The 56,469-nt window shown below is 61.7% G+C and carries 53 protein-coding genes and 2 pseudogenes; 24 read left to right on the forward strand and 31 right to left on the reverse strand.

Going from position 1 to position 56,469, the window contains the following annotated elements; genetic code table 11:
* Positions 1–179 precede the first annotated feature (179 nt).
* From HX792_RS30670 to HX792_RS18955, 5 genes and pseudogenes are all read left to right on the forward strand, one after another.
* A pseudogene (locus HX792_RS30670) lies at positions 180–1,001 on the forward strand (cache domain-containing protein); the annotation flags it as partial.
* 102 nt (positions 1,002–1,103) lie between these two features.
* Positions 1,104–1,859 carry a methyl-accepting chemotaxis protein gene (locus tag HX792_RS30675; RefSeq protein WP_371319373.1) on the forward strand — a complete coding sequence of 252 codons (756 nt, stop codon included), beginning with the start codon at positions 1,104–1,106 and terminating at the stop codon, positions 1,857–1,859.
* Positions 1,860–1,961: 102 nt separating this feature from the next.
* A complete protein-coding gene (locus HX792_RS18945; protein WP_176997514.1) occupies positions 1,962–2,630 on the forward strand; it encodes an RraA family protein in 669 nt (222 codons plus the stop codon).
* Entirely contained in the window at positions 2,627–3,286 is a 660-nt protein-coding gene (locus tag HX792_RS18950; RefSeq protein ID WP_176997515.1) for an RraA family protein, read from the forward strand. The genes HX792_RS18945 and HX792_RS18950 overlap by 4 nt, the downstream gene beginning before the upstream one ends.
* On the forward strand, positions 3,283–4,485 hold the full coding sequence (locus HX792_RS18955; protein ID WP_176997516.1) for a pyridoxal phosphate-dependent aminotransferase: 1,203 nt from the start codon (positions 3,283–3,285) through the stop codon (positions 4,483–4,485). The genes HX792_RS18950 and HX792_RS18955 overlap by 4 nt, the downstream gene beginning before the upstream one ends.
* Here HX792_RS18955 and yegQ read toward each other — a convergent pair.
* Positions 4,482–5,795, reverse strand: a complete 1,314-nt coding sequence (yegQ, locus tag HX792_RS18960) for a tRNA 5-hydroxyuridine modification protein YegQ (protein WP_176997517.1) — start codon at positions 5,793–5,795, stop codon at positions 4,482–4,484. The genes HX792_RS18955 and yegQ overlap by 4 nt on opposite strands.
* Positions 5,796–6,019: 224 nt before the next feature.
* Here yegQ and HX792_RS18965 point away from each other — a divergent pair, with 224 nt between their 5' ends.
* The 3 genes from HX792_RS18965 to HX792_RS18975 are packed head-to-tail and all read left to right on the forward strand — an operon-like array spanning position 6,020 to position 7,780.
* Positions 6,020–6,283, forward strand: a complete 264-nt coding sequence (locus tag HX792_RS18965) for a DUF2790 domain-containing protein (protein ID WP_176997518.1) — start codon at positions 6,020–6,022, stop codon at positions 6,281–6,283.
* Positions 6,284–6,325: 42 nt separating this feature from the next.
* Complete coding sequence (locus tag HX792_RS18970; protein ID WP_176997519.1) at positions 6,326–6,538, forward strand: hypothetical protein; 213 nt, start codon at positions 6,326–6,328, stop codon at positions 6,536–6,538.
* Positions 6,539–6,571: 33 nt separating this feature from the next.
* Positions 6,572–7,780 (forward strand): cytochrome c biogenesis protein DipZ, encoded by a 1,209-nt coding sequence (locus HX792_RS18975; RefSeq protein ID WP_176997520.1) that lies wholly within the window; start codon positions 6,572–6,574, stop codon positions 7,778–7,780.
* A 1-nt stretch (position 7,781) separates the two neighbouring features.
* Here the strand turns inward: HX792_RS18975 and HX792_RS18980 are convergent, their stop codons facing one another.
* From HX792_RS18980 to HX792_RS18990, 3 genes are read right to left on the reverse strand one after another with little or no spacing between them, the layout of a single operon-like run.
* A complete protein-coding gene (locus HX792_RS18980) occupies positions 7,782–8,447 on the reverse strand; it encodes a response regulator transcription factor (protein ID WP_256349871.1) in 666 nt (221 codons plus the stop codon).
* A gap of 25 nt (positions 8,448–8,472) precedes the next feature.
* On the reverse strand, positions 8,473–8,844 hold the full coding sequence (locus tag HX792_RS18985; protein WP_176997521.1) for a response regulator transcription factor: 372 nt from the start codon (positions 8,842–8,844) through the stop codon (positions 8,473–8,475).
* Positions 8,844–10,763 (reverse strand): PAS domain-containing protein, encoded by a 1,920-nt coding sequence (locus HX792_RS18990; protein ID WP_176997522.1) that lies wholly within the window; start codon positions 10,761–10,763, stop codon positions 8,844–8,846. The genes HX792_RS18985 and HX792_RS18990 overlap by 1 nt, the downstream gene beginning before the upstream one ends.
* 196 nt (positions 10,764–10,959) lie before the next feature.
* Here HX792_RS18990 and HX792_RS18995 point away from each other — a divergent pair, with 196 nt between their 5' ends.
* On the forward strand, positions 10,960–11,376 hold the full coding sequence (locus HX792_RS18995; RefSeq protein WP_176997523.1) for an organic hydroperoxide resistance protein: 417 nt from the start codon (positions 10,960–10,962) through the stop codon (positions 11,374–11,376).
* 196 nt (positions 11,377–11,572) lie between these two features.
* Positions 11,573–12,496 carry a quinone oxidoreductase gene (locus tag HX792_RS19000; RefSeq protein ID WP_371319369.1) on the forward strand — a complete coding sequence of 308 codons (924 nt, stop codon included), beginning with the start codon at positions 11,573–11,575 and terminating at the stop codon, positions 12,494–12,496.
* Here the strand turns inward: HX792_RS19000 and HX792_RS19005 are convergent.
* Positions 12,477–13,706 (reverse strand): MFS transporter, encoded by a 1,230-nt coding sequence (locus HX792_RS19005; RefSeq protein WP_176997525.1) that lies wholly within the window; start codon positions 13,704–13,706, stop codon positions 12,477–12,479. The two genes, HX792_RS19000 and HX792_RS19005, sit on opposite strands and share 20 nt — an antisense overlap.
* A gap of 172 nt (positions 13,707–13,878) precedes the next feature.
* Between HX792_RS19005 and HX792_RS19010 the strand changes: the two genes are divergently transcribed.
* A complete protein-coding gene (locus tag HX792_RS19010; RefSeq protein ID WP_176997526.1) occupies positions 13,879–15,171 on the forward strand; it encodes an epoxide hydrolase family protein in 1,293 nt (430 codons plus the stop codon).
* On the opposite strand, the gene HX792_RS19015 is transcribed toward HX792_RS19010, so the two are convergent.
* Both HX792_RS19015 and HX792_RS19020 read right to left on the reverse strand, forming a co-directional pair.
* Positions 15,161–18,004 (reverse strand): winged helix-turn-helix domain-containing protein, encoded by a 2,844-nt coding sequence (locus tag HX792_RS19015; protein ID WP_176997726.1) that lies wholly within the window; start codon positions 18,002–18,004, stop codon positions 15,161–15,163. The genes HX792_RS19010 and HX792_RS19015 overlap by 11 nt on opposite strands.
* A gap of 68 nt (positions 18,005–18,072) precedes the next feature.
* Positions 18,073–19,287, reverse strand: coding sequence for a CynX/NimT family MFS transporter (locus tag HX792_RS19020; protein ID WP_176997527.1), 1,215 nt, complete (start codon positions 19,285–19,287; stop codon positions 18,073–18,075).
* Between the two features lie 102 nt (positions 19,288–19,389).
* Between HX792_RS19020 and HX792_RS19025 the strand changes: the two genes are divergently transcribed.
* On the forward strand, positions 19,390–20,205 hold the full coding sequence (locus HX792_RS19025; protein WP_176997528.1) for a helix-turn-helix domain-containing protein: 816 nt from the start codon (positions 19,390–19,392) through the stop codon (positions 20,203–20,205).
* On the opposite strand, the pseudogene HX792_RS19030 reads toward HX792_RS19025, so the two are convergent.
* The 5 genes and pseudogenes from HX792_RS19030 to HX792_RS19050 all read right to left on the reverse strand — a co-directional run.
* Positions 20,176–21,015 (reverse strand): annotated as a pseudogene (locus HX792_RS19030) (sensor histidine kinase); the annotation flags it as partial. The gene HX792_RS19025 and the pseudogene HX792_RS19030 sit on opposite strands and share 30 nt — an antisense overlap.
* Positions 21,016–21,065: 50 nt before the next feature.
* Positions 21,066–22,499: a catalase gene (locus tag HX792_RS19035; RefSeq protein ID WP_176997530.1), complete on the reverse strand. Its 1,434-nt coding sequence runs from the start codon at positions 22,497–22,499 to the stop codon at positions 21,066–21,068.
* Between the two features lie 91 nt (positions 22,500–22,590).
* Complete coding sequence (locus HX792_RS19040) at positions 22,591–23,007, reverse strand: organic hydroperoxide resistance protein (protein ID WP_176997531.1); 417 nt, start codon at positions 23,005–23,007, stop codon at positions 22,591–22,593.
* A gap of 36 nt (positions 23,008–23,043) precedes the next feature.
* The gene (locus HX792_RS19045) at positions 23,044–23,415 is read right to left on the reverse strand and encodes a sigma factor (protein WP_176997532.1); all 372 of its coding nucleotides are present in this window, start codon (positions 23,413–23,415) and stop codon (positions 23,044–23,046) included.
* Between the two features lie 79 nt (positions 23,416–23,494).
* The gene (locus HX792_RS19050) at positions 23,495–24,274 is read right to left on the reverse strand and encodes a creatininase family protein (protein ID WP_176997533.1); all 780 of its coding nucleotides are present in this window, start codon (positions 24,272–24,274) and stop codon (positions 23,495–23,497) included.
* A 172-nt stretch (positions 24,275–24,446) separates the two neighbouring features.
* On the opposite strand from HX792_RS19050, the gene HX792_RS19055 reads away from it, so the two are divergent.
* A complete protein-coding gene (locus tag HX792_RS19055) occupies positions 24,447–25,514 on the forward strand; it encodes an AI-2E family transporter (RefSeq protein WP_176997534.1) in 1,068 nt (355 codons plus the stop codon).
* Between the two features lie 3 nt (positions 25,515–25,517).
* On the opposite strand, the gene HX792_RS30390 is transcribed toward HX792_RS19055, so the two are convergent.
* The 3 genes from HX792_RS30390 to HX792_RS19065 form a co-directional block, all read right to left on the reverse strand.
* A complete protein-coding gene (locus HX792_RS30390) occupies positions 25,518–25,700 on the reverse strand; it encodes a hypothetical protein (protein WP_256349872.1) in 183 nt (60 codons plus the stop codon).
* 91 nt (positions 25,701–25,791) lie between these two features.
* Complete coding sequence (locus HX792_RS19060; RefSeq protein ID WP_071483469.1) at positions 25,792–25,986, reverse strand: hypothetical protein; 195 nt, start codon at positions 25,984–25,986, stop codon at positions 25,792–25,794.
* A gap of 234 nt (positions 25,987–26,220) precedes the next feature.
* A complete protein-coding gene (locus tag HX792_RS19065) occupies positions 26,221–26,577 on the reverse strand; it encodes a hypothetical protein (RefSeq protein WP_176997535.1) in 357 nt (118 codons plus the stop codon).
* Between the two features lie 156 nt (positions 26,578–26,733).
* Between HX792_RS19065 and HX792_RS19070 the strand changes: the two genes are divergently transcribed.
* On the forward strand, positions 26,734–27,552 hold the full coding sequence (locus HX792_RS19070; protein ID WP_176997536.1) for a shikimate 5-dehydrogenase: 819 nt from the start codon (positions 26,734–26,736) through the stop codon (positions 27,550–27,552).
* Positions 27,553–27,671: 119 nt separating this feature from the next.
* Here HX792_RS19070 and HX792_RS19075 read toward each other — a convergent pair whose 3' ends face one another.
* Positions 27,672–28,322 carry a YceH family protein gene (locus HX792_RS19075; RefSeq protein ID WP_176997537.1) on the reverse strand — a complete coding sequence of 217 codons (651 nt, stop codon included), beginning with the start codon at positions 28,320–28,322 and terminating at the stop codon, positions 27,672–27,674.
* A gap of 116 nt (positions 28,323–28,438) precedes the next feature.
* On the opposite strand from HX792_RS19075, the gene HX792_RS19080 reads away from it, so the two are divergent.
* Both HX792_RS19080 and HX792_RS19085 read left to right on the forward strand, forming a co-directional pair.
* On the forward strand, positions 28,439–28,948 hold the full coding sequence (locus tag HX792_RS19080; RefSeq protein ID WP_176997538.1) for a DUF1993 family protein: 510 nt from the start codon (positions 28,439–28,441) through the stop codon (positions 28,946–28,948).
* Positions 28,949–29,106: 158 nt separating this feature from the next.
* Positions 29,107–30,264: an MFS transporter gene (locus HX792_RS19085; protein ID WP_176997539.1), complete on the forward strand. Its 1,158-nt coding sequence runs from the start codon at positions 29,107–29,109 to the stop codon at positions 30,262–30,264.
* 4 nt (positions 30,265–30,268) lie between these two features.
* Here the strand turns inward: HX792_RS19085 and nhaR are convergent, their stop codons facing one another.
* A complete protein-coding gene (gene nhaR / locus HX792_RS19090; RefSeq protein WP_176997540.1) occupies positions 30,269–31,171 on the reverse strand; it encodes a transcriptional activator NhaR in 903 nt (300 codons plus the stop codon).
* Between the two features lie 134 nt (positions 31,172–31,305).
* Here nhaR and HX792_RS19095 point away from each other — a divergent pair, with 134 nt between their 5' ends.
* Complete coding sequence (locus HX792_RS19095) at positions 31,306–31,551, forward strand: hypothetical protein (protein WP_176997541.1); 246 nt, start codon at positions 31,306–31,308, stop codon at positions 31,549–31,551.
* 31 nt (positions 31,552–31,582) lie between these two features.
* Positions 31,583–32,335 carry a TerC family protein gene (locus HX792_RS19100; protein WP_176997542.1) on the forward strand — a complete coding sequence of 251 codons (753 nt, stop codon included), beginning with the start codon at positions 31,583–31,585 and terminating at the stop codon, positions 32,333–32,335.
* 52 nt (positions 32,336–32,387) lie between these two features.
* On the opposite strand, the gene HX792_RS19105 is transcribed toward HX792_RS19100, so the two are convergent.
* Positions 32,388–33,089, reverse strand: a complete 702-nt coding sequence (locus HX792_RS19105) for a histidine phosphatase family protein (protein WP_176997543.1) — start codon at positions 33,087–33,089, stop codon at positions 32,388–32,390.
* A 228-nt stretch (positions 33,090–33,317) separates the two neighbouring features.
* Between HX792_RS19105 and HX792_RS19110 the strand changes: the two genes are divergently transcribed.
* From HX792_RS19110 to hemB, 3 genes are all read left to right on the forward strand, one after another.
* A complete protein-coding gene (locus tag HX792_RS19110; RefSeq protein WP_176997544.1) occupies positions 33,318–34,016 on the forward strand; it encodes a glutathione S-transferase N-terminal domain-containing protein in 699 nt (232 codons plus the stop codon).
* A 3-nt stretch (positions 34,017–34,019) separates the two neighbouring features.
* Positions 34,020–34,862: a PhzF family phenazine biosynthesis protein gene (locus HX792_RS19115; protein WP_176997545.1), complete on the forward strand. Its 843-nt coding sequence runs from the start codon at positions 34,020–34,022 to the stop codon at positions 34,860–34,862.
* Between the two features lie 127 nt (positions 34,863–34,989).
* Positions 34,990–35,964, forward strand: coding sequence for a porphobilinogen synthase (gene hemB, locus HX792_RS19120; protein ID WP_176997546.1), 975 nt, complete (start codon positions 34,990–34,992; stop codon positions 35,962–35,964).
* A 111-nt stretch (positions 35,965–36,075) separates the two neighbouring features.
* Here hemB and HX792_RS19125 read toward each other — a convergent pair whose 3' ends face one another.
* Genes HX792_RS19125 through HX792_RS19135 form a run of 3 tightly spaced genes read right to left on the reverse strand, consistent with a single transcriptional unit; the run spans position 36,076 to position 41,668 of the window.
* Positions 36,076–36,432 (reverse strand): hypothetical protein, encoded by a 357-nt coding sequence (locus HX792_RS19125; protein ID WP_176997547.1) that lies wholly within the window; start codon positions 36,430–36,432, stop codon positions 36,076–36,078.
* Positions 36,433–36,461: 29 nt separating this feature from the next.
* Entirely contained in the window at positions 36,462–36,875 is a 414-nt protein-coding gene (locus HX792_RS19130) for a hypothetical protein (protein WP_176997548.1), read from the reverse strand.
* Positions 36,875–41,668, reverse strand: a complete 4,794-nt coding sequence (locus HX792_RS19135; RefSeq protein ID WP_176997727.1) for an RHS repeat-associated core domain-containing protein — start codon at positions 41,666–41,668, stop codon at positions 36,875–36,877. The genes HX792_RS19130 and HX792_RS19135 overlap by 1 nt, the downstream gene beginning before the upstream one ends.
* Before the next feature lie 326 nt (positions 41,669–41,994).
* Here HX792_RS19135 and HX792_RS19140 point away from each other — a divergent pair, with 326 nt between their 5' ends.
* On the forward strand, positions 41,995–43,080 hold the full coding sequence (locus HX792_RS19140; protein WP_176997549.1) for a DUF1615 domain-containing protein: 1,086 nt from the start codon (positions 41,995–41,997) through the stop codon (positions 43,078–43,080).
* On the opposite strand, the gene HX792_RS19145 is transcribed toward HX792_RS19140, so the two are convergent.
* Positions 43,081–43,866: a DUF4349 domain-containing protein gene (locus tag HX792_RS19145; RefSeq protein ID WP_176997550.1), complete on the reverse strand. Its 786-nt coding sequence runs from the start codon at positions 43,864–43,866 to the stop codon at positions 43,081–43,083.
* A 157-nt stretch (positions 43,867–44,023) separates the two neighbouring features.
* On the opposite strand from HX792_RS19145, the gene HX792_RS19150 reads away from it, so the two are divergent.
* Positions 44,024–44,440, forward strand: a complete 417-nt coding sequence (locus HX792_RS19150) for a PaaI family thioesterase (RefSeq protein ID WP_176997551.1) — start codon at positions 44,024–44,026, stop codon at positions 44,438–44,440.
* Between the two features lie 188 nt (positions 44,441–44,628).
* Here HX792_RS19150 and HX792_RS19155 read toward each other — a convergent pair whose 3' ends face one another.
* Genes HX792_RS19155 through HX792_RS19165 form a run of 3 tightly spaced genes read right to left on the reverse strand, consistent with a single transcriptional unit; the run spans position 44,629 to position 47,215 of the window.
* Positions 44,629–45,810, reverse strand: a complete 1,182-nt coding sequence (locus HX792_RS19155) for an acetyl-CoA C-acetyltransferase (protein ID WP_176997552.1) — start codon at positions 45,808–45,810, stop codon at positions 44,629–44,631.
* A gap of 11 nt (positions 45,811–45,821) precedes the next feature.
* On the reverse strand, positions 45,822–46,481 hold the full coding sequence (locus HX792_RS19160) for a CoA transferase subunit B (protein ID WP_003211625.1): 660 nt from the start codon (positions 46,479–46,481) through the stop codon (positions 45,822–45,824).
* A gap of 35 nt (positions 46,482–46,516) precedes the next feature.
* Positions 46,517–47,215: a CoA transferase subunit A gene (locus HX792_RS19165; RefSeq protein ID WP_010211319.1), complete on the reverse strand. Its 699-nt coding sequence runs from the start codon at positions 47,213–47,215 to the stop codon at positions 46,517–46,519.
* 133 nt (positions 47,216–47,348) lie between these two features.
* Between HX792_RS19165 and HX792_RS19170 the strand changes: the two genes are divergently transcribed.
* On the forward strand, positions 47,349–48,248 hold the full coding sequence (locus HX792_RS19170) for a LysR family transcriptional regulator (protein ID WP_176997553.1): 900 nt from the start codon (positions 47,349–47,351) through the stop codon (positions 48,246–48,248).
* Positions 48,249–48,400: 152 nt separating this feature from the next.
* Here the strand turns inward: HX792_RS19170 and HX792_RS19175 are convergent, their stop codons facing one another.
* The 6 genes from HX792_RS19175 to HX792_RS19200 all read right to left on the reverse strand — a co-directional run bounded on the left by HX792_RS19175 (position 48,401) and on the right by HX792_RS19200 (position 56,360).
* Entirely contained in the window at positions 48,401–48,730 is a 330-nt protein-coding gene (locus tag HX792_RS19175; RefSeq protein ID WP_176997554.1) for a hypothetical protein, read from the reverse strand.
* 598 nt (positions 48,731–49,328) lie between these two features.
* Complete coding sequence (locus HX792_RS19180) at positions 49,329–50,174, reverse strand: NAD-dependent protein deacetylase (protein ID WP_176997555.1); 846 nt, start codon at positions 50,172–50,174, stop codon at positions 49,329–49,331.
* Positions 50,175–50,182: 8 nt separating this feature from the next.
* Positions 50,183–50,623 (reverse strand): CBS domain-containing protein, encoded by a 441-nt coding sequence (locus HX792_RS19185; RefSeq protein WP_078047822.1) that lies wholly within the window; start codon positions 50,621–50,623, stop codon positions 50,183–50,185.
* 131 nt (positions 50,624–50,754) lie between these two features.
* The gene (locus HX792_RS19190; RefSeq protein WP_176997556.1) at positions 50,755–52,704 is read right to left on the reverse strand and encodes a DNA topoisomerase III; all 1,950 of its coding nucleotides are present in this window, start codon (positions 52,702–52,704) and stop codon (positions 50,755–50,757) included.
* Positions 52,705–52,931: 227 nt separating this feature from the next.
* Positions 52,932–54,554 carry an MFS transporter gene (locus HX792_RS19195; protein ID WP_176997557.1) on the reverse strand — a complete coding sequence of 541 codons (1,623 nt, stop codon included), beginning with the start codon at positions 54,552–54,554 and terminating at the stop codon, positions 52,932–52,934.
* Positions 54,555–54,713: 159 nt separating this feature from the next.
* Complete coding sequence (locus HX792_RS19200) at positions 54,714–56,360, reverse strand: GMC family oxidoreductase (protein WP_176997558.1); 1,647 nt, start codon at positions 56,358–56,360, stop codon at positions 54,714–54,716.
* Between the last annotated feature and the right edge of the window lie 109 nt (positions 56,361–56,469).

Genomic DNA, 56,469 nt, shown 5'->3' on the forward strand with positions numbered 1-56,469 from the left:
ACAGGCCCATGGTTACTTTTGGGGCTCTTTTCCAAAAGTGACCCGCCGTAAGGGCGGAACCAATACAAGCCATCACCAAAAAAATGGATATGTACCCAGCCTCCAACCCCAACCCCCTACAGATATCCACCCACTGGCCGTTAACCTCTCATAGTCGCCACTAATAAGAGAGAAAAGCCATGCGTCTGAGCCTCAAGGCCAAAGTCCTGTCCCTGGCTATCGTGCCGGTGTTGCTGTTTGCCGTGGTCATCAGCCTGACCACCGTGTGGATTCTCCAGGGCCAGGCGCGCAATGAGGTGGAAGAAACCCGCCAGCGCCTGCTCAACGACGCCAAGGCCACCCTGCAAAGTTATGTCGAAGTGGCGATGACCACCATCAAGCCGCTCTACGACGCCGCCGCCCCCGGCGACACTGCAGCTCGGGCGCAGGTGGTCAAGCTCTTGTCGAATACCAGCTACGGCAAGGACGGCTACTTCTTCGGCTACGACTCCGAGACCATCCGCCTGTTCAAGGGCAACAGCCCCGACGGCGTCGGCAAGAGCTTCAAGGACAACCGCGACCCCAACGGCGTCTACGTCAACCGCGACCTGGTCAAGGTCGGCAAGGACGGCACCCACTACCTGCAATACAGCTCGACCCAGCCCGGGCAGACCGAACTGGTGCCCAAGCTCGGCTACACCGAATACCTGCCCAAGTGGGACATGGTGATCGGTACGTCGGTGAACCTCGATGGCATCGAAGCCCAGGTGGCGGTGGTCGAGGCCAAGGTTGAGAAGCGCATGGAAGGCGTGTTGCTGAGCATCCTCGGCGTGGCCGTGGTGGTGCTGCTGGTGATTGCCGCCGTGGGCATGGTGGTGGCCAACACCATTTTGCGTCCGCTGAACCTGATGAAAGCCAACCTTGACGACATCGCCGCCGGTGAAGGCGACCTGACCCGCCGCCTGGCCATTACCAGCCAGGATGAGTTGGGTGACCTGGCCGGCGCGTTCAACCGCTTTGTCGACAAGATCCACGGCCTGGTGCGCCAGATCACCGAGATGACCACGCAGCTCACCGGCCTGGTGAGCCAGGTGTCCGACCAGGCCCAGCGCTCCGAGCAGGCCATGGAGCGCCAGCGCCATGAGACCGACCAGGTCGCCACCGCGATCAACCAGATGTCGTCGGCCGCCCACGAAGTGGCGCGCAGTGCCCAGGGCGCTGCCGTGGCCGCGCAACAGACCGATGCCGAAGGCCAGGCCGCCAAGCGCGTGGTGGATGGCAGCATCGCGCAGATCCATGCGCTGGTGAACGACATCCGCAGCAGCGGCGTGTCCCTCGACAGCCTGCAGCAGGACGTGTCGTCGATCGTCAGCGTGCTGGGGGTGATCCGCTCGATTGCCGAGCAGACCAACCTGCTGGCGCTCAACGCCGCCATTGAAGCCGCGCGGGCAGGGGAGGCCGGGCGCGGGTTTGCGGTGGTGGCCGACGAAGTGCGCGCGCTGGCCAGCCGCACCCAGACCAGCACCCAGGAAATCCAGGGCATGATCGACCGCCTGCAAAAAGGCACCGAGGCGGCGGTGGACGCCATGCGCCGCTCCAGCGATGCCGGTGACGGCACCTCGGCCCAGGCCAACGAAGCCGGGGCGTCCCTGGACACCATGGCGCAGCTGATCGGCACCATCAATTCGATGAACGCACAGATCGCCAGCGCCGCCGAGGAGCAGACCGCCGTGGCCGAAGAGATCAACCGCAGCGTGCACCAGATTGCCGTGGCGGTGGACAGCGTGGCCGATGAGACTCAGTTGGGCGCCCAGACCTCCCGCAGCCTGGCCGATCTTGGCCAGCGTCTGGGGCAGTTGGTGGGGCAGTTCCGCATCTGATCAACCATAGCTTTGGCGTATGTTGGCCTAACGTTAATACGAATATACCTATCACAGCCCCTCAGTGAGACTTGAGCCCCAACCACAACAGGGGCTCATCTCATGCCGCTTCCCGACCCGCTTCAGCGCCTGGCTGAACTCGACACCAACACCGTCTCCGACGCCCTGGACTTCCTGCAACTGCCGGGCGCCGTGGTCGGCATTCGCCCGCTGTGGGACTGCCCCAAGGTGGTGGGCCGCGCCAGCACGGTCAAGCTGGCGCCCAAGACCGACGCGGCGCCTGGCGTGCACCTGATCTCGCCAGTGATCGACGCGATCACCACCGACGACCGCGTGCTGGTGATTGCCGGCGGCATCGAAGGCATTTCCTGCTGGGGCGACATCATCGCCAACGCCGCTGTGGCCAAGAAGATCCGCGGCTCGGTGATCGACGGTTTCAGCCGTGACATCGACGGCAGCGCCTCCATCGGCTACCCGGTGTACGGCCGTGGCGTGACCATGATCAGCGCCCGCAACCGTGTGGTGCAGGTGGATTCCGGCGTGACCCTGCGCGTCGGCGGTGTGGCGGTGTCGGAAGACGACTACGTGATCGCCGACCGCTGCGGCAGCGTGTTCATCCCCGCCGCTGTGATCGAACAGGTACTCGACCTGAGCGAGCGCATCGCCGCCCGTGAAGCCGGCATGGTCGAGGCGGTACGCAGTGGCCGTTCGGTCGCCGATGTGATGCATGACAGCCAATTCGAAGCCATCCGCGTGGAGCCTGCCCGATGAACGATCAACAGTTAGTCGCCCTGTTTGCAGGCCTCGACACCCCCGGCGTTTCCGACGCCATGGACAAACTCGGCATCCCCGGCCAGTGCCTGGGCATTGCCCCGCTGGATAACTACCACGGCACCGTAGTGGGCCCGGCGTTCACCGTGCAGTACGTGCCTGCCAACACGCCACCGGGTTCGGTGGGGGACTTTATCGAAGACGTGCAACCCGGTGACGTGGTGGTGATCGCGAACGCCGGCCGTACCGACTGCACGGTGTGGGGCGACATCATGACCCAGTACGCCGGGGCTCGCGGGATTGCGGGCACCGTGATCGACGGCGTGTGCCGCGACGTGAGCAAAGCCTTGGGCGACGGCTACCCGCTGTTCACCCGGGGCCGCTACATGCGCACTGGCAAGGACCGTGTGGAAGTGCTGTCGGTGAACCAACCGGTGGCCATCAGCGAGACCCGTGTGTGTGCCCGCGACATCGTGGTGGCCGATGCCAATGGCGTGTTGGTGGTGCCTCGCGCCCGTGCCGCCGAAGTGGCGCAGGTCGCGCGGCAGATCGAAGCCGTGGAAGCGCAGATCCGCGCACAGATCGAAGCGGGCAAGACTCTCAAGGAAGCGCGGGCGTCCCTGGGTTATCACACCCTGCAGAGGAAGCCTTCGTGACTATTCTGAACAAGCGCCTGGCCCAGGCCCAGCCGTCCGCCACATACCGCATCATCGACCGCGTGGCCGAGCGCCGCGCCCAGGGAGCGAAGATCATCTCGCTGTGTGCTGGCGAGCCGGATTTCGACACCCCGGCGCATATCCGCCAGGCGGGCATCGATGCGATCCGCGACGGCCATACGCGTTACACCCAGGTGGCCGGGGTGCGTGCGTTGCGAGAAGCAGTGGCCGAGAAGTTCCGCAACGAAAACGGCCTGGACGTCACCTGGCAGGACACGCTGGTCAGCAACGGCGGCAAGCACGTGATCTACAACGCCCTGGCCGCCACCCTCAATGAAGGCGATGAGGTGATCGTGCCCGCGCCGTACTGGGTCAGCTACCCGGAAATGGTCGAGCTGTGCGGCGGTACGGCGAAGGTGCTGGCCTGCGGTGCGGAGGATGGCTTCAAGCTGACGCCTGCGGCCCTCGACGAGGCGATCACGCCGAACACCCGCTGGCTGATCCTCAATTCGCCGTCCAATCCTACAGGTGCGGTGTACAGCCTGCAGGAGCTGCAAGGGTTGGCCGAGGTGTTGCTCAGGCACCCACAGGTGCTGGTGCTGGCGGACGACATCTACGAACACCTGCTGTTCGACAACCAGCGTTTCTACACCCTGGCCCAGGTCGAGCCGCGCCTGGCCCCACGGGTGCTGACCATGAACGGCGTGTCCAAGGCCTATGCCATGACCGGCTGGCGCATCGGCTTTGCCACCGGCCCGCGCTGGTTGCTGGAGGCGATGGAAAAACTCCAGGGCCAGCAGACCTCGGGCGCCAGTGCGATTTCCCAGCACGCGGCGATCGCCGCCTTGAGCGGCCCGCAGGACTTTGTGCAGGCCTCGCGGGCAGTGTTCCAGCGCCGTCGTGATCTGGTGGTGTCGCTGCTTAACGCCACGCCGGGGCTGACGTGCGCGAACCCGTCCGGCGCGTTCTACGCCTTTGCCTCTTGCGCAGGCTTGTTGGGACGCACCTCGCCGGCTGGCACGCTGCTGCAAACCGACGAAGACGTGGCCCACGCCTTGCTCGATGAGGCCAATGTGGCGGTGGTGCACGGCAGCGCATTCGGCTTGGCGCCGTACTTGCGCATCGCCTATGCCTTGGACGACGAGGCGTTGCGCAAGGCGTGCGAGGCGATCCACCGGTTCTGCGCCGCGACCCGCTAGAGGTCGCGCATCAGCAGGCCGAAACGCAGGTCCATCGTGGTAGGGAGCGGCACATACACCGTGTGCCCGTCTCCCGGCGCCACTTCGATAGCCTCGCCCCGGGTGTTGTGCAGGGTGGTCAGGTCAAAGTGGAAATTGCCGGTGGGAGTCATCAACTCCAGGTGGTTGCCCACGGCGAAGCGGTTCTTCACCTTGACCTCGGCCAACTCGCCTCGGCGTTCGCCAGTCAACTCGCCGACGAACTGTTGGCGCTCGGAGACCGAGCTGCCGTTCTGGTAGTTCTGGTATTCGTCGTGTACGTGGCGGCGCAGGAAACCCTCGGTGTAGCCACGTTGGGCCAGGGACTCAAGGTCGGTCATCAGGGTGCGATCGAACGCGCGACCGGCCACCGCATCATCGATTGCCTGGCGATACACCTGGGTGGTGCGTGCGCAATAGAAGTGGGATTTGGTGCGGCCTTCGATCTTCAGCGAATGCACGCCCATGTGGGTCAGGCGCTCCACATGCTGCACGGCACGCAGGTCCTTGGCGTTCATGATGTAGGTGCCGTGTTCGTCTTCGAACGCCGGCATCTGTTCGTCCGGGCGGTTGGCTTCCTGCAACAGGAAGACCTGGTCGGTGGGGGCGCCAATCCCCAGCGTGGGTTCAACCTGCTGGACGATATCTCCGGTGGCGTTTTCCACCGCGGGGGTAGCCTGGTATTTCCAGCGACACGCATTGGTGCAGGTGCCCTGGTTGGCGTCGCGCTTGTTCATGTAGCCCGAGAGCAGGCAGCGCCCGGAATAAGCCATGCACAACGCACCGTGCACAAACACTTCCAGCTCCATGGCCGGTACCTGCTGGCGGATTTCGCCGATCTCTTCCAGTGACAACTCCCGCGACAGGATCACCCGGCAGATCCCTTGCTGCTGCCAGAACTCCACGCTGGCCCAGTTCACCGTGTTGGCCTGCACCGACAAGTGAATCGGCATCTGCGGGAAGTGCCGACGCACCAGCATGATCAGCCCCGGGTCGGACATGATCAGCGCGTCCGGGCCCATGGCGATCACCGGGGCCAGGTCCTTGAGGAAGGTCTTCAGCTTGGCGTTGTGCGGCGCGATGTTCACCACCACGTAGAAGCGCTTGCCCAGCACATGGGCTTCCTGGATGCCCAGCGCCAGGTTGGCGTGGTCGAACTCGTTGTTGCGCACTCGCAGGCTGTAGCGCGGCTGGCCGGCGTAGACCGCATCGGCCCCGTAGGCGAAGGCGTAGCGCATGTTTTTCAGGGTGCCGGCAGGGGCGAGCAGTTCGGGGGCGATGACTGGGGGCATGGGCGTGGGTCGCAAAAAAGGCGCGAGGGTAGACCAGGCGCAGAGGCGTTTTATTGATCCAGGTCGTGTTGCGGGCTTTTTGTATCGCTGTGTATCGACAGGCACTTGGGATACGTAGCGATCACTGCGCGGGTTTTTTCGACACAGGCGCGATACGTCACGGGCTTCTAATGGCTTCCAACGAGGCACACCGCCTCCAACCCCGAGCACTGGAGCCCATCGCCATGAACACCAAAGCCATCTTCGCCGCCTGCCTGTTTGCTGCCCTGAACATCTGCACCTTGTCGGCCCGTGCCGAAGCCACCGCCGTTGCACACACCTACACCTACGGCACCCATCTGGACGTCAAGCAAGTGCTGTCGATGACCCAGGACGCCAGCCCCGCCTGCGGCGTGGTGAATGCCCGCATGACCTACCTGGACTCCCACGACCAGACCCAGGTCCTGGACTACCTCAAGTTCGGCGACGGCTGCGTTGGCGATAACTGAGTACCTCACCTTTACCTCTTTCCCTGATACAGGAGCACCGCCATGAACCACCTGACCCGCTTTTTGACCGCCAGCGCCTTCGCCCTTGCCGGCACGGCCGTACACGCCAATGCCGCTGTGGAAAAAGCCAGCCCCCCCTGCAGCACCTGCTTCCAACTGACCCCGGTGAATCAGCCGGCCGGCCATGACCTGCTGGTGGAGGACGGCAGTCGCCGCACGCCGCTGGGCCAGGCGCTGGACAACCAGACGGCCTGACCGGTCGTCCTCTCAACCCCTAAGGTGATAACCATGCTACTCATCGCGTTCCTGGGCGGCATCCTGACCGTCCTCAGCCCTTGTATCCTGCCGGTGGTGCCGTTTCTGTTCGCCGGCGTCGACCGCAGCCGTCGCTCGATCCTGCTGACCCTCGCCGGCATGGTCCTGACCTTTGCCCTGATCGCCAGCCTGGCGGTGGTCAGCAGCGCGTGGGTGGTGCAGGCCAACAACACCGGCCGCCATGTGGCCCTCATCGTGATGGTGCTGTTTGCACTGTCGCTGATCAGCGCACGCCTGGGCAGTTGGCTGGCGCGGCCGTTCGTGCTGCTGGGCAACCGCATCGATCCGGGCACCCGGGCCTTGTCCGGGCCGCTCAAGTCGCTGTCGATCGGTGTGGCCACCGGCCTGCTGTGGGCGCCGTGCGCCGGGCCGATCCTGGGGGTGATCCTCAGCGGCGCGATGCTGCAGGGCGCCAATGCGGGCACCAGCCTGCTGCTACTGGCGTATGGCTTGGGCAGTGCGCTGTCCCTGGGCACCTTGATCTTCGCCGGACGTGGCCTGGTCAACCGGCTCAAGGCGTCGATCCCGGTCACCGGCTGGTTGCGTCGTGGGGCAGGGGGGGCGGTACTCGCCGCTGCGCTGGTGATCTCGACCGGCGCCGATAAAACCCTGTTGGCGGGGACATCATCCGAAGGTGTCAGCCGCCTCGAACAAGGCGTGCTGCAGACCGTGCCCAAGGTGGTGGATTACGTGGTGAGCAAGGTCAAGGCCGAGCCGTTGGCAGCCAGTAGCCAGGGCGCCATGCCTTCTCTGGCCGGGGCGGTGGAATGGCTCAACGGCACCGAGCTGACCCGTGAATCGCTCAAAGGCAAAGTGGTTTTGGTGGATTTCTGGACCTACGACTGCATCAACTGCCAGCACACCTTACCGTATGTGAAAGAGTGGGCGCGCAAGTATGAAAAGGACGGCCTGGTGGTGATCGGCGTGCATACCCCGGAATACGGCTATGAACGCATCATCGGTAACGTGCGCGACCAGGTGCGCAAGCTGGGTATCACCTACCCGGTGGCCATCGACAACAACTATGCGATCTGGCGCCGCTTCGACAACCAGTACTGGCCTGCCCACTACCTGGTCGACGCCAAGGGGCAAGTGCGCTACACCCACTTTGGCGAAGGCCGTTATGACGAGCAGGAAAAGATGATCCAGTCGCTGTTGCAGGAAGCCAAAACCGCCGGCTGAGTCAATTGAGCGGCTTTGCCAGCAAGGCCGCCATCTTCACCAGGTCCGCCAACGAGCGGGCCTTCATCTTTCGCATGGCTTTGCCGCGATGGGCCTTGACCGTGATCTCGCTGATATCCAGGTCCGCTGCAATCACCTTGTTCATATGGCCGGCGACCACCATGGCCATCACTTCCTGCTCCCGGGGCGTCAGGCTGGCGTACGCAGTTTGCAGAAGGCGCAGGTGATCCTGCTGGGCCAGGGCGGCGCGGCTGCGCTGCAGGGCATCGGCGATGGCTTGGAGCAATACATCGTCATTGAACGGCTTGGTCAGGAACTCCACAGCCCCGGCTTTCATGGCGCGCACGGTGAGGGGGATGTCGCCGTAGCCGGTGATGAAAATGATCGGCGTGTCGGGGCGTTCGTTGGCGATGGCCGCTTGCAGGTCCAGGCCGTTGAGGTCGGGCAGGTTGATGTCCAGCACCAGGCAACTGGGCACCTGTGTGCGCGGTTGGGCGAGAAACTCCTGGGCCGACTCGAACAGGCGCGGCTGCCATTGGGCGTAGCGAATCAACAGTTCCAGAGACTCGCGCACGGAAATGTCATCGTCTACCACGAACACGATGGGAGAGGTGTCAGTCATCGGCGCAGCTCTGCGTTCATGGGCCATCAGGTGGGTTGAGTGCATCAGGATACCTCCTTGGTGGGCGGGCTCAATCAAGTGGAATGGCCGCACTCAGTGCCCTGAGCAATTGTGCTTCGCTGAAGGGCTTCATCAGACAATCCACGGCGCCTGAGGCCAGCAGCCCAGGGCGGTCGCCGGCATCACCATGGGCGGTGATGAACACCACCGGAATGGCATGGCCGCGCCGTTTGAGGGCTGCGTGCAGGTCCGGACCAGACATGCCCGGCATTGCCACATCCAGAATCAGGCAGCGGGTCAGCGCCACACACGGCGAGTCGAGAAATGCCTGGCCGGACGAAAACGCTTCGACGGCAAACCCGAACTCCTTGAGTAGGTCCGGCAAGGATTCACGTACTGACTCGTCATCATCGACGACGGCCACGAGTAAAGGCCTTTGCATCAACTCCCCTCCCTGGTCGCTTCGGCAGCCGGGCCCGCTGCCGGTGGAATCGTAAATTGGAACGTGGCGCCCGGCCCGTCATTGAGCGTGGCCGAGAGCACGCCCGCATGCCGCTCGATGATGGAGCGGCTGATGGACAGGCCAATGCCCATGCCCGCGCTCTTGGTGGTGTAGAACGCATTGAACAGGCGCTCGGCATCCAGGGGTTCGAAACCGCTGCCGTTGTCCTTTACGGCAAGGTAAACGTCCTGGTGTGCGTCCAGGCCGGTGCTGACGTGCAGATACCGCGCGCGGCCAGTCATGGTGTTCATTGCCTCGGTGGCATTGAGGATCAAGTTGAGGATCACCTGCTGCAACTGCACGCGATCACCCCTGACCGTGGGCAGGTCATCGGTGAAGTCCGGGTGCAATGCAACACCGTTGCGTTGCAATTCGCCCAGCAGCATGGCGATGACTTCCCGCGCCGCCTCATTCAGGTCGACGTCTTCGATGGTGATGCTTTTCTTCGAAAACAAGGCGCGCAGGCGGTTGATTACGTCGGCGGCACGGTTGCCGTCGCGGATGGTGCGGCGAGCGGTTTCCAGGGCGCCAGCCACGTTCGGCGGGTCGGCGCCCAGCATGCGCAGGCAGGTGCTGGCATTGGTGATGATGCCAGCCAGTGGCTGGTTGACCTCATGGGCTATGGACGCCGTGACCGCGCTGAGGCTGGCCACGCGGGCCAGGTGCGCCAGTTCCGAGCGCACCTTGCCCAGGGTTTCCTCCGACTGCTGGCGTTCGATGGCGATGCTGGCCGCAAGCATCTCGGCTTGCTTGCGGTCTTCGATATCGGTGTTTTCGCCGTACCAGCGCACCACGGCACCCCATTCGTCACGCTGGGGGACGGCACGTACCAGGAACCAGCGGTAGTGGCCGTCGAAGCGTCGCAAGCGTGCCTCGTACTCGCCGGCCTCGCCGGACTGCAACAGCGCGTTCCAGTAGCGGGCCAGGTGCTCGGCGTCGTCGGGGTGTACCGAGCGCGCCCACCCGATGCCGCAGGCTTGCTCCAGGGTCATGCCGGTGTAGTCGCACCAGCGTTGGTTGACGAAGCCGACACTGCCGTCGGGGGCCGCGCTCCACACAAACCCGGGAATGGCGTTGATGATGGTGCTCAGGCGATCCTCCGAAGCGCTGACTTCGGCCAGTGCGTGGGCGATCAGGGCCTTGTCGCGTTTTTGTTCGTCGATATCGACGCTGATCAGCACCCAGCGCGTGACGGTGCCCTGGGCATCGCGCATCGGCAGCGCCCGGGCGGCAAACCAGTGGTAGGCCCCGTCGGCGCGACGCAGGCGCAGTTCATTGCGATAGGGTTCTTCGGTGCGCACCGCGTGCATCCACGCGTTGATCACGCCGGGCAGGTCGTCGGGATGCACGGTTGCACCCACGGTCCATTGCTGGAGTTCTTCGAGGGTGGCGCCCAGGTAGTCGAGGTTGTGGCAATTGACACATTCCAGGGCGCCCTCGGGGGTCATCAAGGCCACCAGCGCAGGGATGCAGTCGATGATGGTGCGCAGGTCCAGATCGATTGGCGCAGGCGTGGCGCCGCTTCGGTAGTCGTCGATGTCGGTGAACAGCCCGCACCATTGGTCCTGCGCCAGCGGGTTCATGCGCAGGACGCACCAGCGGTACACCCCATCGAAGCGCAGCAGGCGGGCGTGTATATCCACGGCCTTGGCGCCGCAGACCGTCGCGTTCCAGTGCACGATCAGGCCCGGCAGGTCTTGCGGATGCACGGCCGAATGCCAGCCGGTGCCATGGGCCTCGGCGCAGTTGCGCCCGGTGTAGGCGTTCCAGCCCTGGTTGACGAAGTCGGCACGACCATCGCTCTGTGCGGTGAACGCCACGCCAGGCAATGCATCGACGACGCTGAGTTGATTCGACATACCGGTTCTCTATCTACAGGCGCCGTGTAACGAGAATGCCCTGTCGCGCGGCGCTCGCCCATCATACTTAGGTGTCAGATGGCGGCCCGGCGAGGGGCGAGCGATACCATCGTGTAATCGATGGCAGGCCCGGCGCCGTGCTGTGATGGCGCTACGCATCTGGCATGCGTATTCCCTCATCCTCTGGAGCTGTTCCATGACTGCCAAGAAAATACTCTATACCGCCAAAGTCCACACCACCGGCGCACGCGATGGCGGCACCTCGCGCAGCGACGACGGGCGCCTGGATATCCTGCATTCGCTGCCGGGTTCCAAGGGCAGCGGCACCAACCCCGAGCAGCTGTTCGCTGCTGGCTGGTCTGCCTGCTTCGACGGTGCCCTGGGGTTGGCGGCGCGCACCTTGAAGGTGGCGCTGCCGGCCGGTGTCGCGATCGATGCAGAGGTGGATCTGTGCACCGAAGGCGACGCCTACTTCCTGCGTGCGCGCTTGAATATCAGCCTGCCGGGGTTGGAGCGCCACGTGGCGCTGGCGCTGATCGAGACGGCCCACCAGACCTGCCCGTACTCCAAGGCGGTACGCGGCAATATCGACGTGGTGCTCAACCTGGTCTGAATGTAAGCCACTGTATCCCGGGCTGTTTGCGTTACACAGCCATTCAAACAGCCTGCCTGCCGACATGCCGCAGATACATGCGCTGCCCAGCATGACGGCAGGTTTCGGCGCCGTCCGGCGTCGAACGATCTTGCAGGCTGTGAAACCTATGAAAGCCGTAGTGGTAAACGCATTTGGAGGCCCTGAGGCATTGGTGGTGAACGACGTTGCACCGGGCCGGCCGGGGCTCGGGCAAGCGCTGGTACGGGTCATGGCGGCTGGCGTCAATTTTATGGACACCGGCATCCGGCGCGGCCTGGGGCAAGCCAACCCCTTGCCCCTTACCCCCGGCGTGGAAGGCGCGGGGGTGATTGCCGCGGTGGGGCCGGGTGTCACCGAGCTGTCTGTTGGCGACCGCGTGGCCTGGCAGTACGTCCCCGGCAGCTATGCCGAGCAGGTCGTCGCCCCGGTCAGTCAGTTGGTACCGCTGCCGGACGATATCAGCTTCGAAACCGCCGCAGGCCTGATGATGCAGGGCCTGACGGCCAGCAACCTGGTGCTCCAGGTGCATGCCGTGCAGAAGGGCGACACTGCCTTTGTCCACGCTGCTGCCGGTGGGGTAGGGTTGATGCTCACGCAGATGATCAAGTTGCTCGGTGGCAAGGTGATCGGCCGGGTTTCCCATGCCGACAAGGTGGACGCGGTGCTGGCGGCCGGCGCCGATTACGTGGTGATCGGCCGGGCCCGGGGTATCGCCCGTCAGGTCGAGCGCCTGGTCGGTGAGCACGCGGTGAACGTGGTGTACGACGGCACCGGTGCCGAGGGCTTTGACGAGTCGGTCCGCCTGCTGGATTACTTTGGCACCCTGGCGTTGTACGGGCCCTTCATGAACCCCCTGGCCCCCATCGATGTCTTCGCCACACCGCGTAGCATCAAGCTCACCTATCCCTCGGTCATGCACCATGTGCGCACCCGTGAAGCCCTGCTGGCGCATTCCCGGCAGCTGTTTACCTGGGTGCGCACCGGGCGGCTCACGGTCAAGGTCGGCCAGCGCTATGCCTTGGCCCAGGCGCACCAGGCCCACCGGGATATCGAGTCACGGCGCAGCATCGGCAAGCTGATCATCCTGACCCAGGAATAAGCCTGCGCATGGGACGGTAGCCGCGCCAGATCAGCAGGGCCGCCAGCAACTGGCTGCCGGCATAGAAGGTGAACAGGTCCTGAGGGCGCCAATGCGCGTCGAGCAGCACACCGGCAACGGTCGGCGACACAATCGCCCCCAGCCGTCCGGTGGCCAGCACCAGGCCCACGCCGCGAGTGCGTACCGGCGTGGCAAACGCCTGAGGCGCCATCACGAAGAGTGCCGCAATGGCCCCGTAGAGCAACAACCCGGCCACGAAACCTACCGTCGCCGCCAGCGCCGGGTTACGCGTGGCAGTCACCATCAGTAGAAGCAGAAGGGCCTCCAGCAACAGGCAGGCCAGCAACAGCCGGTGGCAGCCGCACCGATTGGCCGCCAGCCCCACCAACAAGGCGCCGAGCATGCCGCCGACCGTGAGCAACAGGCCGCCCGTGACGCCATGGTGTTCGGAAAAGCCGCCCTGGGTCAGCAGTATCGGGGTCCAGCTCATCACGAAGTAAAAGCCGAACATCAGCAAAAAACACACCGTTGCCAACGACAAGGTCCAGAGCCAATGCCCCTGCTGGAACAGATGCCGATAAGCCAGGCGATGGCGGCCCGGTTTCAGCGACGGCGACTCCCGCAGCCACAGCACGCCAGCCGAGCCGGCGGTCAGGGTCAGCCCGCCGCCGGCCAGGAACACGTAGCGCCAACCCACGCTGTCATTGAGCCCATGAGCCAGTGCCCCACCCAGGGTCGCGCCCAAGGCAAACGCCACCGATTGCAAGGCGATTGCCAGGCCGCGCCGGTGGGGCGGGGCGTATTCATGGGTCAGCACATTGGCGCTCACCAGCACCGCGCCAACGCCGATGCCGGTGAGTACTCGCCAGCACACCAGGCTGCACAGACCCTGGCTCCAGAACGACAGCAGCATGGCCACGCCGCTGAGCAGCAAACTGGCGAGCAGCACCGGCCTGCGCCCATGGCGGTCGGCCAACGGCGCCGCAAACAGTGAGCCACAGGCCATGCCCACCAGGCTGGCGCTGAGCAGCAGGCCGACCTGTGCGCCATTGAGTGCCCACTGCGCCGCCACCCGGCTGACCGTGAACGCCATGGCCATCGCATCCAGGCCATCGATCACGTTGAACAACATGCACAATCCAATCACGGCCCATGCTGCGTGCGCCGTCGCAATGCTGTGGGTGCCCTGGCTGATTGCCTGCTCATTCATGGTGGTCTGTTCCCGCGGTTATCGATTGCAAATGGCAGCATTCGCCGGGTGCCCTGGCAAGTCATACATAGGTATCGACCGACACCTACGTGCAATCGTCCCGGGGTGCTCCCGGTGGTCTGATCGCTCCCGCATGGGCCGTCTTGGCCTGCTGACCCACAGGAGAATCATCATGCTTGCTGCTTCGTCCGCGTTTTTCCGGCTGCGTTGCCGGCTTTCAATGTTCGGCCTTGCCCTGCTTGCCGGCAGCGCAGGTGCCTGGGCCGATTCCAATGCCATTCGCCCGTACCGCATTCACGTGGACGAGGCGCAACTGGCCGACCTGCACAAACGTATCGCCGCCACCCGCTGGCCCGACAAAGAGACGGTCAACGACACGTCCCAAGGCGTGCAACTGGCCCAGGTACAGGCGCTGGTCAAGTATTGGGGTAACGGCTACGACTGGCGCAAGGCCGAGGCCAGGCTCAACGCGTTGCCGGAGTACATCACCACCATTGACGGCGTGGAGATCCAGTTCATTCACGTACGCTCGCGCAACCCCAATGCCATGCCGCTGATTCTGACCCACGGCTGGCCGGGGTCACAATTCGAGTTCCTCAAGACCATCGGCCCGCTCACCGACCCCGTAGCCTATGGTGGCCGCATCGAAGACTCGTTCGATGTGGTGATCCCCTCGATCCCCGGCCATGGTTTTTCCGGCAAACCCACCGAGCTGGGCTGGGGCCCCGACCGAGTGGCCAAGGCCTGGGATGTGCTGATGAAGCGCCTGGGCTACCGTCACTATGTGTCCCAGGGCGGTGACCATGGTTCGGTGATCTCCGATGCGCTGGGCCGCCTGTCGCCGCCCGGCCTGCTGGGGATCCACCTGAACATGCCGGCCACCGTGCCACCGGAACTGGTCAAGCCGATCAACAGCGGCGAACCGGCCCCGGCCACGCTGACCGATGCCGAGCGCACGGCTTACACCGCACTGAGTACCTTCTTTGGGCGCAACGCCGCCTATGGCGCGATGATGGTGACCCGTCCGCAAACCATCGGCTACCTGCTGGCCGATTCGCCCGCCGGCACGGCAGCCTGGATGTACGAGAAATTTGCTGCCTGGACCGACAGTGACGGCCAGCCCGAACGCGTGCTCAGCCGTGATGAGATGCTCGACGACATCAGCCTGTACTGGCTGACCAATACCGGCGCGTCCTCCTCACGGTTCTACTGGGAAAACAACAACAATAATTTCAGCGCCGCGGCGCAGAAGACCGACACCATCAAGGTGCCGGTGGGCATCACCGTGTTTCCCCACGAGATCTACCAGGCGCCGAAAACCTGGGCGCAGCGCGCGTATCCGTCGTTGTCCTACTACAGCCAGGTCAGCAAGGGCGGGCACTTCGCCGCGTGGGAACAGCCGCAGTTGTTCAGCGAAGAGTTGCGCGAGGCGTTCCGCCCCTTGCGTGCTGCGGCTAAGCCGTAACCTCACCCAGGCGTGCCTGTAGCTGGCGCAAGTCCTGGGTGTCGAATCCCTCTGAAAATTGCTCGCGGCACTGGTTCAGCAACTGTTGGGCCTCGATGCCGCGACCTTGTTTGTGCCACAGCGCAGCCAAGTCCATCGCGCTGCGCAGCGTCCAACTGCGTGAGCCCTGTTGTTGGCTCAGTGCCAGGGATTCTTCCAGCAGGGCCTCGGGGCTGGCGTGAATACTGGCCTGGATACGCAACAGCTCGGGCAAGGCAAACGCATCGCCGCTGTGACGGCAATGCGCAATGGTGGCCTCGACCTGCGCCCGTGCCTTATCGAACTGACCGCCGAGGATCAGGCCTTCGACCAGGGCCATTTCCAGGGTTGTGGTCAGTAACTCGTAACGCATGGTGTGCAGACGTGCCAGTGTTTCTTCCAGCACGTTGACGGCATCGCCCGGTTGCCCTTTGCGAATATCGATGGCGGCGCCGATCCCCATGGCGGCCGCGACATACGGGCCGAATGCATTGGCCTGGGCGATAGACCGGAAGGTTTCCAGACCGTCGACGGCCCTTTCCAGGTCGCCGGTCCAGATGTAGATCTGCAGGGTCCACACCAACGCGATGCAGTAGGTGGCCGCATGGTCGAGGGTGGCGGCTTGCGCCTCGACCTGTTGTGCGCCCAGTCGGGCCTGATCGGGGAACCCCATCAGCCACAGCGTGCGGGCCAGGGCCAGGCCGGTGCGGTTGCGGTGGTCGAAACCATAGTGAATGGTGAGGCTGCGCTCCGATGGCAAGCTGTTGCGCAGCGAGTGCTCCAGTGCCTGGCGTGCGCGTGTCTGGTCGCCCAGCAGGTGATAGGCAATGCCGGCCAGGGAGGCGGCCACGGCAATAGCTTCGGGCCGGTCGATCAGCGCGCCGACCTCCACCGCACGTTCGGCCCAGGCCAGTGAGCTGGCAAAGTCGCCGATGCGTTCATAGAAGATCTGCAAACGCCCCAACAGCCGCAGTTGAGAGGCGTGGTCGTCCAGGTTCACGGCAATGTCCAAGGCGCGCAGCAAGGCTTTTTCCGCCGTTGCGCTGTTGCCTTTGGTGAACATCAGCACCAGGCCCAGCGCGGCTTGCAGTTCCATTTCGGTTGGGGTGCCGAAGTAACCGAGCTCCAGCAGTTCAATGGCGCGGTTGCACCAGGTGCGGCATTCCACCAGCAGGGAAAAATGCAGGAACAGCTGCGCACTGGCGGCTGCCAGCGGCAAGGCCAGGCCGGGGTCGCCCTGGGGGCCGAAGCTCCATTCCAGGGCACTGCGAATATTGCCCAACTGACAGCCCAGTCGTGCCGAACTGGCGAAGATCTGGTGGGGGGTGTCGCCCAGGTGCTTGAGTTGCTCCACGTGGTAGGCCGCGTGGCGAAAGGCCAGGGCGTGTACTTCCTGGGGACCGCGCAGCTGCAGTTTTTCCCGGGCATAGGCACGGGTCATTTCCAGCAGGCGGTAAGAGGCCGGGAAACTGTCGCGATTGACCGTGACCAACCCTTTGGTGGCCAGCTCATCAAGGGTGGCGGCCACTGTGATCGGGTCGATCCAGTCGTCGGCGGTGATCTGGGAAGCGCCGTCGAGGCCAAACGGCCCGACAAACACCGCCAGGCGATCAAACACCAGGCGTTCGTCGGTGGACAGCAGGTCGTAGCTCCAATCGAGCATGGAGCGCAGGGTCTGGTGCCGGGGCGAGGCCGTCCGCCGGCCGGCCCAGCCCAGGGAAAAGCGCTCGCCGAGCAGGGCGTGGGTGGCATGCAGGCCATGCACGGCCACACGCACCGCCGCCAGTTCGATGGGCAGCGCCATGCCTTCCAGGCGTTGGCACATATCGGCAATCAGGTGCGCATCGCCCGGCGCGAGGGCCAGGGCGGCATTGCTCGACGACATGCGTTCGACAAACAGTTGCACGGCTGGAAAACTGAGCAGTTGTTCGCCGTTCAGATCCCGCAACTCGGCAGGGAACGCCAGCGGGCTGAGCCGGTGCACGTGCTCACCACGGGCCCGCAGCGGTTCGCGGCTGGTGGCGAGGATCGCGACCGCCGGGGCGGCGTCCCGGATCTGCTCGACGATGGCGCAGACCGCGTCCACCAGGTGTTCGCAGTTGTCGAGGATCAGCAGCAACTGCTGCGAGTGCAGGTGCGCGAGCAGCACGAACATCGGCTCTTCGGCTTGCACCGCAATGCCCAGGGAACTGGCGAGGGCAAAAGGCACCAGGTCGGCATCTTCAACCTGGGCCAGATCGACGAAATGCACGGCGCCTTTCCCGTCGTGGCAGTGGCCGACCTCCACCGCCAGGCTGGTCTTGCCTACGCCACCGGGGCCGACGATGGTAAACAGCTTGGGCGGCTGCAGGCGTTCCATCACCAGGGCCACGTCGACGTCGCGCCCGATCAGGCTTGGGCGCGGCGGCAGGCCGCCGACGGTGCTGGTGACGCGTCTGGTTTTGTGCGGGGCGGGTAGGGCGAGGGGCGAGCGCTCGATCGGCGCGACGAAGGCGTAGCCCACGCCCACTTGGGTATTGATGTAGCGTGCGCCGTTTTCGCCATCCCCCAGGATGCGGCGCAACCCGGTCATGTGAAAGCGCAGGCTGCCTTCCTCGACGACTATATCGGGCCACACCAGGTTGATCAGTTCGCGCTTGGACACCACGCGTCCCGGGCGTTCGAGCAGGGCGATCAGCAGGTCGAGGGCACGGCCGCCGATCTCTACGGCCACGCCCTGGCAGGTGAGCAACCGCTCAGCAGGCATCACACGGAACGGGCCGAAGGCAAAGTACAGCGTCACGGGGTCGTGCAGGTCGTCAGGGGCGGACGCCACGGTCATCACGCTCTCGAAAAGGCAGGGGGGGTGGGGGTTTCAGCATGATAGGTGTTTTAACGCTCCGTTCAAGTCGCGACAATCTCGCGGGCGGCGACTGCGCTGCGGGTTGCGGGCTTGAGGGCGGGGGTCAGGCACAGCATCAACACCAGCACGGCAAAGAGCATCGCGTAAGCCAGGTTGTAGTTGCCGGTGTAGTCGCGCAGGGCGCCAAAGCTCAGCGGGCCGAGTGCGGCAATCAGGTAGCCGATAAACAGCATGAACACGGTCCAGGCGCCGGCTTCTGCCGGGGAGTTGGCGTTGTCCAGGGGCAACGTCATGCCCACGGTGAACGCCATGCCCAGGCCGGTGGACACCAGCAGCACATACAGAGTGGGCCAAGCGCCGGGAGCGAACGCCATGCCGGCGGTGCCCAGCAGGGCCAGCAGGGTGCACAGCGCCAACAGGCCACGACGGTCATGGGCTTTGCCTGGGATCATGCCAGCACCGGCGCTGGCTACCGCAAACACGGCGGTAAACAAGCCCAGCAGGGCTCCGGCGGGCAAGGTCGTCACGGCGGTCTCGGTGGCCGCCGGCGCCAGCCAGGCGAAGAGGGCATACACCACAAACTGGCTGGCGCCGAAGTACAGCGCTACCCACCAGGCCTGGGGGTTACACCACGGTAACGGTACCGAGCGAGCGGGGTGTGAGCCGGCGTTGGCGGTGCTGCCTGCAAAGCGTCGGGCCATCCACCGCCAACTGATCACGGCTGTGATACACAACAGGCTCCACACCCCGGCCCCCACGCGCCAGCTCTGGGCAAGCTCGGTAATGGGGGCGGTCAGCAATGCAGACAGGGTAGCCCCTACACTGAGGCCTGCGGCATAAATACCCATGAAAAACGCTGGCCGGTGGGGGAAATGCGCTTTGATCCAGCCGCCGATCAGGGCGCCGGCGATGGCAATGCCAACACTGACCAAAAAGGTGCTGAGCAGCAGGTACGTGGCACTCGGCGACACTGCGCGCAGCAGGCACGCAGCCCCCAGCAACACCAGCGCGGCAATCACACAGCGGTCGGTGCCGAAGCGCCGGCTCAGGTCTGGGGCCAGCAACGCCAGGACACCCATGCAGACATCCGGGATGGAAGTCAGCAGCGCCGCCTGGGTGAAGCTCAGGTCATAGTGATCCTGGATCAACAGCAGGATCGGGCCCAAGGACACGATCGCCGGACGTAAGGCGATGGACAGCACCAGCAGGCCGATGATGGCTGCCAGGCTGTGTTTGTCGGTCTCGGTGGAGGTCATATCGGTGTGCCCTTGAATCGTGGAGTCAGGGCGATCGTAGCAATGTAAAATAACCGACAAATGCCAGCTTCTATCGACAAAGTGACAACCTGAGGCGCCACCATGAAGCACGACGCACGCACTGTCGGCGCACCCACCGACCTGAACGGCCGCAGCGAGGATTACCTCGACTACCAGGACGTGCCTCGCGTCATGACGGCGCTGGTGCGCAACCAGGCGAGCGGCGAATACAACCCGCCTCATACCCACCACCATGGCCAGTTGTTGTATGCGATCAGTGGGGTGATGCGTGCGCAAGCCGATGGCAGCCTGTGGTTCTTGCCGCCCAAGCGCGCGTTGTGGATTCCGGCGGGAGTAGTGCATGACCAATTGATGCTGACATCGGTGCAGATGCGCTCGATCTACATCCAGGCCGATGCCGCCGCCCGCTTCGGGGGGAGCTGTCGGGTGGTGGATGTTTCGTTGTTACTGCGCGAGCTGATCCTGGTGCTGGCCAGTGAGCCGATTGAGTACTGCCTGGAGGGTCGCAATGCCCATGTGGTGGCCTTGATTCTGAGCGAACTGGCCGCCGCACGTACGTTGCCGCTGCAGATTCCCTGGCCGCTGGACCGCCGGTTGCTGGCGGTGTGCAACGCGATACTTGACGCTCCGGGGCAAAGCCATCGGGTTGAATACTGGGCCGACAAGGTGGGGGCCAGTTCGCGGACGTTGATCCGCCTGTTCCTCAAGGAAACTGGCCTGACGTACCGTCAGTGGGTGCAGCAGGTGCGTCTGGCCTGTGCCTTGGAGCGTCTGGAAAAGGGCGAGTCCGTTGGCCGGATCGCCCGGGAGTTGGGTTATGTGAGTGCCAGCGCGTTCAGTGCGATGTTTCGCCGGGCCACGGGCGCCTCACCGCGGGAGTTTGTGGGGGGCGACTGATTGTGGCAGCGCCAGTTGCGCACACAGGCCCCCGCCAGCGCGGTTGGACAGGGTCAAGGCGCCTTGCAGGCTCTGCGCCAGTTGTTGCGAGATCGCCAGGCCCAAACCTGTGCCTTTGGTGCTGCGACTGCGGGCGTTATCCAGGCGGTAGAACGGTTTGATCACCTCGGGCAACTGCGCTTCGGGAATGCCGGGGCCACGGTCAAGGACCTGGATCACCAGGCGTTCGTCTACCAGGGGTTCGACGTTGACCGTGACCTCGCTGCCGAACTTCAGCGCGTTGTCCACCAGGTTGACCAGCACCCGGCGCAGGGCATGGGGGCGGGTGTCGATAATGGTGCCGAGTTGCGCCCTCAGTACCACGCTTTGCCCGACATCCTGGTAGTCGAACACCAGGCTGTCGAGGAACGAATGCAGGTCCACACGGCAACTGGCTTCGACCGTGCCGTCCAGGCTGCGGGCATAGGCCACGCCTTCCTGGACCAGGTGCTGCATCTCGCACAGGTCGTTGCACAGCTTGTCCCGCTCCACCGATTCTTCCATGAATTCGGCACGCAGTTTCATGCGGGTGATCGGAGTTTGCAGGTCATGGGAGATCGCGGCCAGTAACTGCAGGCGCTCCTGCAAACCGTTGCCGGGCGCGTCGGCCGGCGCGTTGTCAGGAGGCGACGGGCGCAATCCCAGCCAAAGGCAGCCGAACAGCAATGCCAGTTGCACCATCAATAACGGCGTCAGCCACAGTGACTCGGCCAACGCACTGATTTCAATCGCGAACGCCAGCCCCTGTGCGATCACCAGGCAGGCCAGATAGATCAGCGTCAGGGTGCGCGGCCAGCGCGGCGGCTTGAGTTCCATGTGGCTCACCCCAGTCGTTCGATGGCTTGGGCAACACCTGCGCCGTACGCCGGATCGGCGAGGGTGCAGTGCTGGATATGACGTGTCTTGGCGTCGGCGCTGGCGCCCTGGATCGAGCGTGCCGTGTTGGCAAACAGCAGCTGTTGTTGCGCCGGACTCATCAGGCGGAACAGCGCACCGGGCTGGGAGAAATAATCGTCATCTTCCCGGTGGTTCCAGTGCGCGGCGCTGCCTTGCAGGGCCAACGGAGGCTCGCGAAAATCCGCTTGTTCGGCCCACTGGGCCTGGCTGTTGGGCTCGTAGCCCGGGATGCTGCCGGCGTTACCGTCGGTGCGCATCTGCCCGTCGCGGTGATAGCTGTTTACCGGGCAGCGCGGCGCATTCACCGGGATCTGGTGGTGGTTCACGCCCACGCGGTAGCGCTGTGCGTCGCCATAGGCAAACAGGCGCGCCTGGAGCATTTTGTCAGGCGAGAAACTGATGCCCGGCACTACGTTGGCGGGGTTGAAGGCGGCTTGTTCGACGTCGGCGAAGTAGTTGTCGGGGTTGCGATTAAGCTCCAGCAGGCCCACTTCGATCAGTGGGTAATCCCGGTGCGGCCAGACCTTGGTCAGGTCGAAGGGGTTGATCGGGCAGTGGGCTGCATCGGCCTCGGGCATGACCTGCACATAGAGCTTCCACCGTGGGAAGCGGCCCTCCTCGATGCTGGTATAGAGGTCGCGTTGGGCGCTTTCGCGGTCCTGTCCGATCACGGCGCTGGCTTGTTCATCGGTGAGGTTGTGGATGCCTTGTTCGGTTCTCCAGGTGAACTTCACCCAGAATCGCTGGTTTGCCGGGCTGATGAAGCTGAACGTATGGCTGCCGAAACCATGCATGTGCCGGTAGGACTGCGGCACGCCTCGGTCGCTCATCACAATCGTGACCTGGTGCAGGGCTTCGGGCAGCAGGGTCCAGAAGTCCCAATTATTGCGGGCGCTGCGCATGTGGGTGCGAGGGTCGCGTTTGACCGCGTGATTGAGGTCGGGGAATTTCAAGGGGTCGCGCAGGAAGAACACCGGGGTGTTATTGCCCACCAGGTCCCAGTTGCCTTGGGCAGTGTAGAACTTGATGGCAAAGCCGCGGATATCACGCTCGGCATCCGCCGCCCCGCGCTCGCCCGCCACTGTGGAAAAACGCACGAACACTTCTGTGGTCTTGCCGATGTGCGAGAACAGGTCGGCCTTGGTGAAGTGGCTGATGTCATGGGTGACGGTGAACGTGCCGAACGCGCCGGAGCCCTTGGCGTGCATGCGGCGCTCCGGAATCACCTCGCGGTCGAAGTGGGCGAGTTTTTCCAGCAACCACACGTCCTGCAACAACACGGGGCCGCGGGGGCCGGCAGTCTGCGAGTGGTTGTTGTCGACCACCGGTGCGCCGGCGGCTGTGGTCAGTTTTTTCATGCGCGAGTCCCCTGATGTCTGGTTGTTGTGTCACATCAAAACAGAGCACCCGGGGCAGGGCGATTGCACGTAGGTATCGACTGACGCACCTTCAGGCGAGCGTAAAGCTGACCTCGATGTTGCGACGGGTGGCTTTGGAGTAAGGGCAGTTCTGGTGAGCGGCTTCGATCAATTGCTGGGCGGTGTCCGCTTCGATGTCAGGCAATGAAACGTTGATGCGCGCTTGCAGGAAAAAGCCTTGCTCACCGTGCAACAAATCAACGTGAGCGTCCACGGCCGCCGTGGCCGGGAAACTGATCTTGCGGGCGTTGCAGGCGTGGCGCAGGGCGCCCAGGAATGAGGCCGACCAGCACACCGCGAACAGTTGCTCGGGGTTGGTGCCGTTGCCGGGCGCCCCAGGCGGCGACAGTTTGACCCGCAGCCGGCCATCATCGCTTTGGCCGCTGCCCTCACGACCGCCGGTGGTGCGGGTGTGGCCGGAGTAAAGAACTTTTTCGATGCTCAACATGGACTGTCCTGGAAGCTGGCGGCGTTGGGGGTGGGGTCAGATAGCCCACAGGATGTCGGGCGGGTTCAACAGAGGGACGACGGTGTTGGCATGCAGATGGCTGAGCAAGGTGCCGCGCGCGATATCCAGCAACCAGGCGCGAAAGGGCAGACCGGGGTTGTAGTGGGCACGGTTTTCCAGGAGTGTCTTGAAGGCGTGTTGGACCAGGTACTCGACCTGTTCCGGGCGAACTCTTCCCGCTTGCACCTGACCCTCATAAAACGCGCTGAGCAGCGGCGTGACCTGGGTGGACAGTCGCCGCGAAGCACCGCGGTCACCGTTGACGACATTCGCCATCAAGGTGCGCAGCGCTTCATTGGCGAGTCGATCAACCTTGCACAGGCAACTGGCGCGATACCCTTCGGTCATGATGGCATCCCTCTTGAATGCTGACGGTGGTGAGCCTCAAGGGTGATGCCTTGCCGGTGATACGGCCAGTTATGTGCTGTTAGCAGTTGTTAGTCGAACCGCTGGCCGCGCCGAACGGTGCCGTTTCCCGACTGAATGCCTCCAGCTCCTTGACCAGCCCGAGGGCTGCGAGCAGGACCAGTTCGCGGCCTTTATCCGGCGTTGCCTGGCCCGGGTCGGAGCCCATGCGGCCATCCGGGAAGCGCGAGCGGAAGTCGTGAGCCTCGCGGATCGGACCGGAGTTGGCGATTTTCGGCGAATACTCTGCCGACTTGATCGCGTCTGGATAAGCCCACTGCGTCACGGCAATTTCCGAAGGCGTGGCATGAATGCCATGCCCGCTAGGGAATTGCTGGTTGGCCAGTGCGCCCACGCCTTCCAGGTCCCACCAGTTCGTCAGTTTCAAGGCAAACCCGGCAGGCCGCCTGGCGAAGCTGGCTTCGGCATACAGCTGGGAAAACGCGGCCTCAATCGACGCGATATTGCCGCCGTGGCCATTGAGGAAATAGATCTTCTCGAAGCCGTGTGCCACCAGCGAGCGGGTCCAGTCTTCGATGGCGGCAATAAAGGTCGAGGGGCGCAGCGTGATGGTGCCGGGAAAGCCGAGGTGATGCTGTGCCATGCCGATGTTGAAAGTGGGGGCGATCAGGATATCGGCGGATTCCTGGGCGTGATGCGCAATGATCTGCGGGCACATCCAGTCGGTGCCCAGCAGGCCGATGGGGCCGTGCTGTTCGTTGGAGCCGATGGGGATGACGATGGTACGGCTGCGCTGCAGGAATGTCTCGATTTCAGACCAGGTCGACAGATGTAAAAGCATGGTGAGGCCTCACGGTTCAGTGATGGAACATCAAGTGTGCGTGGGCATCACATCACGGGGTTTCGCAAGGCGACATTGCACGTAGGTGTCGATCAAGGGCACTCGCCGCTGCTGGCGCGGACTAAACAACAGGGCGCACACACGCGTCCTGTTTTTCTGACATGGACCGGACATGAACCCTACCAACCTGCAATTCAAGACCCTGCTGTTACTGCTGGCCCTGGTCACCATCGCCTTTATCTGGATATTGCTGCCGTTTTACGGCGCAGTGTTCTGGGCGGTGATCCTGGGCATCATCTTTGCACCGATGCAACGCCGGCTGCACATGAAATTTGGCTGGAACCGCAACCTGACCTCGCTGGCCACCCTGACGGTGTGCCTGGTGATCGCCATTTTGCCGGTGATCATCACCAGTGCTTTGTTGGTGCAGGAGGGTGCGACACTCTACAAGAACATCGAAAGCGGCAAATTGGACGTGGCGGGGTATATCGAGCAGTTCAAAAACATCTTGCCGCCGTACTTCCAGCACCTGCTGGATCGCTTCGGCATGGGCAACCTGGAAGGCTTGCGGGAGAAGATCGTCAAGAGTGCGATGCAGGGCAGCCAGTTCTTTGCGTCCCAGGCGTTCAGCTTTGGCCAGGGCACGTTTGATTTCCTGGTGAGCTTTTTCATCATGCTGTATTTGCTGTTTTTCCTGCTGCGCGATGGCCCGGAGCTGGTGCGCAAAGTGCGCACGGCGGTACCGCTGGCCGAACCGCAGAAGCGCCGGTTGCAGCTCAAGTTCAACCGGGTGGTGCGGGCCACGGTCAAGGGCAACGTACTGGTGGCCGTGACCCAGGGTGCGTTAGGTGGTTTGATCTTCTGGTTTTTGGACATCCCCAGTGCGTTGCTCTGGGCGGTGTTGATGGCGTTTCTGTCGCTGCTGCCGGCAGTCGGTGCAGGGATTGTGTGGGGGCCGGTGGCCGCTTACTTCCTGTTAAGCGGTTCGATCTGGCAGGGGGTGGTGCTGGGGTTGTTCGGGGTGTTTGTGATTGGCCTGGTGGACAACGTGCTGCGGCCGATCCTGGTGGGCAAGGACACCAAGATGCCGGACTACCTGATCCTGATTTCAACCCTGGGCGGCCTGTCGGTGTTCGGCCTGAACGGGTTTGTGATCGGGCCGTTGGTGGCGGCGTTGTTCATGTCAAGCTGGGCGTTGTTTGTGGAAAGCAAACCGCGGGTCAAGCTGCCGTTACCGTAATTGTCAGGCGTGGAGCCTGAAGTTCGAGGCGGTTTGCAGCTGTTTTTCGGCGGCGGACAGCGACGTGAGTGGGCCGCTGATGGTTTCGCCATCGCGTACCACGTACCAGCAAGCCAGTAGCCCAAGCTCCCGGAGAGGGGCGGGGACGGCGCTGCCGATGACGGACATGATGTGAGCAGTGGGCATACGTACCTCCAATCGTTATGGAGGTCACCTTACGGGGCTGCGGCCCCGGGGAAAAATCACCTGTCTCGATAGTCGACATCAACGCCAAGCGTCAATCCACCACCTGGTCGAGCATGATCACCACTTCCTGTTCACTGAGCAGGCCCTTGCGCACCAGGTTTTCTGCCAGCAGGGCCAGGAACTTGGCACTGCGGTGGCCTTCGAGATGCTTGAGTTCGGTCAGGGCGCTGTAGACCTTGCTGGACGTACACAGGCCTGCGGTGCGGTGTGGGTTTTGCGTGGGCATGGTCGGTCGTCCTTAGTTGTTATTGGGTGGACAGGGTCGATAGTGAGACTGTTGCGTGACGCAAACATGACAGTGCTAGCCGTGTCCGGGCAAGTAGACATTGCCATCAATCATGTGCGATTACGCCCCGGGCATTGTTCTGACAGCGACCTTGGCACGATGAATCCGGACTTTACAGGCAAAAAAAAGCCTCGCGTGTGGGCGAGGCCTGTTCCTGTCGTGTCAACTCACGTATTACCAGCCGCGGCCATAGTAGCCGTGGGGAGGGCCGTAATAACCGCGCGGTGGGCCGTAGTAGACCGGCGCCGGGCGGTAGTAAACCTGTTGCTGCACATACACCGGTGGTGGCGGTGCGTAGTAGACCGGTGGCGGCGCGGCATAAACCGGTTGCGGCTGCACATACACGGGTTGTTGCTGCACGTAGACCGGCTGGGACTGGCTGGCCACCACGGAGCCGACAACGGCTGCGCCGATCAAACCACCCAATATGGCCGGGCCACCCCAGCCACCACCGTGGGCGGAGGCTTGGCCTGCCATAGCGAGTGCGCCGATAAGCAAGGCGATCTTGGGGATTTTACGAATCATGGTCATTCCTCGGTTAGCCCCTGCGCTTGTGGTCTGCAATCAATAGACTCAAGTAATGTCGCGGGGATACTTTTAAGACAACGTATTTCTGAAAAACAGCACGGCCGATAGGTAAAGGTTGTGTAAGGTCTGTACCGGTTTGCTTACTCAAAGGAGTTATTCATGCAGATGCACCCCAACAAAGACACCCAACTGTGCATGTCATTGTCGGCGCGTCCCGGGAATTTTGGCTTGCGTTTCCATAACCACCTGTACGAACAGCTGGGTCTGAACTTCTACTATAAAGCGTTCAGCAGCCGGGATTTGCTCGGCGCGATCGGCGGTATCCGGGCGCTGGGTGTGCGTGGTTGCGGGGTTTCGATGCCGTTCAAGGAAGCGGCCATTGCCCTGGTGGACGAACTGGATGAGTCGGTCCAGGCCATCGACTCCCTGAACACCATCGTCAACACCGACGGCCACCTCAAGGCCTACAACACCGACTACATCGCCATCGAGCAACTGCTGAAGAAGCACGCAGTGCCCAAGGCATCGACGTTCGCCCTGCGCGGCAGCGGTGGCATGGCCAAAGCCGTGGCCAGTGCCTTGCGGGACGGCGGGTATGCCAATGGCGTGATCGTGGCGCGCAACGAAGTGGCGGGCCGCGCGCTGGCGCAGAACCTGGAGTATGAGTGGCAGGCCGAACTCGGCGAGTTGCGTCCGCAGATGCTGATCAACGTCACGCCGATCGGCATGACCGGCGGGCCCGAGGCGGACGCGCTGGCGTTTGAGGCTGATGCGATTGAGCGTGCAGAGACTGTGTTTGATGTGGTGGCGATCCCCGCCGAAACGCCGTTGATCGTGCGCGGTCGTGCCCAGGGTAAGCGGGTGATCACTGGGTTGGAGGTGGTTGCTATCCAGGCGTTGGAGCAGTTCGTGCTCTATACCGGGGTGCGGCCGACGCAGGAGCAGTTCCAGGCGGCAGTGGATTTTGCCCGAGGTTAACGGGCACTGGAGAGCCCCTGTGGGAGCTGGCTTGCCTGCGATAGCGATATAACAGGTTAACTATCTGTGACTGAAACACCGCTATCGCAGGCAAGCCAGCTCCTACATTTTGTACTGTGTCAGGCCTGTTCCAGCTGGGCCAGGCGCTCTTCCAGCGCTGCAATCCGCGCTTCCAGCTCTTCGATGCGCTCGACCGAAACACCCCCCGTCCCACGCTCCACCGGATTCCCCCGTGCAGACAGTATCGCCTCGATATCCGCCGGATCCCCCAGCGCATGGGTGTAGCGATCTTCCCGCTGCCCGGCCTGACGCGGCACCAGCAGCGCCAGCCCGCGTGCAATCAAGCGCTCAAGCTGGTGCACCACCTGCTCGGCATCTTCAAAGTCATGCATGCGCCCGCTGCGGGTCAGCAGCTCGTTGACGGTTTGCGGCCCGCGCAGGAACAGCAGCCCGATCAGGATCACCTGGGCCGGCACCAGTTCCAGCGCCTTGTCCACGCGATGCTCCCAGCGATCGGCACGGCTGCCCATTACCAAGCGGGTAAATCCCTGGCCTTCCAGCGCCCGCAGGCTCTGGCCGACCTGGCCCTGGCTGAGGTTGGTCACGGGCTCGCGGCTGGTTTTCTGGTTGCAGGCCAGCACCAGGGCGTTGAGGGTCAGGGGGTAGGTTTCCGGGTTGGTCGCCTGTTTCTCGATCAGGCAGCCCAGGATGCGGATTTCCGTGCTGTTCAGGCGCGGCTCAGGGGTGTCGGTGTCGTGCTCGGCGGTCATCGCGCTTTCCCTATGCAGTGAAGTGCCTAGCGTAAGCCGGAAAAAATAAAAGACAAGCGACGGGCCGGTCTATAATCGTCGCCTGTTCAAACCGTGCCATCACCCATGAGACTGCCATGACTATTTCCCTGTACGCCGCTTCCATTCCGGTCTTCAAGCAAATGCTCACCGCCCTGAGCGGTGTGTTGACCAAAGCTGAAGCCCACGCCACTGCCAAGAACATCGAGCCCAATGCCCTGCTGCAAGCGCGTCTGTTCCCGGACATGTTCCAGCTGGTGCGCCAGGTACAGATCGCCGTCGACTTCGCCAAGGGCGTTTCGGCGCGCCTGGCCGAGATCGAAGTGCCTAAATACGATGACAGCGAAGTGACCTTCGCCGACCTGCAGGCGCTGATCGCCAAGGTGCTGTCGTTTGTCGACACTATCCAGCCTGAGCAAATCGACGGCAAGGAAGGCATCGAAATCATCACCCGCCCAGGCACTCCTAAAGAGAAGCGCTTCAGCGGCCAGTCCTACCTGCTGACCTACGGCCTGCCGCAGTTCTTCTTCCACGTCACCACCGCGTACGCCTTGCTGCGTCACAACGGTGTGGAAGTGGGCAAACGCGACTACATGGGCGCGTTCTAAGCCTTGATGCGTCGAAGCCCGGTGTGTGCCAGCAGGCACCACCGGGCTTTTTCATGGGCTGCATTCGACACACTCTGTTAAGATTCGACATCCCTTTATCACTCTATCTTTCAGCGAACCCTCGGGTTGTCGTTGATGTTGTCGTTTCTGGAGTTTTCATGTTGTTCCCTATCCTGCTGTTGTCGGCTGCCGGTTTTACCGTGCTGACCACAGAGTTTGTGATTGTCGGCCTGCTGCCCTCTATTGCGCGGGACCTGAACGTCAGCGTGCCCCAGGCGGGGCTGCTGGTGACGTTATTCGCGTTTACCGTCGCGGCATTCGGCCCGTTTCTCACGGCGTATTTCGCGCGATTCCAGCGCAAGCGACTGTTTATCGTCATCCTGGTCCTGTTTGGCATAGCCAATACCGTGGCGGCGCTGGCGCCGAATATCTGGGTAATGGCATTGGCGCGGTTGATCCCGGCCCTGGGGTTGCCAGTGTTCTGGGCCTTGGCCAGTGAAACGGCGGTGGACATCGTCGGCCCCGAATACGCCGGGCGTGCCATCGAGAAGATCGGTTTTGGCATTGTCTGCGCCACGGTGTTCGGGATTCCCGTGGGCACGCTGATTTCCGACATGTTCGGCTGGCGCACAGCGTTTGCGATCCTCGCCGTGGTGGCCTTGGCCAAGGCCTTGCTGCTGTTCATCTACCTGCCGGTGACGAAGCCGAAGAACGACCAAGTGACCTTGCGCGCGCAGTTCAAGATCCTGCGCAGCCCGCTGATGCAGGGGCATATCCTGCTGTCGATCCTGGTGTTCTGCGGCATGTTCACCGCCTATACCTACCTGGCGGACATCCTCGAGCGCCTGGCCGGGTTCGACGGCACGCTGGTGGGCTGGTGCCTGATGGGCTTCGGCGCCGTCGGGCTGATCGGCAATGCGTTGGGCGGCCGTGCGGTGGATCGCCACCCTCTGATTGCGTCGATGGTGTTCTGCGCGTTCATGATTGCCGGTATGGTGGCGCTGGTGCCCGCGATTCACTCCACCCTTGGTCTGGCCGCTGCGATGGCGGTGTGGGGCGTGACCCAGGCCGCGATGTTTCTGGTCAGCCACGTGCGTCTGATGAAGGCAGCACCCCATGCGCCAGCGTTTGCCGCGTCGTTGAACATTGCCGGGGGCAACCTGGGGATTGGCTTGGGCGCCATGGTTGGCGGGCATGTGATCGACAACCTGGGCCTGGGTAGCCTGGGGTTTGCGGCGTCCGGGTTTATCTTCGTATCGATCCTGCTGGCCCTGTGGCTGATGACCGCCAGGCAACCAGACACCGCGGGCGCCTGAATAGTCAGGGCAGGGCGGTAAACAACTCCCGTCGAGCGCCTTCGGTAATCGCCACGATGCCGGGGTGCTTGACCTTGCGCTCCACCGAGATCGCGTAGAACGACTCGGTCACCGCGTCGGTCTGGCCAATCAGCGCCACGCCGTATTGGCGCACTACCTCATCGGCAATCACGCTGGGGGCGATGAATATCCCGCTGCCGGATTGGCCGAAAGCCTGCATCAACGCGCTGTCGTCGAATTCACCGATGATCTTCGGCTGGATCTGCTGCTCTGCAAACCAGCGCTGCAAACGGCTGCGCACTACCGTCTCTGCGCCAGGAATCAACAGCGGCGCACCCTGCAGACAGTGTGGGAAATCGCCGCCGTACCGGTCAGCCAACGCCTGGGTGGCGAAAAAGCTGATGCCGCATTCCCCGAGTTTCTGGCTGTAACCCTTGATGTCCAAGTGAGAGGGCATGGGGCTGTCGGAAATCACCAGGTCCAGGCGCTGGATCGCCAGGTCGGCCAACAAGCGTTCCAGTTTGTCCTCACGACAGGTGATGCGGATCGGTTCACTGAGCTCCATGGTCGGGGCGATCAGCCGGTAGACGATGGATTTGGGCACCACATCCGCCACGCCGACGCGAAACAGGATCTGCTGTTCATTGGGCTGGGCGCGCAACATCGCCTCCAGCTCGTTGCCGGTCTGGAACATTTGCTCTGCGTAGGGCAGGGCCTGGCGCCCGGCCTCGGTCAGTTCAAGCTGGCGGCCGACACGTTGGAACAATGCAACGCCAAAGGTTTGCTCGAGCAGGCTGATCTGCCCGCTGATGGTCTGGGGCGTGAGGTTCAGTTGCTCACAGGCGCGCACGATGCTGCCGGTCTTGGCCACGACCCAGAAGTAATGCAGTTGTCGGTAATTGAGCACGATGGCAATCACTTCGTGAAAACCGAAGTATACGCGAGAAAAATACGAATTTTCCTGAAGTGTCCGCCTGCATAGAATGCCTCGCTATCGAGGGGCCACTACTTGGACCCAATGGTTCTAACGAGGAATACATCATGAAACTCAATTCCCTGGGCGCCGCGTCGTTGCTTGCGCTTTCATTGGTAGTGGTCAGTGGCTGCGATCAGGTTGAGAAGAGCGCCCAGCAAGTGCTGGGCAAGGCGACCGAATCGGCCAGGCAAGCGATCGACGACACCCACAAGGCTGCCGAGCAGGCGTTGAGTGAAGCAACCCAGGGGCTGATCAAGCCTGAGAAGCCGGAAAAAGAAGCCGAAGACGCTTCCGACACCAAAGAAACCTAATTCCCCAGCATTACCACGTCAGGACTGACCTATGGACTACCTTTTACAACTGGCCGCCAGCCCCACCGCCTGGGTTGCACTGGCGACCTTGATCGTCATGGAAATCGTGCTGGGCATCGATAACCTGATCTTTATCTCGATCCTCACCAACAAATTGCCAGAGAAGCATCGGGCCAAGGCCCGGCGCATCGGTATCAGCATGGCGTTGGTCTTGCGCCTGGGCCTGTTGAGTACCATCGCGTTCATCGTGCAACTGACGGCGCCGGTGTTCGAGATCTTCGGCCAGGCGTTTTCGTGGAAAGACATGATCCTGATCGCCGGTGGCCTGTTCCTGGTGTGGAAGGCGACCACCGAAATCCATCACAGCATGGACCCGGAGCCGGAAGAGAAAGAAACCAGTGCTGGCAACGTCGTGGCGATCGGCTTTGCTGCGGCCATCGGGCAGATCCTGTTGCTCGACCTGGTGTTCTCCATCGACAGCATCATCACGGCTGTTGGCATGACCGAACACTTGCCGATCATGATCATTGCCGTGGTGACGTCGGTGATCGTGATGCTGGTGGCGGCCGAGCCGTTGGCCAAGTTCATCAACGACAACCCGACCGTGGTCATGCTGGCCCTGGGCTTTTTGATCATGATCGGTATGACGCTGATCGCCGAAGGCTTCGGCGCCCATGTGCCAAAAGGCTACGTGTATGCCGCCATGGCGTTCTCCGCCGTGATCGAGTGCCTGAACATCGCACGACGCAACCGCCACAAGCGCTTGCTCGCCGCCCGCCAATAAAAAAACGCCGCATTCTGCTGGTCAGAATGCGGCGTTTTCAGTGTGCGGCCCATTACAATTCGGCGCTGACCTGGGTGGGTTCAGGGCAATTCTGGCCGCCGTTGTCCAGGCCTTGCTTGTAGTTACGGCTCAGCAGCGAAGCCTTGCCGTTGTGCCAGGTCAATGTCAGTACGTACAGCGTATCGTAGTCGCTGCCCGACCAATCCTGGGTAATCGTGTGCTTTTCGCCCGAGGCTTCACTGGCCACCTTGTTGATCAGCTCCGGCAGGTAGCCGTGTGACCAGGCGGTGTAAATGATCGCGTTGTGATACTTGTCTTCCACCAGTTCGTCGGCCAGGGCACTGGTGTCATTTGCCGAGAACTTGATGTTCACCGGCAGGCCCAGCTTGATGGCGCTGGGGCTGATGGTCATCAGGGGGCGAATATAGCTGTATGAATTGTCCTTCTCGCCTTCCTCGACATTGCGCGTCGGGTTGGCGGCAAACACGAAATTGGCCTTGCCGAATTTTTCCGGCAATACGGTGGCCAGGTTCATCGCGCGGTTCAGGCCCTGGCAGTTGAGCTGGCCGAGGCCGCCGCTGGGTTTTTCACCGTGGCGCAGGAAAACCAGGGTTTGCACGCCGTCCACCTGTTCGGCCTTGCTCAACGGGGATTCGAGCGTCAGCCCGATGGCGCCGCCCAGCAACAGCAGCGACGGCAAGATGTAGGTATAGCGTTTGAGGCGTTGCGCAAGGCACAGAGGCTTGATTGTCATTGTAGGTTCGAGTCTTCGTGCTTCGGATTAAGGCGGATGGGCCCGCTGTGGTTTTCCTTGTCGTTGTACGAGGTGTCTCCTTTCACCGTGTGGGCGCACGTATGAGTCCGCATTGACGCTTTGGTTCGCCTGCGCCGCAGATTAGCGTGGGTATGTTGCGCATTGATGACCCATGCACAGTGGCGCTCAGGTGACTATCATGGGGGCTTTCTGCCCAGGGATTTCCCGATGAACGCACTCGCCGCTTTCCCGATCAACAGCAAATGGCCGGCCCAGCACCCAGAACGTTTGCAGCTGTATTCGTTGCCCACGCCCAACGGCGTCAAGGTGTCGATCATGCTCGAGGAACTGGGCCTGCCCTATGAAGCGCACAAAGTCAGTTTCGAGACCCAGGACCAACTGTCACCCGAGTTCCTGTCCCTGAACCCCAACAACAAGATCCCGGCGATCATCGACCCCAATGGCCCGAGCGGGCAGCCGTTGGCGCTGTTCGAGTCCGGCGCGATCCTGATTTACCTGGCGGAAAAAACCAGCCAACTGCTGTCCGAAGACCCGGCCACCCGCTACGAAACCCTCCAGTGGCTGATGTTCCAGATGGGCGGTATCGGCCCGATGTTTGGCCAATTGGGCTTTTTCAACAAATTCGCCGGCAAGGCCTACGAAGACAAGCGCCCCCGCGACCGCTACGCCGCCGAATCCCGACGCCTGCTGGATGTGCTGGAAAAACGCCTGCTGGGCCGCACCTGGATCATGGGTGATGACTACAGCATCGCCGACATTGCCACCTTCCCGTGGATCCGCAACCTGATCGGCTTCTATGAGTCTGGCGACTTGGTGGGCATCGCTGATTTCCCCAACGTGCTGCGTGCGCTGGACGGTTTTGTCGCACGCCCGGCCGTGATCCGTGGCCTGAACATTCCGAGTTGACGCATGCCGACCTTCGATTTCAAGCAGCTGGATGTCTTTAGCCGCGTCGCGCTCAAGGGCAACCCGCTGGCGGTGGTACTGGGGGCCGACAGCCTCACTGACCAACAGATGGCCGATTTCGCCAAGTGGACCAACCTCAGCGAAACCACGTTTTTGCTGACCCCGCGTGACCCGAAGGCCGACTACCGGGTGAGAATTTTCACCACCCTCAAGGAGCTGCCGTTCGCCGGCCACCCCACACTGGGCAGTTGCCACGCGTGGCTGCAGGCGGGGGGCATCCCCAAAGGTGAAGAGATCATCCAGGAATGCGAAATCGGCCTGGTGCGTATCCGCCGCCAAGGGGATGAACTGGCCTTTATCACGCCGCCGCTGATACGTTCCGGCGCGGTGGAGGCGCCGTTGCTGGAGCGCGTACGCCTGGGGTTGGGTTTGGCGCCCGAAGTGATCCTGCGCAGCCAGTGGGTCGACAATGGCGCGGGTTGGCTGGCGCTGATGCTGGCTGATCGCGAGCAGGTGCTGGGTTTACAGCCAGACTACTCGCAACTGCTGGGCCTGGCAGTGGGCGTGATCGCCGCCTGCGACCCTGTGCGCGATGCCGTGGATGCGCAATTCGAAGTGCGCGCCTTTATTGCCGGTGACGGCGCCCAGGAAGACCCGGCCACCGGCAGCCTGAACGCGGGCGTTGCCCAATGGCTGCTGGGGGAGGGCCTGGCGCCTGAGCGCTATGTCGTCAGCCAGGGCACGGCAATGGGGCGGGCGGGGCGCATTCGCATCGAGCGCCACGGCCCTGAAATATGGGTGGGCGGTGCGGTTGCGGTGTGCATCGACGGGCGCCTGCAGCTCTAGATCAATACATTGTTACAGGCCTCGCAATACACTGTTGGTCCCCGCGCGTTTGTGCCGTGGGGGCCTAGGGGCATAAGCTTTCGCCCCAAATATGTATGCCTTTACCGTTTTGGAAGCCAGGAAAGCCATGACCAGCCAGTTCCCCCAAGCCCGCCCACGCCGCCTGCGCCGCTCCCCGGAGCTGCGTGGCTTGTTCCAGGAAACCGAGTTCACCCTGAACGACCTGGTGCTGCCGATCTTCGTCGAAGAAGAAATCGACGACTTCGTACCGATCACCAGCATGCCGGGCGTGCAGCGCATCCCTGAGAAAAAACTCGCCGCCGAAATCGAGCGTTATGCCCGTGCCGGCATCAAGTCGGTCATGACCTTCGGCGTGTCCCACCACCTGGACGCCAGCGGCAGCGACACCTGGAAAGAACGCGGCCTGGTCTCACGCATGTCCTCGATCATCAAGGACGCCGTACCGGAAATGGTCGTGATGTCCGACACCTGCTTCTGCGAATACACCGACCACGGCCATTGTGGCGTGATGCACGGCGTCCACGTCGACAACGATGCAACCCTGGTCAACCTCGGCAAACAAGCCGTGGCGGCCGCTCGCGCCGGTGCCGATGTCATCGCACCGTCCGCCGCCATGGACGGCCAGGTCCAGGCGATCCGCCGCGCACTGGATGACGCCGGCTTCACCCACATCCCGATAATGGCCTACTCCACCAAATTCGCCTCGGCCCTCTACGGCCCGTTCCGCGAAGCTGGCGGCAGCGCCCTCAAGGGCGATCGCAAAAGCTACCAGATGAACCCGATGAACCGCCGCGAAGCCGTGCGCGAATCGCTGCTGGACGAACAGGAAGGCGCGGACGCACTGATGGTCAAGCCGGCCGGCGCCTACCTCGACATCATCCGCGACATCCGCGAAGCCTCACACCTGCCGGTGGCGGCGTACCAGGTGAGCGGCGAGTACGCGATGATCAAGTTCGGCGCCCAGGCGGGCGCGATTGACGAGGCGCGGGTGGTGCGCGAGACGTTGGGATCGATCAAGCGCGCGGGGGCGGATTTGATTTTTACGTATTTTGCGATGGATTTGGCGTTGGCGGGGATCTAACACTCACGGCAATTCCAGATGTGGGAGGGGGCTTGCCCCCGATAGTGGTATATCAGTCACTGGGGATGTTGGCTGATGCATCGCCGTCGGGAGCAAACTCGCTCTCTACGGTCAGTTTTTTGCTGATAAGCACTTGTAAATTCTTAGTCGACTCAGAAGAGTTTGTATGAACTTTTTCTGGTCAATTACAGGCTCGCTGAAATACGTCGTCATCGTTTTGAAAACTGCATCGAAGGTATTGTCAGCTGACAGGAAGTGTTCGATTGAGCCGATGAACCATTCTTGATCGGGCTCTGTGTATAATAGAAATTCCGGCTTCGTCAGCTCATCGAAAAGCTCAGTAAGTTCTTTTTCGTCGTTTACGTTTTTTGAGGAGATTAATCGCTCCCTTTCTAAGTCGTCTGTATTTTCTATGTCATATGTGAAGAGTAGACCACGGATTATTGACATACTTGGGGCGATCTTCATGTTCCTGGCTCCCTGTTATCTGAAAAAGCTCACTGTCTCCTTGCCCGAAAGCATGAAAGGATACTTATGTTTTTTTTTCGTATGGAATCGATGGTGGTTGCTTCTTTGTCATATGTTAAAAGCGATTCAAGCAAGGTTTTCATAAATTTTCTTTTTTCTAAAATTTCATCGTTGAAGTGTGTATCGAATAGATGGAACACCGATTCGAAATTTTCCTCTGTTGCCAGAAAGTGTTCGAGCGTTTCGATGTGCCAATGCCTTTCTTCGTGTTTGTATTTCATGAATTCAGGCTTGGTTAGTTTTTCAAAAAGCTCTTTAAGTTCTTGTTCGTTGTTAACGTTTATTGAAGTAATGAGCGCTTCTTTTACCGGGTCGTGCAGATTTTCTGTGCAGTAAGTAAATAGGAGGCCTTGGATTATGGACAGGCTTGGTTTAAATTTCATTAAAGATCTCCGTATGCGGTTATAGGCTGTCCGTCTTCTGTTAAAAAGACTCTAGCTTTTGCTGTTTTTCCATATTCATAGTTTTCTCTCTTGTATCCCTCAGCTATTACTTTTCCCATGTCCATCGGTTTTTGGGACGCCGTCAAGTTTATCTGTTTGAAGATTAGCTGTGCGCGGTAAATAGCATTGAGTTGATCCCGGTGGCTTAGAAAATGTGTAGCTGCACTAGGTGGCCGAGGCTCTCCTATGTGCGGGCCACTTACATATCTCTCTATTTCTCCGGTCGTGGGATTTTTAGCGGTCTGTACTCTCTCAAGCTGCGACGCTAACGACGTTTGGGTTCCGTGCTTTTCCAAGAAGTGTGCTCGGGGGTTTGACGCCTCAAGTTCTGCTAACCGCCGGTGAGCATTTGCTTCCGCAAGCTCATCAATTCTTGCCTGTCGCTGCGCACGCGTCAGTTGCGGTAGCGCAGGTTCTCCGTGATTAACACTTTCCGTGGGGGGGTGATTTGTGGTGCTTGGCTTGCAGCCATCTCCTCCAGGACATGTGCTTAAACCCAACGGATCCACCCATCCCGTAGGATTGGGCACGTACCGGTACGCATTGATCCCACCCGCCAGCTTCACCGGGTCCGGAGTCAGGTAGCGACCAATATCCGGATTGTAGTAGCGATGCCGGTTGTAGTGCAGCCCGCTTTCCTGATCGAAGTACTGGCCCTGGAAGCGCAGCGGGTTGTCGATTTTTCCGACGTCCAGGCGGCTGATTTCGCCGTAGGCGCGGTAATGGGCGGACCAAACGATTTCGCCGTTGGGGGCGGTGAGTTCTTGTGGGGTGCCCAGGTGGTCGAGTTGGTAGTGGTAGGGCTTGGTTTGTTTGGGGCCAAAGCCTTCCAGTAAAGCCAAGGGCCTGAAGCTACCGGGTTCGTAGAGGTAGCTGCGATGGCGGTCTTTGTGATGCTCGGCAATCAGCTTGTCGCCCTGCCAGAAAAACTCCGTGGTTATGTCATCAACGGTTTTGCTGATCCGCCGCCCAAACGGATCGTAACGGTAACTGGCCGTCTGCCCGTTGGGTTGGGTGATACCGATCAGCCGATGCTGACAGTCGTAACGGTACTCGGTGACGAGCAGGTGACCTTTGCCACGCCGCTCACGGATCAGATTGCCGAACGCGTCATAGTCGTAATGCCGGTCTCCTTGGATCATCAGCCGATTACCCGCGACGATGTCCGGGCCGGGGCGGTTTTGCATGAGCAGGTTGCCGGCCGGGTCGTGGGCGAAGCGTTCTTGCAGGTCCTGGGAGTGGTCGGCGCGGGTGAGGCGATTCAGTGGGTCGTAGGTGTAATCGTGCTGGCCCTTGCGGGTGTCGAGCAGGCGGGTGAGGTTGCCGGATTTGTCGTAGGTATAGTGGCGTGCGTAGAGATGGTGTTCCTGCTGGGTGATGGTGTGAGCGTGCAGGCGTTGTTGGTCGTCGTAGTGGTAGTGGCTAAGGAGCTGGCCTTGTTGGCGTTGGTGTTCCTGGCCGGCTTTGAACAGGTGCGAGGTGAGGATTTCGCCATTGAGTTCGACGGTGGCGAGGTGGCCGCCTTTGGCGTGATTAAAAACAAGACGGTTGTTGTCGGGCAGTCGCAAGTTTTGCAACTGGCCGCAGGCGTCGTAGCCGTAGCGCAAGGTGCCCCAGCCCTGGTGTTCGGCGGTGAGGCGGTTTTGGCTGTCGTACTCGTAGGCTAAAGCCCAGTGACCGTCCTCGACACCGAGGAGGTTGCCTTGGCGGTCGTAGGTGTAGTCGACGGTTTTGCCGTCGGGGAGGGTTTTTCTTACGAGGCGCCCGGCAGGATCGCGCTGGTATTTAGTAACCAACTGACTGCCGTCGTCGCCGTGTTCGGTCTTTTCCTGCAGATTGCCGTTGAGGTCGTAGACGTAGGCCGTGCGCTGTCCATCGAACCCAACTTCCTGCTGGATCAAGCCGTTTAGGTGGTAATCGAGTTTGTAGGTCTCGCCAACCTCGTTTTCGATCTCAGTCAGCAATAACCGCGCATTGTCGTAGCGATACTTGACCTGGGTGCCATCCGCATTGATGCGCCGACTGATCAGGTGCAGCCCATCGGCATACTCGTAGCGGGTAACGCGGCCTAACTCATCCCGCTCAGACGTGATTTTTCCATAAGGGTTGTAGCTGTATTCCCGCGCTGCACCCCCCGGCAACACCACCCGAACCAGTCGCCCCACGCTGTCCCACTGGTACTGGGTCAGCGCGCCATGCTCATCCTCCCGCGCCACCTGCCGGCCAAGGTCGTCATAGCGATACCGCTTGATCCCACCCTCCGGCAGATGCTCCTCAAGCAACTGCCCCCGCTCATTCCACACCAGCCGCTGACAACTGTTATCCGGGAACCAAACCCCCGTCAGTTGCCCATATTTGTTGTAGCTGTAGTCGGTGCTGTGGCCCTCAGGATCAATCCTGCGGGTGATATCGCCCCTGTCATTACGCTCATATTTCCAGACAGCCTGACCGCGCCTTACAACCCGTACGAACCCATTGTCATGCTCGTAGGACGTCGGCTCATCGTCCCCCGGAAACAACGCCACCAAGCGTCCAGCGTCGTCGTACTGATAGGCCGTGATCGCGCCCAGCGGATCCTGCTCAACCGTCAGCCGGCCTTTGTCGTCGTAGGATTTGAAGTGCTCGGCGCCGTCCGGATCAACACGCTGCACCAGCCGCGCACGCTCGTCATGCACATAGACTTCCTGGCTTCCATCGGCGTTAAACACCGTGACCTGGCCGTTGTCATCCCAGGCATAGCGCGTGTCCATCTGCGAAAAGCTGGCCCAGTGCCGGACGCAGCGCGCGGCCTTGCCAGATCTTTCCCACTCCCAGTAGAAACTCGCCCCACCGGCCAACTGGCGTTCGAGAATGACGTGCTGATCGTCGTAGCGATAAACCTCACTTTCACCGACAGCATTGGTCGCGCTAACAATCCGGCCAAGGTTGTCATAGGCGTAGGAAACGACGGTGTACTCGGTAACCCAGACAAACTCACCCGGCCCTTCAGCCCGGTGAATCTGGTAGTCCACGCCAACGATGCGGCCAGACGAGTAGCGCAAAAACAGCGACCGCCCGACGCCGTTATCCACCCGCTCAATACGCCCCCTGAAATCTCGGGAGATACGCAGCCGGTTGTCATACGCATCGCTGATCGCCGTCAGAAAACCATTAACGAAATGGTAGAAACGCGAGCCTTGCGCCAGCACTAATTCATCGGGCAAGGCCCCCAGATAAATCGCCGCTTCGGCCAAGCTGTTGGTGATCGCGGGGCGAGCGGCAGTGGGCAGTGGAAACTCAGTCGAGCGGTTCTCATGATCCGTCCACACCACCGAATCACCAGAAACTTCCAGCCGATGCGCCAGCGCATGGCTCCAACCAAACCCCAACCCGCAATCCACTTCCACCGCGCTGGTGCGATACAGCCGCGTCCACTCGAACGGCAATATCCCATCGAGCGTGCCGTCGGTAAGGGTGAGCAACTCCTCGCCGGTGACCATCGACACCGGACAACCGTTAGTACACGTAGTCGCCGAGCAGGTCGCCGCATCGCCGTTCTGGTTTTTCCCCGACGCCGGCACGTCATCGACCTGTTCCTGCCTGACCAACACCGTGCGTTGTGCCTTTTCGCGCACCACCGGGACGGGGTTTGAAACCAGATTGCCCCCGGCCTTCAACGGCACATCGGGGATCATCTTGATCGGCGTTCCAGTCCCACCCAGCCATATCGGTTTGCCCATCTCGAGATGGTCATCTACCCGAGCTTTTCCGAATTGCTTGGCCATGTGGTTCAGCCAAGTGCGGGCAGCTTTCGACTTGACGCCCGCCAGCACCTTCGAACTCAAGCGGATCGCTGTGCCCATTCCGGCCGTAGCGAGCATAAGCACCAGGTTGATCAGCACTTCAAAGCTGATTTCACCCAGCAATTCGTTCATGTACGGAGGTGGCAACATCCGCATCCAACTGACCATTGCGGCCAAGTAGATAAACAGCAGCGGTTCATCGCTGAGTACCAGCAAACCCTTTGCGATGGCGTCGGTGTCGAGCTTTAACAGGTTTTCAAACTCAACCTGGGACAGGTAATGCAGCAGTTGTTCGGCATGGACCAGCGGAGCTGACAGCCATTGGAGCACTTGTTTCAGGTTGTCCCAGAGCGAGTACAGCGCCTCGTTGAATCCGCGGACATAGGCTTGATAAAGCGAGAGGTAGCGATTGAGAAAGTTGGCTTCGGAGTAGTCCCTCCAAAGCGGCTCGAAGGTGTCGCGCCATTCCTTGCGCAGCCAGCCTTCCAGGGGGGTGATGACCGCTTGATAAGAGGCATACAGCGCCTTGAAATGTGTGGCGGAAACATTAGGGTAGAAGTTGACCCGGTATTGCTGGTTACGGTCGCACTCTCTGACTTCGAGTATGCCGCTGGGCCCGATGGTTTTATGGATGGGGTCGCCCAGCGGGCCACCGTCTGGGTCGATGCGTTGCAGCACCACCGGCGTATTGCCAATGGGCACGAACCGTGAGCTCTGGAACATGTGCACCAGGGTCAGCGTGCCGTTCGCCTGGCAGGTTACGGTGGTGCTGCTGGGCAGGATGGAGCGGTTGATCGGCGCAACAAGCGCTACTTCATCACCGACTTTGAAGACCTGCTCGATATCCAGGGCGGAAAAGCTGAAAAAACTCTCGGCCCAGGCGTCGTAGGCATTCAGGCAGCGCTTGAAGTCGCTGATAACGGATTCGACGTCGCGCGTCTTTGAATCCATGGCCGTCAATACCAGAAAGCCAATGGTTTGGCTGGTAAGGGCGATCAAGAGCATGCCCCATGAAATGGGGGCTTAATAAATAACGCCATCTGCAATCCCTCGCACTGTGTATTCAGGCGGAAGACTTTGCAGTGGTTTTTGGGCGATATCTGTAGAGCTTGTCCCGTCATCACGTGGGACACTTCAGCCGTTTGCGTGCTACTTGAGCGGGGGAGGAGCCTGTCATTTTTGGAAAAGACTCGAAAGCCCAGCAACCCGGCGAACGCCGGTTAGACTTACCGGTCGATATCTGCAATACCCGGCCTGTCGCCTTTCAAGGAAGCCCTATGTTCCCAAGCCGCCTGATCCTGTGCCTTGCCGCTTTGCTGGTGCTGGCCGGTTGCTCCACAACACGCAACCCGCAGCAGCCGGCGCGCAGCGAAACCGAGGTGAAGGCGCAAATCGTGCGCCTGCTGCCGGCGACGGTGGCCGACCGCAACGGCTGGGCCCAGGACATCTACACCGCCTTCGATACCCAGAAAATTTACCCGAGTACCGAGAATATCTGTGCCGTGCTGGCGGTGACCGAGCAGGAGTCCACTTATCAGGTCGACCCGCCCGTGCCGAACATGGGCGAGATCGCCCAGGATGAAATCCTGCGGCGTGCGGGGAAAGTCCACGTACCGGCGTTTGTCGTCCGCAGCGCGCTGCAACTGCGCTCGCCCACCGGGAAAACCTACGCCGACCGCCTGAGCGCCGCGCGCACCGAGAAGGACCTGAGCGGCATTTTCGATGACTTCATCAGCATGGTGCCGTTGGGCAACACCCTGTTTGGCGGCTTCAACCCGGTGCACACCGCAGGCCCCATGCAGGTCAGCATCGACTTTGCGCAGAAGCAGGCCCGGGGTTATCCCTACACGGTGGATGGCACCCTCCGACGCGAAGTCTTCACCCGCCGTGGTGGGATGTATTTCGGTATCGCGCACTTGCTGGGCTACCCGGTCAACTACGACCAGCCGCTGTACCGTTTTGCCGATTTCAACGCCGGCTGGTACGCCAGCCGCAATGCCGCGTTCCAGGCTGCGGTCAGCCGAGTGACGGGTACCGAGTTGGCGTTGGATGGTGATCTGATTCGCTACGGTTCATTGCTACCGGGCACCACCGAGCTGGCGGTGCGCTCTCTGGGGGCAAAGCTGGATATGCGCAACCCCAGCATCCGCAGCCAGCTTGAGGAGGGTGAGAGCTTGGATTTCGAAGACACCACCCTCTACAAGCGTGTGTTTGCACTGGCCGACAAGGCTGCCGGCAAGCCGATGCCACGGGCGATCCTGCCGGGCATCGTGCTCAAGAGCCCCAAGATCACCCGTAACCTGACCACGGCGTGGTTTGCCAAGCGGGTGGATGAACGGTACCAGCGTTGTATGAAACGCTGATCACGTGCGGCGTTTGACAAACCGGCGCCACAACCACACCCAGAGCCACACCACCGGGAACGCCAGGATCACAAACGGCAACACATAACTGGAGCGTTCCAGGGCATCTGCCGTGCCGTTGACCAGGTTGTCGCCGAGGTTGCTGAACATTCGGCTGAACCGTGATGGCTGGTTCGCACCGTCGGAGGAGCGGAAGTTCAGGGTCACGCGGTTGGTGTCGAGGCGGCGTTGCTGGCCGGCGGCGACCTGGGCCAGTTCCTGCAGTTCGTTCTCGATGGCCGCTTGTTCTTTGCTCAGGGCAATCAGGTCGCTGACGGTGATGTCCTTGCGCTTGGCCAGCTCATCCAGGCGTTGCTGTTGGGCCTGCAGGCGGTCCCGGCGACGACGCACATCAGCGACGGCATCGGCCAGGTCTTCGGCAGTGGTGGTGCGCTGCCCGAGCTTTCCGCCCTCGGCAGCCATGGCAACCATGGGCTCCACCCCGGCAGGGGCGATGCGCAGGATGATCTCGCCACCGTTGCCGTTCTCGGTGATGCCCAGGATGTTGCAGGCACCGAAACGCGCGGTCTCACAGGCCTCCCGAGTTTCCTGCATGCGCGGCGCGAGCAGGGCGCCGGGCAGGGCGAGGGTCAGCTCATGTTCATAAGCCAATTGCGCACCGGCCCGGCTTTGCTCGCCGTTGATCACCCGGGCGCGGGAGTGGTCTTTGGGGGAGCAGCCCGCAAGGGTCAGCACCGCCAGCAAGCACAGGAGATAAGGGGTTGGTTTGCCGTCCAGATGGCGCATTGCGGTTCCTTGGGAGGTGCTGGGAAATTTGACGGCGATTAAACCGGGTCTGGCGCATTAACGCAAAGCATCAACGGGGATTTGCGCGGCTGATGGTGATGGCCGACGGAGGTGGCCAGGCGTACACCTCAAGCCTGACTCCAAGGAAGAACTCGCCATGATCGCTCACACTGTGCCAGAAGGTTTTGTCTCGTTGCCACGCAGCAGTCCACTGCTCGATTTATTGGGCCCGGCCTACTGCCGGGGTGAGGGTTTACATTTGGAGATAGGCTTGCGTGCCGATAACCGCCATGCCAATGGACGCGGCACGGTACACGGTGGGGTGCTGGCGACCCTGGCGGACGTCGGCATGGGCTATGCGATGGCGTTTTCCAGTGAGCCGCCGCTGCCGTTGATCACGGCGAGCATGACCCTGGACTACCTCGGGGCCGTGCAAGTGGGGGAGTGGATTGTGGTGCGGTTGGAGCATCACAAGCGAGGGCGGCAGATGGCGTTTGCCACGGTGAGCCTGCAGGTCGGGGAGAAGGTAGTGGCGCGTGCGAACGCGGTGTTTGCCGTGCCCCGTACCGACTGACAACAACGATCCTTGTAGGAGCCGGCTTGCCGGCGATCGCGGTGGGTCAGGTTATTCAATGGGTACGGGCATATCGTTATCGCAGGCAAGCCAGCTCCCACATGTTGACGGTGTTTTTTCAGGAGAGGCGAGAAAAAGAAAAGGCCCGGTTTTCGTGGAACCGGGCCTTTTCCATGTTGCTCTTTGGATCAGCTGCGTTCGAGGGCGAGGGCTACGCCTTGGCCACCACCGATGCACAGCGTTGCCAGGCCTTTCTTGGCGTCGCGCTTGATCATTTCATGCAGCAGGGTCACCAGCACGCGGCAGCCCGAAGCGCCGATCGGGTGGCCAATGGCAATGGCGCCGCCATTGACGTTGACCTTGCCCGCGTCCCACTCCAACTCTTTGCCCACCGCCAGGGATTGCGCGGCGAAGGCTTCGTTGGCTTCGATCAGGTCCAGGTCGCACAGGCTCCAACCGGCCTTGTCCAGGCAGCGGCGGGTGGCCGACACCGGGCCGATGCCCATGATGGCCGGGTCGACGCCTGCGTTGGCGTAGCTGGCAATGCGCGCCAACACGGGCAGGCCGAGGGCCTTGGCCTTGTCCGCACTCATCAGCAGCACGGCGGCGGCGCCGTCATTAAGGCTGGAGGCGTTGCCGGCGGTGACGCTGCCGTCTTTCTTGAACGCCGGTTTCAGCTTGGCCAGGGATTCGGCAGTGGTGCCGGCGCGGGGCTGTTCATCCACCGCGAACGCCACCGGGTCGCCTTTGCGCTGCGGGATCAGGATCGGTGTGATTTCATCCACAAACCGCCCGGCTTCGATAGCCGCAGCAGCTTTTTGCTGGGAGGCTGCGGCGAACGCATCCTGGGCTTCACGGCTGATGCCGTACTTGTCCACCAGGTTCTCGGCGGTGATGCCCATGTGGTAATCGTTGAACGCATCCCACAGGCCGTCGGTGATCATGCTGTCGATCATCTTGGCGTGGCCCATGCGCAAACCGGTGCGCGCCGCTGGCAGTACGTAGGGGGCCAGGCTCATGTTTTCCATGCCGCCGGCGATGATCACTTCGGCATCGCCGCAACGGATGGCCTGGGCGCCAAGGTGCAAGGCCTTGAGGCCAGAACCGCAGACCTTGTTCAACGTCAGGCTCGGCACCGCGTGGGGCAGGCCGGCGAGGATCGAGGCTTGGCGCGCCGGGTTCTGGCCGCTGCCTGCGGTAAGCACCTGGCCGAGGATCACTTCATCGACCTGGGCCGGGTCCAGGCCGGTTTGTTCCAACAGGCGACGGATCACGGCGGCGCCCAGTTCCGGTGCCGGGATATTTGCCAGCGAACCCTGGAAGCTGCCCACGGCGGTGCGGGTGGCAGCAACAATCACGACGTCTTGCATGGAATCTGTCCTCACTGGAAGTGCATTTCTGGAACGTGGTCCGGGACGATCAGTTTACCGGCCGTCTTGCTCACAATCTCTTCAACGCTGACGCCAGGTGCGCGTTCCTTGAGGACAAAAGCGCCATTTTCGATTTCCAGGTACGCCAGGTCCGTCAGTACGCGCTTGATGCAGTTGGCACCGGTCAGCGGCAGGCTGCATTGGCTGAGCAGCTTGGACTCACCGTCCTTGGACGCGTGGGTCATGATCACGATGATGTTTTCTGCGCCGGCCACCAGGTCCATGGCGCCGCCCATGCCCTTGACCAGCTTGCCGGGGATCATCCACGAGGCGATGTTGCCTTGTACGTCCACTTCGAAGGCGCCAAGCACGGTAAGGTCGACGTGGCCGCCACGGATCATTGCGAAAGATTCGGCGGAGGAAAAAATCGAAGCGCCGATGCGTGCGGTCACCGTCTGTTTGCCGGCGTTGATCATGTCGGCATCGATGGTTTCTTCAGTAGGAAACGGTCCCATGCCCAGCAGGCCGTTTTCCGATTGCAGCATCACTTCCATGCCTTCGGGAATGTAGTTGGCCACCAGTGTCGGAATGCCGATGCCCAGGTTGACGTAGAAACCGTCCTGCATTTCGCGGGCGACGCGTTGAGCCATTTGTTCGCGGGTAAGCGCCATGTGTGTTTCCTCTTATTATTCGGGCTGGGGGCGGATTATTTGCGCACGGTGCGCTGTTCAATGCGCTTCTCGAACGTGCCGCAGATGATCCGGTCGACGTAGATGCCAGGGGTGTGGATCTGCGCCGGGTCCAGCTCGCCCGGTTCGACGATTTCCTCGACCTCAACCACGGTGATCTTGCCAGCGGTGGCGGCCAGCGGGTTGAAGTTCTGGGCGGTGTGGCGGTAGATCACGTTGCCGAAATGGTCGGCTTTCCAGCCTTTGACAATGGCGAAGTCGCCCGTGATGGACTCTTCCATCAGGTACGGGCGGCCATTGAATTCACGGGTTTCCTTGCCTTCGGCCACGGGGGTGCCGACGCCGGTCGCGGTGAAGAAGGCCGGAATGCCGGCACCGCCTGCGCGCATTTTTTCGGCCAGGGTGCCTTGAGGGGTCAGCACCACTTCGATTTCGCCGCTGAGCAATTGCTTCTCGAACAGAGCGTTTTCACCGACGTAGGAGGCGATCACCTTGCTGATTTGTTTTTCTTCGAGCAGCACGCCCAGGCCAAAACCATCGACGCCGCAGTTGTTGGAAACCACAGTCAGGTCGCGGGTGCCTTTGCGCTTGATCTCGGCGATGAGGTTTTCTGGAATGCCGCACAGGCCAAAACCACCGGAGAGGACGGTCATGCCGTCTTCCAGGCCTGCCAGCGCTTCTTCATAGGACGCTACGCGTTTATCGAAACCTGCCATATGCACCTCTTTTATTGTTTGTGGTCCAGCCAGTGATCCGAGTGTTGCGCTGACGGATTGATTTGTTAAGTTGTTTTTTAGGGATGATTGATTTAAAAAACAGCATAGTCGCCCAGCCGCCCGGAGCAGCCTCATGACCGTTAAACAGATGCGGGCCTTTCTCGCAGTGGCCCAATCCCTGAGTTTCGCCGCCGCCTGCGAGCGTCTGCACCTTTCCCAATCGGCGTTGAGCCTGACCATCAAGGGCCTGGAAGAAGGCTTGGGCGGGCGTTTGTTCAGCCGCAACACCCGCAACGTGGCCCTTACCCCTGAAGGCGAATCGCTGTTGCCCCTGGCGCGCCGGCTGATCGCCGATTGGGACAATGCCGAAGACGAACTGCGCCAGCGCTTCACCTTGCAACGCGGCCGGGTGACTGTGGCGGCGATGCCATCATTTGCGGGCAACTTGCTGCCGCCAATCCTGAAGATATTCCGCGCACGTTACCCCCAGGTGAACGTGACGGTGCATGACCTGATCAACGAGCAGGTCATGGAGATGGTCCGCGACCGCCAGGTCGAACTGGGTGTGGCGTTCGAACCGTCGGAGGGTTCATCGCTGGCGTTCACACCGTTGTACCTGGACCGCTTCATTGCGGTCGTACCCGGCGATTCACCACTTGCGCAGCGCGATGATATCGACTGGAAGACTCTGTTGGAGCAACCGTTCATTACCCTGCAACGGCCTTCCACGGTGCGGGTGATGCTGGAGGAGCACCTGGGTGCCCTGCAGATGAAGCTGCCGGTTGCGCTGGAAAGCCATCAGTTGGCGACAGTAGGCAAAATGGTTGCCAGCGGTCTGGGCGTCAGCGCAGTCCCGGCGTTGTGCGCGCAACAGATGGAAGAGGCGGGCGCCCATTGCATCACCCTGGGCGACCCCGTGATCGAACGGCCGATTGGTGTGTTGACCAAGCCAGGGCATGAACTGTCGGCGGCGGCGCAGGTGTTGTTCGACATTTTTCGTGATGAAGCCGTGAAAGGCCGGTTCCCACTCTGAACTGTGTAGGAGCCGGCTTGCCGGCGATGGCGATCTCAAGGCCGCTATCGCCGGCAAGCCGGCTCCTACAGGTTTTGTGGTGGTATTAAAACGTCAGGGCAATAAAAAAGTCCGCTCGGTTAGCCGGGCGGACTTAGTGTGCTAACTAATAGTTAGTAGTAACGGTCGATCACTTTAACTTGCGAGCTGTCCTTGAAAGATGCCCAGGCATTGTTAAGTGTCTCGAATACATGTTCGATAAAGTTGCGATCGGCCGCGGCCTTCTTGCCGACATAACCCTGGCCACGGCGGTACATCTTCAGGCGCGCCGCCAGTTCACGGTTATTGCGGTCAAACTCAGCTTCTTCGGTATGGGGCGCCAGGCAGTCAATTTGGACTTCGCCCGATTTACCCACCCAAAGGATATGGTCGTCGAGAGTGTCTTTCTGCGCTGCGAACATCTCAGCCAATTCATCGATAGTTGGTTGGTTGTTCAGATTCATGTGTAAGCCCCTTGACCAGTTGGCGATCTATCAATTGATACATGGTTAGTTGTCTCCGGTTCCGAAAACCGGGCGTCAGCGACGGTCTGCCGAATACGGGCAGGGTCTTGAACCTGATGCATGTAGTCTTGCTGATGAACTGCTACGCAATGGTTTCATAACGAAGACAAGCCGCATTTGAGCGCCTTGTACCGAGCCCTCCGGGCCGGTCAGCTTCATCAATCTGCCTTGTGGGCAGTGCACATCCGGAAAAAACAGCTCGGCGGTCAGACGAGCTCTTTCAAAACGCTTGTTGCCAACGCTCCCGATCCGGGAGACGTCTCGATAATGCAAGGACAAAAGGGTTACGTCAACGATTATGTAGTGATTATTTTTTAGCACTACATAAATTGCTGTAGGGACGGGAGAATGCGGAAAAACGTGACCTGTGCGTCATTTTTCGTGCGGTTTGGTCGCGGTGCCCAGTGGCCAAATTGAACACAGAATCCTGTAGGAGCTGGCTTGTCGAATCGTCGCACCGCGGCGATAGCGGTGTGTCAGCGACGAATGTGTTAACTGACAGTCCGTAATCGCCGGCAAGCCGGCTCCTACAGGGGATCTAATTCAGCCGTTCGGCGAGTAACGGCAATAATTGCTCGCACGAAGCCTCGATCTTCACCTGCAACAGCTCATCCCCACGGGTCTTGCCGAGGTTGATGGCGATCACCGGTTTGCCTTGCTCGACCATGGCCTTGCACAGGCGAAACGCTGAATAGGCCATCAGCGATGAACCCACCACCAGCAGGCCCTCGGCCTGTTCCACCGCCGCCATGGCGTTGGCGGCCGTGGCCTGGGCGACGTTTTCGCCAAAAAAGACCACATCCGGCTTGAGCCGTTGGCCGTTGCAATAGGGGCAATGGGGCGTCTGGAAGCGTTCTTCGAAGGCTGGATCAAGCAAGGTGTCGCCGTCAGGAGCCTGTACGGCGTCGACGCCAGCGAGGTAGGGGTTCTCATCTTCCATCAGCCGCTGGATCACATCGCGCTCGCTGCGCCGCAGGCAATCCAGGCAGAGCACACGGTGCAGGCTGCCGTGTAACTCGATCACACCCTGGCTACCGGCCTGATCATGCAGGGTGTCGACGTTTTGCGTGATCAGCCCATTGATGCGCTCACGTTGTTGCAGCGTCGCCAGTGCCCGATGCGCTTGGTTCGGCTGTGCAATGCGTACCCGTGGCCACCCCAGCATTGCCCGGGCCCAGTACCGGCGCCGCGCCTGTGGGGTGGCCAGGAACTCCTGGTACATCATCGGCGCCTTGCCCCGGCGCACGCCTTCGCTGTCGCGGTAATCGGGAATGCCTGATGACGTGCTGATGCCTGCACCGGTCAACACCAGAAAACGCCGTTCGGCCATGGCGCGATACAACGTGTCGAGGTGGTCTTCCAGATGTTCCTGCGTGCCTGGCATGGGTTCCCCTATTCGCCGCGAATGTACTGCTCCAACTGTTTGATCAGGTCAGCCTGGTCGGCAATGGCTTCCTTCACCAGGTCACCGATGGACAGCAGGCCCAGCAGTTTGCCGTCTTCGACCACGGGCAGGTGGCGCAGATGACTGTCGGTCATGATGTTCATGCATTCGTCGACCTTTTTATGGGTGTCGACGGTGATCACCGGAGAGCTCATCACCTCATGGACTTTGGTGGTGACCGATGACAGCCCCTTGAGCATGATTTTGCGCGCGTAGTCACGCTCACTGATGATGCCTACCACTACACCATCCTGGACCACCGGCAAGGCCCCGACGTTCTTCTCTGACATCCGCACCAGCGCTTCAAACACGGTATGGTCGTGCTTGATGGTGTGGACATCCTGGTTTTTCTGGTCCTTGGCTTTGAGCACTTGTGCGACGGTTTTCATGGCGGCCACTCCGATGTTGTTGTTAGTGGGTCAGGGTCCCCCTACAGAATCCTAGACGGCCCACGCCGTCGCAAGGTCCAAAGCGGCGTCAAACCCGTCGAAAAACGTCATTCCCCGGATTTTTTTGCGGTTTACCCCGCAGTTGTCGGCTTTTTCGCCCGTTTCGGGCCCGCTGCTGCCTTGCGTGGGGCACTCTTGCGTTTCTTCTTCCAGGGTGTGGCGCTTCGGCCTGCGGGGGGGGCCGGGGCGGTGATGGTCATGCGCATCCCGTTGCAGCGTGCCACCTGCTTGCTCATCCAGGCCGCCTGTTTGGCAACGAATTCCTCCAGGCTCATTTCACCGCTTTGCACCATGTCCAGTGCCTGCTCCCAGATGGCGGTGGTGCCCGGGTCGGCGATGGCGCGGGGCACTGCGTCGATCAAGCTGAACGCCGCCGCTGTGGCTGACAAGGCCTTGCCGTTTTTCACCAGGTAACCGCGATCCAGCAGCCCCTGGATAATTCCGGCACGGGTGGCCTCGGTGCCGATGCCGGTGGTGTCCTTGAGCTTCTGCTTGAGCAGTGGGTCTTCCACCAGCTTGGCGACGTTTTTCATCGCCTTGATCAGGTCCCCTTCGGTAAAGGGCTTGGGCGGCTGGGTCCACAGGTCTTTCAGGTTGACCTTTGCCACTGCGTAGTACTGGCCCTGCACCAAGGTCGGCAGCGCTTGAGGCGCCGGTGCTTCACGCCCCTTGGCCGGGGCCAGCGCTTCGGGCAATGCGCGTTTCCAGCCTGGCTCGATCACCACCTTGCCCACCGCGCGCAACGCAAAGCCTGCGCAGTCGAAATCCGCCTGGGTGCGATCGTATTCATGGTTGGGCAGGAACTGCGCCAGGTAGCGGGCACGAATCAGCGTGTACACCGCGCGGTGCTTGCCGGTGAGTTGGCTCGCATCCTTGCCGGCGCCGGTGGGGATGATGCCGTGGTGCGCGCTGACCTTGGCGTCGTTCCACGCCCGTGAACGGCGCTGGGCATCGAGATGCGGCATCAGCTCATTGACGGCCGCGTCTGCGCGCCCGAGTGCTGCGAGGATCTTCGGTGCTTCGCTGTGCTGGCTCACCGGCAGATAGCCGCAATCGCTTCGGGGGTAAGTGATGGCTTTGTGGGTTTCGTAGAGCGACTGGGCGATATCCAGGGTTTCCTGGGCGCCGAGGCCCAGTTTCTTGGAGCAGATTTCCTGCAGGGTGCCCAGGTCGAAGGGCAGGGGAGCCACTTCGCGCATGCGCTCGGTACGCAGCTTGACCAGCCGTGCACCGGCGGCGTTGCTCATCGCGTCTGCGGCTTCCCGCGCCAGTTGCGGGTTGAGGCAGCGGCCCTGGTCATCACAGGCATCCTCGGCGGCGCGCCACTGGGCGGTGAAGGTCATATGTTCATGTCGCAGGTCGACGTCGATGGCCCAGTAGGCCACCGGCACAAAGTCGGCAATGCTGCGATCGCGGTCCACCACCAAGCGCAAAGTCGGCGTTTGTACGCGGCCCACGGGCAGCACACCCTGATACCCGGACTGGCGCCCGAGCAAGGTGAACAGGCGGCTCATGTTCATGCCGATCAGCCAGTCGGCGCGGGAACGGCCGAGGGCCGAGTGATACAGGCTGAAGGTCTCCGCCCCTGGCTTGAGTGCGGCGAGGGCCTTGCGGATGGAGGCGTCATCGAGTGCCGACAGCCACAGGCGCTGGATAGGCCCGCGATAACGGCAGTGCTCCACCAGCTCACGGGCGATCATCTCGCCTTCGCGGTCGGCGTCGGTAGCGATCACCAGTTCCTGGGCTTCCCCCAACAGGCGCTTGACCGCCTTGAATTGGCTGGCGGTCTTGGGCTTGACCCGCATCTTCCATTTTTCCGGGATGATCGGCAGGTCGGCCAGCACCCAGCGTTTGTACTTCTCGTCGTAGGCATCGGGCGGGGCAGTTTCCAGCAGGTGGCCGATGCACCAGGTGACGGTAACCCCGGTGCCCAGCCAGCACCCGTCGCCACGGCGGCTGGCGCCGAGCGCGGCCGCAATGTCTTTGGCCTGGGAGGGTTTTTCACAGAGGTACAGCCGCATGGTCAGCCCATTCGTTACACAGTTGAATGGGGAGCAGGATGGGCAAAAGAAGGGATTTGATCAACCATTATCTGGATGGATATACAGCAATTTGTGTGTCGATCCCCAAACCAAATGTGGGAGCGGGCTTGCTCGCGAAGGCGGTGGGTCAGTCAACTCGTCTGTGACTGATGCACCGAATTCGCGAGCAAGCCCGCTCCCACAGGGTATCTCCAGTGTGTGGACGATCAGTTGTTGTCGATATCCACGTTGCGCGTTTCCTTGAGGCAGAACAGCCCCACGATCAGGCTCACCCCAGTCACGGCCACCGGGTACCACAAGCCGTAGAAGATATCGCCGGTGTACACCACCAGGGCAAACGACACGGTGGGCAGGAACCCACCGAACCAGCCGTTACCAATGTGGTAAGGCAGCGACATCGAGGTGTAGCGGATACGCGTCGGGAACAGTTCTACCATCAGCGCCGCCAGCGGGCCGTAGCACATGGCCGCGATCAGGATGAGCGCCACGATCAGCACCACCACCATGGTCTTGTTGACCTGGGCCACATCCGCCGAAGTCGGGTAGCCGGCCAGGGTCACGGCGCCGCGCAGGGCGGCTTCGTCGAAGCCATCAATACGTACTTCGCCCACGCTCACCTGTACCGGGCTGCCGGCCGGTGCGGCGGCGCTGCTGTAGGGCAGGCCCTGCTTGACCAGGAACGTCTTGACCTTGTCGCACGGGCTGTCGAATTTGGCCTTGCCCACCGGATCGAACTGGAAGGTGCAGGTGGCCGGATCGGCCGTCACGGTGATCGGCGCCTGGTGGCTGGCCTGGTCCATGGCGGGGTTGGTGTAGTGCGCCAGGCCCTTGAAGATCGGGAAGTACAGCGCGGTCGCCAGCAACAGGCCGAGCATCAGCACCGGCTTGCGCCCGATCTTGTCCGACAGCCAGCCGAAGAAGATAAAGAACGGCGCGCCGATCACCACGCTGATGATCAACAGCATGTTGGCCAGGGCCGGGTCCATCTTCAGGAATTGCGTGAGGAAGAACAGCACGTAGAACTGCGCCGCGTAGAAGGTCACCGCCTGCCCGCCGTTGATGCTGAACAGCGCAATCAGCACGATCTTGAGGTTTTCCCATTTACCGAACGAGTCGCGGATCGGCGATTTGCTGGCCTTGCCTTCCTCTTTCATTTTCAGGAAGGCCGGCGACTCATGCAGGCTCATGCGGATCCAGGTAGAGATACCCAGCAGCACGATGGAGAACAGGAACGGAATACGCCAGCCCCACACCTCGAACTGGTCACCAGTGAAGTAACGGCAGGCCAGTACCACCAGCAGCGACAGCAGCAGGCCGAGGGTGGCGGTGGATTGAATCCAGCTGGTGTGGAAACCGCGCTTGCCGGCCGGTGCGTGCTCGGCGACGTAGGTCGCTGCACCGCCGTATTCGCCGCCCAACGCCAGGCCTTGCAACATGCGCAGCACGATCAGGATGATCGGCGCCGCAATGCCAATGCTGGCGTAGGTGGGCAGCAGGCCGACGCAGAAGGTTGCCACGCCCATCAGGATGATGGTCACCAGGAAGGTGTACTTGCGCCCGATCATGTCCCCCAGGCGGCCAAACACCAGCGCGCCAAAGGGGCGCACCACAAAGCCTGCAGCAAACGCCATGAGGGCAAAGATGAAAGCTGTGGTGTCGTTGACCCCGGCAAAGAACTGCTTGCTGATCACCGCCGCGAGGGCGCCATAGAGGAAAAAGTCATACCACTCGAACACCGTCCCCAGGGACGAGGCGAAGATGACTTTCTTGGAGTCGTTGCCGGCGCTGGCGGTCACCGCCGAGCCCAGGGGTTGAGCATGTTCTGACATCGGGTAGCCCTCACAGTGATTATTTATTGTTGTTCCACTGTCGGCGCCAACTTCAGCGCCGGTCGTCCTTATGTAGGAGCCCGGCTTGCCGACGATGGCGCCCTCAAGTCAAACGCAAATCCAGAGGGTGCAATCGCCGGCAAGCCGGACGCCTGCAGGTCACGCGGGTGTGGCGATTGTTTTCTCGGGAGCAAGGTTCCTTGTATTCGGCGAAAGGATCAGCTGTGCGGCTTTCTCCGCAATCATCAGCGTAGGTGAACAGGTGTTGCCGGACGTGATGCGCGGCATGATCGAGGCGTCGGCGATGCGCAGGCCTGGCACGCCATGCACGCGCAGTTGCGCATCCACCACCGCATCCGGGTCATCGCCCATGCGGCAGGTGCCCACTGGATGGAAGATAGTCGTACCGATACGGGCCGCCGCTTCGTGCAGTTCTTCTTCGGTTTGCAGCGAATCGCCAGGCAGATATTCCACCGGCTTGAACTGGCTCAGGGCAGGCGCGGCGACAATGCGGCGCGTCAGGCGGATCGCGTCGGCGGCTACGCGCAAGTCTTCGGGATGGCTTAGGTAATTGGGGCGAATCAACGGCGCATCCGCAGGGTCGGCCGAGCGAATATCAATGCGCCCGCGACTCTGTGGGCGCAGGTCGCAGACCGACGCGGTAAACGCCGGGAACCCGTGCAGCGGTTCGCCAAAGCGCTCCAGGGACAGCGGCTGCACGTGGTATTCAAGGTTGGCCGACGTCTGCTCGGGGCCTGAACGGGCGAACGCCCCCAGTTGGCTGGGCGCCATCGACAGCGGGCCGCTGCGGTCATACAGGTACTGCAGGCCCATGCCCATCTTGCCCCATACGGAACCGGCGATCTGGTTCAGGGTGCGGGCGTTTTCCAGCTTGTAGATCAGCCGCAGTTGCAGGTGGTCCTGCAGGTTGCCGCCCACGCCGGGCAGTTCGCGCAACACCTCGATGCCCAAGGGTTTGAGCACGTTGGACGGGCCGATGCCCGAGCGTTGCAGAATGCCTGGTGAACCCACGGAGCCGGCACACAACACGATTTCCTTGCGTGCCTTCCAGCTCACCTGCTGGCCATGCTGGCGTGCGATGACCTGCGAAGCGCGGCCGTTTTCCAGCAGCACGCGGTCGACGTCCACATCCGTCAGTACCGTGAGATTAGGCCGCTGGCGAACCGGCTTGAGAAACGCCTTTGCCGCGTTCCAGCGCACACCGGCTTTCTGGTTGACCTGGAAGTAGCCGCAGCCTTCGTTATCGCCAGTGTTGAAGTCGCTGATCGGCGCGATGCCGCTTTGCGCCGCGGCATCCCGGAAGGCGTCCAGGATCGGCCAGTGCAGGCGCTGTTGTTCCACGCGCCATTCACCACCATCGCTGTGGAAGTCCGAGCCGCCGGCAAAGTGGTTTTCGCTGTGCTTGAACAGCGGGAGCACGTCGTTCCAGGCCCAGCCCGGGTTGCCCAGGGCCGCCCAGCCGTCGTAGTCCTGGGCCTGGCCACGCATGTAGATCATGCCGTTGATGGAGGAGCAGCCGCCCAATACTTTGCCGCGCGGATAACTCAGCGCACGGCCTTGCAGGCCTTCCTGGGCTTCGGTCTTGAAGCACCAGTCGGTGCGCGGGTTGCCGATGCAGAACAGATAGCCGACGGGGATGTGGATCCAGGGGTAATTATCGCGGCCACCGGCTTCCAGTAGCAGCACGCGGTGGGCGGGGTTGGCGGACAGTCGATTGGCCAGCAGGCAGCCTGCGGGGCCGGCGCCTACGACGATGTAATCGTATTCAGCAGTTGCAATGGGCATCTGAAGGTCTCGCTTGTTTTTCTTATGCGTTCCATCCTAGTTGTTAGTTTTCGTCTTAAAAATGTTAGTTTTTACCCAGCTGCTGTGCGTTTTTAAACAGCGCGGCCGG

The sequence above is a fragment of the Pseudomonas sp. B6002 genome (genome assembly GCF_013385985.1).
Classification (GTDB): domain Bacteria; phylum Pseudomonadota; class Gammaproteobacteria; order Pseudomonadales; family Pseudomonadaceae; genus Aquipseudomonas.

Coding starts and splice junctions, on each gene's coding strand:
- HX792_RS30675 (WP_371319373.1), top strand. CDS start 1,104: ATGGAGCGCCAGCGCCATGAGACCGACCAGGTCGCCACCGCGATCAAC.
- HX792_RS18945 (WP_176997514.1), top strand. CDS start 1,962: ATGCCGCTTCCCGACCCGCTTCAGCGCCTGGCTGAACTCGACACCAAC.
- HX792_RS18950 (WP_176997515.1), top strand. CDS start 2,627: ATGAACGATCAACAGTTAGTCGCCCTGTTTGCAGGCCTCGACACCCCC.
- yegQ (WP_176997517.1), bottom strand. CDS start 5,795: ATGCCCCCAGTCATCGCCCCCGAACTGCTCGCCCCTGCCGGCACCCTG.
- HX792_RS18965 (WP_176997518.1), top strand. CDS start 6,020: ATGAACACCAAAGCCATCTTCGCCGCCTGCCTGTTTGCTGCCCTGAAC.
- HX792_RS18970 (WP_176997519.1), top strand. CDS start 6,326: ATGAACCACCTGACCCGCTTTTTGACCGCCAGCGCCTTCGCCCTTGCC.
- HX792_RS18975 (WP_176997520.1), top strand. CDS start 6,572: ATGCTACTCATCGCGTTCCTGGGCGGCATCCTGACCGTCCTCAGCCCT.
- HX792_RS18980 (WP_256349871.1), bottom strand. CDS start 8,447: ATGCACTCAACCCACCTGATGGCCCATGAACGCAGAGCTGCGCCGATG.
- HX792_RS18985 (WP_176997521.1), bottom strand. CDS start 8,844: ATGCAAAGGCCTTTACTCGTGGCCGTCGTCGATGATGACGAGTCAGTA.
- HX792_RS18990 (WP_176997522.1), bottom strand. CDS start 10,763: ATGTCGAATCAACTCAGCGTCGTCGATGCATTGCCTGGCGTGGCGTTC.
- HX792_RS18995 (WP_176997523.1), top strand. CDS start 10,960: ATGACTGCCAAGAAAATACTCTATACCGCCAAAGTCCACACCACCGGC.
- HX792_RS19005 (WP_176997525.1), bottom strand. CDS start 13,706: ATGAATGAGCAGGCAATCAGCCAGGGCACCCACAGCATTGCGACGGCG.
- HX792_RS19010 (WP_176997526.1), top strand. CDS start 13,879: ATGCTTGCTGCTTCGTCCGCGTTTTTCCGGCTGCGTTGCCGGCTTTCA.
- HX792_RS19020 (WP_176997527.1), bottom strand. CDS start 19,287: ATGACCTCCACCGAGACCGACAAACACAGCCTGGCAGCCATCATCGGC.
- HX792_RS19025 (WP_176997528.1), top strand. CDS start 19,390: ATGAAGCACGACGCACGCACTGTCGGCGCACCCACCGACCTGAACGGC.
- HX792_RS19035 (WP_176997530.1), bottom strand. CDS start 22,499: ATGAAAAAACTGACCACAGCCGCCGGCGCACCGGTGGTCGACAACAAC.
- HX792_RS19040 (WP_176997531.1), bottom strand. CDS start 23,007: ATGTTGAGCATCGAAAAAGTTCTTTACTCCGGCCACACCCGCACCACC.
- HX792_RS19045 (WP_176997532.1), bottom strand. CDS start 23,415: ATGACCGAAGGGTATCGCGCCAGTTGCCTGTGCAAGGTTGATCGACTC.
- HX792_RS19050 (WP_176997533.1), bottom strand. CDS start 24,274: ATGCTTTTACATCTGTCGACCTGGTCTGAAATCGAGACATTCCTGCAG.
- HX792_RS19055 (WP_176997534.1), top strand. CDS start 24,447: ATGAACCCTACCAACCTGCAATTCAAGACCCTGCTGTTACTGCTGGCC.
- HX792_RS30390 (WP_256349872.1), bottom strand. CDS start 25,700: ATGCCCACTGCTCACATCATGTCCGTCATCGGCAGCGCCGTCCCCGCC.
- HX792_RS19060 (WP_071483469.1), bottom strand. CDS start 25,986: ATGCCCACGCAAAACCCACACCGCACCGCAGGCCTGTGTACGTCCAGC.
- HX792_RS19065 (WP_176997535.1), bottom strand. CDS start 26,577: ATGACCATGATTCGTAAAATCCCCAAGATCGCCTTGCTTATCGGCGCA.
- HX792_RS19070 (WP_176997536.1), top strand. CDS start 26,734: ATGCAGATGCACCCCAACAAAGACACCCAACTGTGCATGTCATTGTCG.
- HX792_RS19075 (WP_176997537.1), bottom strand. CDS start 28,322: ATGACCGCCGAGCACGACACCGACACCCCTGAGCCGCGCCTGAACAGC.
- HX792_RS19080 (WP_176997538.1), top strand. CDS start 28,439: ATGACTATTTCCCTGTACGCCGCTTCCATTCCGGTCTTCAAGCAAATG.
- HX792_RS19085 (WP_176997539.1), top strand. CDS start 29,107: ATGTTGTTCCCTATCCTGCTGTTGTCGGCTGCCGGTTTTACCGTGCTG.
- HX792_RS19095 (WP_176997541.1), top strand. CDS start 31,306: ATGAAACTCAATTCCCTGGGCGCCGCGTCGTTGCTTGCGCTTTCATTG.
- HX792_RS19100 (WP_176997542.1), top strand. CDS start 31,583: ATGGACTACCTTTTACAACTGGCCGCCAGCCCCACCGCCTGGGTTGCA.
- HX792_RS19105 (WP_176997543.1), bottom strand. CDS start 33,089: ATGACAATCAAGCCTCTGTGCCTTGCGCAACGCCTCAAACGCTATACC.
- HX792_RS19110 (WP_176997544.1), top strand. CDS start 33,318: ATGAACGCACTCGCCGCTTTCCCGATCAACAGCAAATGGCCGGCCCAG.
- HX792_RS19115 (WP_176997545.1), top strand. CDS start 34,020: ATGCCGACCTTCGATTTCAAGCAGCTGGATGTCTTTAGCCGCGTCGCG.
- hemB (WP_176997546.1), top strand. CDS start 34,990: ATGACCAGCCAGTTCCCCCAAGCCCGCCCACGCCGCCTGCGCCGCTCC.
- HX792_RS19125 (WP_176997547.1), bottom strand. CDS start 36,432: ATGAAGATCGCCCCAAGTATGTCAATAATCCGTGGTCTACTCTTCACA.
- HX792_RS19130 (WP_176997548.1), bottom strand. CDS start 36,875: ATGAAATTTAAACCAAGCCTGTCCATAATCCAAGGCCTCCTATTTACT.
- HX792_RS19135 (WP_176997727.1), bottom strand. CDS start 41,668: ATGGATTCAAAGACGCGCGACGTCGAATCCGTTATCAGCGACTTCAAG.
- HX792_RS19140 (WP_176997549.1), top strand. CDS start 41,995: ATGTTCCCAAGCCGCCTGATCCTGTGCCTTGCCGCTTTGCTGGTGCTG.
- HX792_RS19145 (WP_176997550.1), bottom strand. CDS start 43,866: ATGCGCCATCTGGACGGCAAACCAACCCCTTATCTCCTGTGCTTGCTG.
- HX792_RS19150 (WP_176997551.1), top strand. CDS start 44,024: ATGATCGCTCACACTGTGCCAGAAGGTTTTGTCTCGTTGCCACGCAGC.
- HX792_RS19155 (WP_176997552.1), bottom strand. CDS start 45,810: ATGCAAGACGTCGTGATTGTTGCTGCCACCCGCACCGCCGTGGGCAGC.
- HX792_RS19160 (WP_003211625.1), bottom strand. CDS start 46,481: ATGGCGCTTACCCGCGAACAAATGGCTCAACGCGTCGCCCGCGAAATG.
- HX792_RS19165 (WP_010211319.1), bottom strand. CDS start 47,215: ATGGCAGGTTTCGATAAACGCGTAGCGTCCTATGAAGAAGCGCTGGCA.
- HX792_RS19170 (WP_176997553.1), top strand. CDS start 47,349: ATGACCGTTAAACAGATGCGGGCCTTTCTCGCAGTGGCCCAATCCCTG.
- HX792_RS19175 (WP_176997554.1), bottom strand. CDS start 48,730: ATGAATCTGAACAACCAACCAACTATCGATGAATTGGCTGAGATGTTC.
- HX792_RS19180 (WP_176997555.1), bottom strand. CDS start 50,174: ATGCCAGGCACGCAGGAACATCTGGAAGACCACCTCGACACGTTGTAT.
- HX792_RS19185 (WP_078047822.1), bottom strand. CDS start 50,623: ATGAAAACCGTCGCACAAGTGCTCAAAGCCAAGGACCAGAAAAACCAG.
- HX792_RS19190 (WP_176997556.1), bottom strand. CDS start 52,704: ATGCGGCTGTACCTCTGTGAAAAACCCTCCCAGGCCAAAGACATTGCG.
- HX792_RS19195 (WP_176997557.1), bottom strand. CDS start 54,554: ATGTCAGAACATGCTCAACCCCTGGGCTCGGCGGTGACCGCCAGCGCC.
- HX792_RS19200 (WP_176997558.1), bottom strand. CDS start 56,360: ATGCCCATTGCAACTGCTGAATACGATTACATCGTCGTAGGCGCCGGC.